At 39.0% G+C, this 57,671-nt stretch carries 54 protein-coding genes, 3 pseudogenes and 1 riboswitch (1 of these 58 running past the window's edge); of the genes and pseudogenes, 13 read left to right on the forward strand and 44 right to left on the reverse strand.

Annotated features, from left to right (window positions below):
• Positions 1-118: 118 nt before the first annotated feature.
• From ACFQ19_RS12365 to ACFQ19_RS12375, 3 genes are all read right to left on the reverse strand, one after another.
• Positions 119-241 (reverse strand): hypothetical protein, encoded by a 123-nt coding sequence (locus ACFQ19_RS12365; protein WP_379592512.1) that lies wholly within the window; start codon positions 239-241, stop codon positions 119-121.
• A 555-nt stretch (positions 242-796) separates the two neighbouring features.
• Positions 797-1,948: an NADH-dependent flavin oxidoreductase gene (locus ACFQ19_RS12370; RefSeq protein WP_379592514.1), complete on the reverse strand. Its 1,152-nt coding sequence runs from the start codon at positions 1,946-1,948 to the stop codon at positions 797-799.
• Between the two features lie 487 nt (positions 1,949-2,435).
• Entirely contained in the window at positions 2,436-3,434 is a 999-nt protein-coding gene (locus ACFQ19_RS12375) for a ZinT/AdcA family metal-binding protein (RefSeq protein ID WP_379592516.1), read from the reverse strand.
• 247 nt (positions 3,435-3,681) lie between these two features.
• Between ACFQ19_RS12375 and ACFQ19_RS12380 the strand changes: the two genes are divergently transcribed.
• From ACFQ19_RS12380 to ACFQ19_RS12400, 5 genes and pseudogenes are all read left to right on the forward strand, one after another.
• The gene (locus ACFQ19_RS12380) at positions 3,682-3,996 is read left to right on the forward strand and encodes an ArsR/SmtB family transcription factor (protein ID WP_379592689.1); all 315 of its coding nucleotides are present in this window, start codon (positions 3,682-3,684) and stop codon (positions 3,994-3,996) included.
• An 85-nt stretch (positions 3,997-4,081) separates the two neighbouring features.
• A complete protein-coding gene (locus tag ACFQ19_RS12385; protein ID WP_379592518.1) occupies positions 4,082-4,510 on the forward strand; it encodes a DMT family transporter in 429 nt (142 codons plus the stop codon).
• An 11-nt stretch (positions 4,511-4,521) separates the two neighbouring features.
• Positions 4,522-4,986: a DMT family transporter gene (locus ACFQ19_RS12390; RefSeq protein ID WP_379592520.1), complete on the forward strand. Its 465-nt coding sequence runs from the start codon at positions 4,522-4,524 to the stop codon at positions 4,984-4,986.
• A 362-nt stretch (positions 4,987-5,348) separates the two neighbouring features.
• Positions 5,349-5,930, forward strand: a pseudogene (locus ACFQ19_RS12395) (N-acetylmuramoyl-L-alanine amidase family protein); the annotation flags it as partial.
• Between the two features lie 965 nt (positions 5,931-6,895).
• A complete protein-coding gene (locus tag ACFQ19_RS12400; protein ID WP_379592522.1) occupies positions 6,896-7,999 on the forward strand; it encodes a DNA alkylation repair protein in 1,104 nt (367 codons plus the stop codon).
• Positions 8,000-8,401: 402 nt separating this feature from the next.
• On the opposite strand, the gene ACFQ19_RS12405 is transcribed toward ACFQ19_RS12400, so the two are convergent.
• From ACFQ19_RS12405 to ACFQ19_RS12425, 5 genes are all read right to left on the reverse strand, one after another.
• Positions 8,402-9,871 carry an MDR family MFS transporter gene (locus ACFQ19_RS12405; protein WP_379592524.1) on the reverse strand — a complete coding sequence of 490 codons (1,470 nt, stop codon included), beginning with the start codon at positions 9,869-9,871 and terminating at the stop codon, positions 8,402-8,404.
• Between the two features lie 38 nt (positions 9,872-9,909).
• Entirely contained in the window at positions 9,910-10,113 is a 204-nt protein-coding gene (locus ACFQ19_RS12410) for a hypothetical protein (protein ID WP_379592526.1), read from the reverse strand.
• Positions 10,114-10,196: 83 nt separating this feature from the next.
• Positions 10,197-10,700, reverse strand: coding sequence for a hypothetical protein (locus ACFQ19_RS12415; RefSeq protein WP_379592528.1), 504 nt, complete (start codon positions 10,698-10,700; stop codon positions 10,197-10,199).
• Between the two features lie 164 nt (positions 10,701-10,864).
• Positions 10,865-11,041, reverse strand: a complete 177-nt coding sequence (locus tag ACFQ19_RS12420; protein WP_379592530.1) for a MerR family DNA-binding transcriptional regulator — start codon at positions 11,039-11,041, stop codon at positions 10,865-10,867.
• Between the two features lie 583 nt (positions 11,042-11,624).
• Positions 11,625-11,927: a hypothetical protein gene (locus ACFQ19_RS12425; protein ID WP_379592532.1), complete on the reverse strand. Its 303-nt coding sequence runs from the start codon at positions 11,925-11,927 to the stop codon at positions 11,625-11,627.
• A 473-nt stretch (positions 11,928-12,400) separates the two neighbouring features.
• On the opposite strand from ACFQ19_RS12425, the gene ACFQ19_RS12430 reads away from it, so the two are divergent.
• The gene (locus ACFQ19_RS12430; protein ID WP_379592533.1) at positions 12,401-12,742 is read left to right on the forward strand and encodes a VOC family protein; all 342 of its coding nucleotides are present in this window, start codon (positions 12,401-12,403) and stop codon (positions 12,740-12,742) included.
• 85 nt (positions 12,743-12,827) lie between these two features.
• On the opposite strand, the gene ACFQ19_RS12435 is transcribed toward ACFQ19_RS12430, so the two are convergent.
• From ACFQ19_RS12435 to ACFQ19_RS12445, 3 genes are all read right to left on the reverse strand, one after another.
• Positions 12,828-13,025, reverse strand: a complete 198-nt coding sequence (locus tag ACFQ19_RS12435; RefSeq protein ID WP_379592535.1) for a cold-shock protein — start codon at positions 13,023-13,025, stop codon at positions 12,828-12,830.
• A gap of 334 nt (positions 13,026-13,359) precedes the next feature.
• Positions 13,360-13,977 carry a type IV toxin-antitoxin system AbiEi family antitoxin domain-containing protein gene (locus ACFQ19_RS12440; RefSeq protein ID WP_379592537.1) on the reverse strand — a complete coding sequence of 206 codons (618 nt, stop codon included), beginning with the start codon at positions 13,975-13,977 and terminating at the stop codon, positions 13,360-13,362.
• 49 nt (positions 13,978-14,026) lie between these two features.
• Positions 14,027-14,215: a hypothetical protein gene (locus ACFQ19_RS12445; protein WP_379592539.1), complete on the reverse strand. Its 189-nt coding sequence runs from the start codon at positions 14,213-14,215 to the stop codon at positions 14,027-14,029.
• Between the two features lie 261 nt (positions 14,216-14,476).
• On the opposite strand from ACFQ19_RS12445, the gene ACFQ19_RS12450 reads away from it, so the two are divergent.
• From ACFQ19_RS12450 to ACFQ19_RS12460, 3 genes are all read left to right on the forward strand, one after another.
• Positions 14,477-14,935, forward strand: a complete 459-nt coding sequence (locus tag ACFQ19_RS12450; RefSeq protein ID WP_379592541.1) for a DUF4183 domain-containing protein — start codon at positions 14,477-14,479, stop codon at positions 14,933-14,935.
• 146 nt (positions 14,936-15,081) lie between these two features.
• Positions 15,082-15,465, forward strand: coding sequence for a DUF4183 domain-containing protein (locus ACFQ19_RS12455; protein ID WP_379592691.1), 384 nt, complete (start codon positions 15,082-15,084; stop codon positions 15,463-15,465).
• Between the two features lie 185 nt (positions 15,466-15,650).
• Entirely contained in the window at positions 15,651-16,049 is a 399-nt protein-coding gene (locus ACFQ19_RS12460) for a hypothetical protein (RefSeq protein ID WP_379592543.1), read from the forward strand.
• A gap of 222 nt (positions 16,050-16,271) precedes the next feature.
• Here the strand turns inward: ACFQ19_RS12460 and guaA are convergent, their stop codons facing one another.
• The 19 genes and pseudogenes from guaA to tnpA all read right to left on the reverse strand — a co-directional run bounded on the left by guaA (position 16,272) and on the right by tnpA (position 36,247).
• Entirely contained in the window at positions 16,272-17,807 is a 1,536-nt protein-coding gene (guaA, locus tag ACFQ19_RS12465; protein ID WP_379592545.1) for a glutamine-hydrolyzing GMP synthase, read from the reverse strand.
• A gap of 176 nt (positions 17,808-17,983) precedes the next feature.
• Positions 17,984-18,085, reverse strand: a riboswitch (purine riboswitch).
• A gap of 81 nt (positions 18,086-18,166) precedes the next feature.
• Positions 18,167-20,368, reverse strand: a complete 2,202-nt coding sequence (locus ACFQ19_RS12470; RefSeq protein ID WP_379592547.1) for a transglutaminase domain-containing protein — start codon at positions 20,366-20,368, stop codon at positions 18,167-18,169.
• Positions 20,365-21,633: a DUF58 domain-containing protein gene (locus tag ACFQ19_RS12475; protein ID WP_379592549.1), complete on the reverse strand. Its 1,269-nt coding sequence runs from the start codon at positions 21,631-21,633 to the stop codon at positions 20,365-20,367. Before ACFQ19_RS12475 ends, ACFQ19_RS12470 begins: the two co-directional genes overlap by 4 nt.
• The gene (locus tag ACFQ19_RS12480) at positions 21,630-22,598 is read right to left on the reverse strand and encodes an AAA family ATPase (protein ID WP_379592693.1); all 969 of its coding nucleotides are present in this window, start codon (positions 22,596-22,598) and stop codon (positions 21,630-21,632) included. Before ACFQ19_RS12480 ends, ACFQ19_RS12475 begins: the two co-directional genes overlap by 4 nt.
• 290 nt (positions 22,599-22,888) lie before the next feature.
• The gene (locus tag ACFQ19_RS12485; RefSeq protein ID WP_379592551.1) at positions 22,889-23,737 is read right to left on the reverse strand and encodes an aldo/keto reductase; all 849 of its coding nucleotides are present in this window, start codon (positions 23,735-23,737) and stop codon (positions 22,889-22,891) included.
• Between the two features lie 300 nt (positions 23,738-24,037).
• On the reverse strand, positions 24,038-24,442 hold the full coding sequence (locus ACFQ19_RS12490) for a cupin domain-containing protein (protein WP_379592553.1): 405 nt from the start codon (positions 24,440-24,442) through the stop codon (positions 24,038-24,040).
• Positions 24,443-24,459: 17 nt separating this feature from the next.
• The gene (locus tag ACFQ19_RS12495; RefSeq protein ID WP_379592555.1) at positions 24,460-25,185 is read right to left on the reverse strand and encodes a dihydrofolate reductase family protein; all 726 of its coding nucleotides are present in this window, start codon (positions 25,183-25,185) and stop codon (positions 24,460-24,462) included.
• Between the two features lie 28 nt (positions 25,186-25,213).
• Positions 25,214-25,531, reverse strand: a complete 318-nt coding sequence (locus tag ACFQ19_RS12500) for a carboxymuconolactone decarboxylase family protein (RefSeq protein WP_379592557.1) — start codon at positions 25,529-25,531, stop codon at positions 25,214-25,216.
• A 55-nt stretch (positions 25,532-25,586) separates the two neighbouring features.
• Entirely contained in the window at positions 25,587-26,096 is a 510-nt protein-coding gene (locus ACFQ19_RS12505; protein ID WP_379592559.1) for a flavodoxin, read from the reverse strand.
• 98 nt (positions 26,097-26,194) lie between these two features.
• The gene (locus tag ACFQ19_RS12510; protein ID WP_379592561.1) at positions 26,195-27,079 is read right to left on the reverse strand and encodes a LysR family transcriptional regulator; all 885 of its coding nucleotides are present in this window, start codon (positions 27,077-27,079) and stop codon (positions 26,195-26,197) included.
• Positions 27,080-27,968: 889 nt separating this feature from the next.
• Positions 27,969-28,721, reverse strand: a pseudogene (locus tag ACFQ19_RS12515) (SDR family NAD(P)-dependent oxidoreductase).
• A gap of 117 nt (positions 28,722-28,838) precedes the next feature.
• A complete protein-coding gene (locus ACFQ19_RS12520) occupies positions 28,839-29,690 on the reverse strand; it encodes an aldo/keto reductase (RefSeq protein WP_379592563.1) in 852 nt (283 codons plus the stop codon).
• A gap of 114 nt (positions 29,691-29,804) precedes the next feature.
• Positions 29,805-30,551, reverse strand: a complete 747-nt coding sequence (locus tag ACFQ19_RS12525) for an SDR family oxidoreductase (protein ID WP_379592565.1) — start codon at positions 30,549-30,551, stop codon at positions 29,805-29,807.
• Positions 30,552-30,695: 144 nt separating this feature from the next.
• On the reverse strand, positions 30,696-31,274 hold the full coding sequence (locus ACFQ19_RS12530) for a DapH/DapD/GlmU-related protein (RefSeq protein WP_379592567.1): 579 nt from the start codon (positions 31,272-31,274) through the stop codon (positions 30,696-30,698).
• A gap of 86 nt (positions 31,275-31,360) precedes the next feature.
• Positions 31,361-31,525 (reverse strand): annotated as a pseudogene (locus ACFQ19_RS12535) (hypothetical protein); the annotation flags it as partial.
• Positions 31,526-31,566: 41 nt separating this feature from the next.
• The gene (locus ACFQ19_RS12540; RefSeq protein WP_379592569.1) at positions 31,567-31,953 is read right to left on the reverse strand and encodes a DUF2255 family protein; all 387 of its coding nucleotides are present in this window, start codon (positions 31,951-31,953) and stop codon (positions 31,567-31,569) included.
• Positions 31,954-32,142: 189 nt separating this feature from the next.
• The gene (locus ACFQ19_RS12545; protein ID WP_379592571.1) at positions 32,143-33,672 is read right to left on the reverse strand and encodes an AbgT family transporter; all 1,530 of its coding nucleotides are present in this window, start codon (positions 33,670-33,672) and stop codon (positions 32,143-32,145) included.
• A 451-nt stretch (positions 33,673-34,123) separates the two neighbouring features.
• Positions 34,124-35,614, reverse strand: coding sequence for an amidase family protein (locus ACFQ19_RS12550; protein WP_379592573.1), 1,491 nt, complete (start codon positions 35,612-35,614; stop codon positions 34,124-34,126).
• Positions 35,615-35,815: 201 nt separating this feature from the next.
• Complete coding sequence (gene tnpA, locus ACFQ19_RS12555) at positions 35,816-36,247, reverse strand: IS200/IS605 family transposase (protein ID WP_379592575.1); 432 nt, start codon at positions 36,245-36,247, stop codon at positions 35,816-35,818.
• 617 nt (positions 36,248-36,864) lie between these two features.
• Here tnpA and ACFQ19_RS12560 point away from each other — a divergent pair.
• Positions 36,865-38,442: a BCCT family transporter gene (locus ACFQ19_RS12560; RefSeq protein WP_379592577.1), complete on the forward strand. Its 1,578-nt coding sequence runs from the start codon at positions 36,865-36,867 to the stop codon at positions 38,440-38,442.
• A 156-nt stretch (positions 38,443-38,598) separates the two neighbouring features.
• Here ACFQ19_RS12560 and ACFQ19_RS12565 read toward each other — a convergent pair whose 3' ends face one another.
• The 9 genes from ACFQ19_RS12565 to ACFQ19_RS12605 all read right to left on the reverse strand — a co-directional run bounded on the left by ACFQ19_RS12565 (position 38,599) and on the right by ACFQ19_RS12605 (position 50,002).
• Positions 38,599-39,786 (reverse strand): MFS transporter, encoded by a 1,188-nt coding sequence (locus ACFQ19_RS12565; protein ID WP_379592579.1) that lies wholly within the window; start codon positions 39,784-39,786, stop codon positions 38,599-38,601.
• 267 nt (positions 39,787-40,053) lie between these two features.
• Positions 40,054-41,790 (reverse strand): aminodeoxychorismate synthase component I, encoded by a 1,737-nt coding sequence (gene pabB, locus ACFQ19_RS12570; RefSeq protein ID WP_379592581.1) that lies wholly within the window; start codon positions 41,788-41,790, stop codon positions 40,054-40,056.
• Positions 41,791-41,966: 176 nt separating this feature from the next.
• A complete protein-coding gene (locus ACFQ19_RS12575; protein WP_379592583.1) occupies positions 41,967-42,413 on the reverse strand; it encodes a hypothetical protein in 447 nt (148 codons plus the stop codon).
• 153 nt (positions 42,414-42,566) lie between these two features.
• On the reverse strand, positions 42,567-44,018 hold the full coding sequence (abc-f, locus tag ACFQ19_RS12580) for a ribosomal protection-like ABC-F family protein (protein WP_379592585.1): 1,452 nt from the start codon (positions 44,016-44,018) through the stop codon (positions 42,567-42,569).
• A gap of 484 nt (positions 44,019-44,502) precedes the next feature.
• Entirely contained in the window at positions 44,503-45,933 is a 1,431-nt protein-coding gene (locus ACFQ19_RS12585) for an FMN-binding glutamate synthase family protein (protein WP_379592587.1), read from the reverse strand.
• Positions 45,934-46,037: 104 nt separating this feature from the next.
• On the reverse strand, positions 46,038-46,181 hold the full coding sequence (locus ACFQ19_RS12590) for a hypothetical protein (protein ID WP_379592589.1): 144 nt from the start codon (positions 46,179-46,181) through the stop codon (positions 46,038-46,040).
• A gap of 20 nt (positions 46,182-46,201) precedes the next feature.
• The gene (locus ACFQ19_RS12595) at positions 46,202-47,368 is read right to left on the reverse strand and encodes a Ger(x)C family spore germination protein (protein ID WP_379592591.1); all 1,167 of its coding nucleotides are present in this window, start codon (positions 47,366-47,368) and stop codon (positions 46,202-46,204) included.
• Positions 47,361-48,470, reverse strand: coding sequence for a GerAB/ArcD/ProY family transporter (locus ACFQ19_RS12600; protein ID WP_379592593.1), 1,110 nt, complete (start codon positions 48,468-48,470; stop codon positions 47,361-47,363). The genes ACFQ19_RS12595 and ACFQ19_RS12600 overlap by 8 nt, the downstream gene beginning before the upstream one ends.
• Entirely contained in the window at positions 48,467-50,002 is a 1,536-nt protein-coding gene (locus ACFQ19_RS12605) for a spore germination protein (RefSeq protein ID WP_379592595.1), read from the reverse strand. Before ACFQ19_RS12605 ends, ACFQ19_RS12600 begins: the two co-directional genes overlap by 4 nt.
• Positions 50,003-50,135: 133 nt before the next feature.
• On the opposite strand from ACFQ19_RS12605, the gene ACFQ19_RS12610 reads away from it, so the two are divergent.
• Complete coding sequence (locus ACFQ19_RS12610; protein ID WP_379592597.1) at positions 50,136-51,155, forward strand: DUF3231 family protein; 1,020 nt, start codon at positions 50,136-50,138, stop codon at positions 51,153-51,155.
• A gap of 137 nt (positions 51,156-51,292) precedes the next feature.
• Positions 51,293-51,793, forward strand: coding sequence for a hypothetical protein (locus ACFQ19_RS12615; protein WP_379592599.1), 501 nt, complete (start codon positions 51,293-51,295; stop codon positions 51,791-51,793).
• Between the two features lie 331 nt (positions 51,794-52,124).
• Here ACFQ19_RS12615 and ACFQ19_RS12620 read toward each other — a convergent pair whose 3' ends face one another.
• The 5 genes from ACFQ19_RS12620 to ACFQ19_RS12640 form a co-directional block, all read right to left on the reverse strand.
• Positions 52,125-53,567: a M20 family metallopeptidase gene (locus ACFQ19_RS12620; protein ID WP_379592601.1), complete on the reverse strand. Its 1,443-nt coding sequence runs from the start codon at positions 53,565-53,567 to the stop codon at positions 52,125-52,127.
• A gap of 150 nt (positions 53,568-53,717) precedes the next feature.
• Positions 53,718-54,173 (reverse strand): hypothetical protein, encoded by a 456-nt coding sequence (locus tag ACFQ19_RS12625; RefSeq protein WP_379592602.1) that lies wholly within the window; start codon positions 54,171-54,173, stop codon positions 53,718-53,720.
• Positions 54,170-55,009, reverse strand: a complete 840-nt coding sequence (locus ACFQ19_RS12630) for a DUF3100 domain-containing protein (protein ID WP_379592604.1) — start codon at positions 55,007-55,009, stop codon at positions 54,170-54,172. The genes ACFQ19_RS12625 and ACFQ19_RS12630 overlap by 4 nt, the downstream gene beginning before the upstream one ends.
• A 286-nt stretch (positions 55,010-55,295) precedes the next feature.
• Positions 55,296-55,718 carry a DUF1801 domain-containing protein gene (locus ACFQ19_RS12635; RefSeq protein ID WP_379592606.1) on the reverse strand — a complete coding sequence of 141 codons (423 nt, stop codon included), beginning with the start codon at positions 55,716-55,718 and terminating at the stop codon, positions 55,296-55,298.
• Positions 55,719-56,639 carry a VOC family protein gene (locus ACFQ19_RS12640; protein WP_379592608.1) on the reverse strand — a complete coding sequence of 307 codons (921 nt, stop codon included), beginning with the start codon at positions 56,637-56,639 and terminating at the stop codon, positions 55,719-55,721. It lies immediately after the preceding gene.
• Between the two features lie 242 nt (positions 56,640-56,881).
• Between ACFQ19_RS12640 and ACFQ19_RS12645 the strand changes: the two genes are divergently transcribed.
• On the forward strand, positions 56,882-57,671 hold the 5' portion of the coding sequence (locus tag ACFQ19_RS12645) for an MFS transporter (protein WP_379592610.1). It continues 404 nt past the right edge of the window; only the first 790 of its 1,194 coding nucleotides appear in the window; it begins with the start codon at positions 56,882-56,884; its stop codon lies beyond the right edge, outside the window.

The following is a 57,671-nucleotide window of genomic DNA, read 5'->3' on the forward strand; positions in this document are numbered from 1 at the left end:
TTAAAGCTCTCCCAATGTCCCTGTTCATCAAATAAGATGCGTTTTAGAATGTTCGTCTCCATACATTAAATCTACCACAGTGTTTCACACTGTGGTAGATTTAAATTTATATACTTTCTTATCTTTCAAAAAAGGCCATGAATTCTTGAAACAACTCTTCAATCAAATTCTTCCAGAGCCCGTCATAATCAGGCTGGTTTACGCGATAATCGTTTGTATTTTCTTTGATTGCGTTTAGCATTAGTTTACCACATCTCCAAGTAATTATAAATTTGTTTTCATCATACTGACTTTGTGCAGGGAAAGCAAAATCGTAAAATGGAATTTTCCACGTTAAAAATGAATGCATAAAAGAAATTTCGCCCCATTATTTTATGTTTTTCGATTATAAAACAGTATCTATTTTTGATTTTTAATGATTTTTCTAAATTACAGAAAAAGATTGCTCTTTTAAATCGCAAAAACTTATGACCCGCATTCCATCCGGTTCCAGCCTATCGCTGTTGAAATGAAAGCTATCGCCTTTTTAGCTATCACTTCAAACTATTGAATTTTGCACATACCACGATGACAGCATATGAACTTAAAAAGAAATATCAGAGATCAAAGCAAAACCATATATCCCTTACACTACTTCTGTACCTAAAAAAATCTATTACAATCACTAAGCCTAAATGCTTTGATGATTGTAATAGATTTTAGGATGACATTTTCCTTTCATTTCATTGCAATAAACGGCAAATGCGCCCTCGCCTTTTTATATACTTCGAAGGTTTTTCACTTTACCGTTACTGCATTACTTCCCATCCGTTCTTGGCAGTTCATAGAGGCCTTTATTAAATTGCTCCCATAAACCAGGCGGCAAATCATGATGATCTTCTCTGTTCGAATCGAATTCCGACATGATTTCTTCTTCTTCGCCATTTTGAATTTTATGAACGAATTGATGATCTAATAAAATTTCTCTGCCTAATGCTATCTGGTCAATATTTTTTGATTCTATAGCTTCTAACGCCTCTTCTGCAGTGAATATGGAACCAATACCAACGAGTGGCATACGACCGTCTATCCATTTGTGCAATAATTTAATTCTTTCTTCACCTTGATACTTCCCTTCACGGGTTTTAGCGTGTACGTTCATTAAGGAAACATGTAAATAATCCAACGGTTTATCCATTAAAAGCTTCACCAATTCTTCTGTGATTTCCATCGTTATACCTGGTGTTTCTGCTTCTTCTGGTGAAAATCTATATCCAACGATGAAGTTGTCATCTGCATGCGTTTGAACCGTGTGGACAACCTCATCTACCACTTTCATTGGAAATTTAAATCTGTTTTCGCCCCATTCATCATCACGACGATTATAATATGGGGAAACAAATTGTTCGATAAGATAATGGTTGGCCCCGTGTATTTCTACACCATCAAACCCTGCTTCGATCACTCTGCGTGTTGCCTCGCCAAATGCTTTAATGGTGTGTTCAATTTCTTCTTGCGTTATTTCTCTGGCATGATGTTCCTCTTTTTCATAGGACGGACTATGTTTTACATCACCTTGCAAAGTTATAGGGCTTGGAGCAACTACATCGCCATTCGGTGTTAAATATGGCATAGACTGTGCCCCTCCATGGTGTATTTGCACAACCGCTTTTGCCCCATTTTTCTTCATCGCTTTAGCTAATCGTTTCAAGCCATCCAAATTGGAATCATGCGCAACGGAAGGCTGACCAGGAAAAGCTTTCCCTAACTCAGTCACATAACTAGCTGCAGAAATAGCCAATCCGACATCTTTGGAGCGTTTTTCTATATATTCTATCTCTACATCAGAAATGGTACCGTCCTCGTGAGAAGATACATGCGTGAGCGGTGCCAAGACAAATCTGTTTCTTAATTCAACTTTATTAGGCAAAGTTACCTTTTCAAATAATGGTGCAAACTTCTCATTCATTACTGCAATTCCCTCCTGTTATGTTACATGCATAACATATATTTTACCTGAATAATCAGGATGAAAGCTTCATTCAGCAAGTATTTTAATATTTTATACCTCCTTCACATGTCATGAAGACTGGAAAGAGCCATAAATTCCACAAATGCCAAATCACCATGTTTACTGTTTTATTATACTCTCCTTCTTTTATCTTATTTTGTTTTACATATTCGTACTATAACAAAATATATATGCATGCGCAAACAAATTTATTTTTTTAACCTATACATTTAATTTATAAAGCAACCCCTTTTTCATTATTGATAGATGTACAGAATATGTTGAATCATGGAAGAATAAAACCAATGGTTAATCAAATTCTTACTCCTATAAGTAGTACAGCATTTGAATGAGAATACGATAAAAGGCTATAACTCTTACATACAGATTTTGTAAGAGTTATAGCCTTTCTATATAGAAATCCTTTCAATGTCTCGTTGGACGATTAGTGCATATACAAATCATCTACAATTTGTTCTTCGCTCCACTCTACAGGATAATAGGTTGGCCAATGGTCCACTTCTTCCAGAAGCTCTTCTTTATCATCTCCCCAATAAATATGGAAATGCGAGGAATTATGTGGTGCGATGTTATGATCACTGAACTGGATGTTCTGAGGTGCTTCCTCATCCCCTTCTTCCAATTCAAACATGAAACGGACACCACGATTACCCGCTTCATACTCAAGAATTTCATAGCCATCATTTACATAGGTTCCAGAGTATGTTTCGTCCCCATCATGAAATGTAAATTCACCACCTTCAGTAATTTCGATGTTATCTACACTCGTTTCATAACCTGCTTCATAATACTCCTTGTATTCTTCAAATGTCATTTCGCCATCTTCTTCGGCTCTATGCTCATATACTTCATCAAGAGCACCTTCTTCAAAATAAGGATATACGGACTTCCACTCTCCAGCCCAGTCTGAAATGTCTCTATCCTCCACATCTTCATCGTCGAAATATCCCTCATAGACATCGCTATCGTGGTCATCAATTACCACCGTTACAGGATCGGTTTCACTAATGACTTCATGGTTGTCATCGTAAAACGTTGCTTTTAACTGCTGCTGGTCCAGTTCTGTTGCTTCCCCTGCGAATGTTTCTCCATCACCGCCGTCAGCTTCTTCCCATTCGCCTTCATCTCCGCCTCTGATATACCAGTGCCAATGACCATCACTGTCATCTTCATTTGCGATTGCTGTCAGTTCCACTGTATCGCCAGTGTGATAATGGTCTATAAATCCTTCTAATTCGGCAACGCCTGCTTCTGCATTTTCTTCAGACTCATGATCATGGTCATGTTCCTCTTCTTCGGTTGCCTCGGTATCTTCTGCTGTTTCTTCATCCGAGTCAGCATCCTCATCTGCAGTATCCTGACATGCTGCAAGTATCAACGCTAAAAATGCCATCATTGCAATTCTGAGCAGTTTTTTACTCATCCATATTCTCCCCTCTTTATGTAAATAGTAATGATTACGATTTAAATAATACCATTATATTATCATAAATACAATAGGGTAATTCATATCATTTTTTAATAGGCATAAAATAAATTTATTTAGACGAATGATAATGAATGATTTTCCGTAATAAATTCAGACTTAGTTATACCATAAGTGATTTATAAGGATTAATCCCAAATTTCTAATTTGACATATCGTGAAAGTTCGATATATAATGGCTATTATGGAATTAATTGATGTATTTAAGGCGTTATCAAATGAAACTCGACTCAACATTTTGAAGTGGTTGAAGGAACCGGAGAAGCATTTCCCTAAACAAGGTGCTCATCTGCCAAAAGGAGTAAGCATTAAAGGAGGCGTATGTGTAGGAGATATTCAGGAAAAAGCGAATGTTTCTCAATCTACGGTTTCCCATTACCTAAACATGATGCAAAATGCTGGTCTCTTAGAATCTGTTCGTTATGGTCAATGGACTTATTATCGGCGAAACGAAGAAACATTATCTCGTTTAGCGGAATATTTTAAAACAGAAATCTAAGCTGATAGTAGGTTTCTGTTTTTTTACGCTTTTATATCGATTATTTTAGATATTTATATATAAGGATTTAGGAGGTTATTATTTCATGCGCTACTTCGCATATATTTTAGCAGTATTAGCAGGGACTGCACTCAGCTTTGAAAGTGCTATATACGGACAACTTGGAGAATCAATAGGAGAACTGGAAACCAGTTTTTATAACTTCTTTATGGGGACACTCATTATGGGATTATTATGGTTATTTTTTGGAAAAGGAAAACTCTCCTATGCAAAGAAAGCACCAACGTGGTCACTTCTTGGAGGAATCTTAGGTGTCGTTTATTTAACAGCTATCGTTATCAGCGTTCCTTTTGTTGGTGTTGGTATCACGATGGTTACCGTCATTATCGGCCAACTGATAATGAGTATGGTTATTGAACATTTTGGCTGGTTTGGGATTAAACAAACCAGAATAAATAAAGAAAAAGTCTTTGCAGTTATTTCTATGATATTTGCATTGATATTAATTAACTAGGAGGTCTCATAATGGAGATATTAATGATTCTATTTACTTTATTAGGTGGTATCACATTAAGTGCACAATCATCCGTTCAAGGAACACTGAGCCGGAAAGCTGGAACCATTGAAACAACATTCTTAACTATGCTAACAGGGTTAGTATTTCTGACTATTATTATTATATTTTTTGGTCAAGGTGATGTTCTTGGGATACTTTCGGCACCAGTATGGCAGTTAAGCGCTGCATTTTTAGGTACAGGATTCTTACTTCTCTCTGTCATAGCTGTTCCAAGAATTGGGGTTATAGCGGCCAATGTTGCCATCATCAGCGGACAGTTAGGGATAAGTGTGATAATTGATCATTTTGGCTGGTTTGATAGCTTAGTCATCCCATTAGATTGGAAGCGGCTTGTCGCACTGCTATTTATGATGATTGCCGTTTATTTCATTTATAAAGGGAATAAACGGTCTGACTTGGAAGCTCATACATGAATGAAAAAGAGAAGTTGCTATGATTGTTTCATGGCAACTTCTCAAGTAAAGAACTTTGTTTTCATTAAAAATAATCTCTGTCAAAATGATTAGGTGGCTCTTAATAAGATTTTTAAAAAGGTACATCGTTCTGTTGTGTGAAATAATGACCTATTCTATCGTTTTACAAATTTTTAAACATATAGAAATATATTTTATCAGTCTATCAATATAACGACCTATCGACAAATTTTTTGAAAGAAACTAAAATAGTTAAATAATTATATAGAAGGAGGAATAGCATTATCTTTTCAAAACAAAGAAAACGAAACATAAAAAAGCTTCTGTTTGTTTCTCTCATTTTGGGAATCGCCTTCATAGGTATGACTATTCCCCATCAGGCAGCAGAAGCAGCAAACACGCACATTTATATCGATCCAGGACATGGCGGCTCTGACCCAGGAGCGACAGCGAACGGGTTACAGGAAAAGGATGTAGCGTTGGATATTGCTTTGAAAACCAGAGACATTCTCAATGAACAGTACACTGGTCATACCATTAAGCTTTCTCGAACATCTGATATTACCAAGTCATTAGATGCAAGAACGAATGAAGCAAATAATTGGGGAGCTAACTATTTTGTTTCTATACATATCAATGCAGGAAGCGCTACAGGTTATGAGTCTTATACATGGAATGGAAGCTATGATAACAAAGAAAGAACCAACGCCATAAGAAACACGGTCCATAATGAAACAGTTGAACAAACTGGATTCACAGATCGCGGAAAAAAAGAAGCCAATTTACATGTCTTACGCGAATCGAGTTCACCAGCTATCTTAACGGAAAATGGATTTATCGATAACGCAAATGATGCGGACAAGCTGAAAAGTGATGCCTTTATAGAAGAAATAGCACAAGGGCATGCGGATGGGATAGCTAGAGCGCTTGGTTTATCTGCTAAGTAAGCTTTGTTCTTTTCGAAACCTCTAACAAATGGAAGGTAAATGGAAAAATCAAAAATGTTTGATAACGGTTGTCCCGCCATCTACTTATGAAGATGGCGGGGTAATTTATGTGTGCTTTAAGCACAGATTACACATATCAAACTTGTATGTTTATCCCCTTTTTTTGTATTTTTAAGGTTATGAACAAAACACTAATTATACAGCATCAAAATAAAGAACATAAGAATAACAATAATTCCCCATTTTATAAGCTGTGTGATTAAAAACAATAAAAATGATAACCAAAGATAACTGAAGATAGTTTTATATTCGTTTTGGGTGACGCCAAAAGATTTTGCGAGTTTCAAGGAATAAATGTTCTGCAGTATATAAGCAATCCATTCTTTTATTAAATATATGGCGTAAAACAACAATCCAAGCATGATAAAAAATCCAAGCATGATAAAAAATCCACTGAATTCTGTAAAAAATGCCAGACTTTCATTCAATGAAATAGACATTAGTGCAGTCGCTATTAAACAAGCAATGAATAACCTGCCTCTTATGAGAGATGAAACATATGAAATGCCTGGTCTCGCAAATTTCACAATTACATTTGGATTTATCATCTGATTTATATAACCCAAAAGTTTAAACGTTTGAGCAACATTTCTCCGGGATTTTCTTTTAAAGAAACCATGTTTAACATATAGAGGAAATGCTTGTTCGACATCTGAATACGATGATGGATAGATGATTACTTCATCATAATTTTCATCATGATGATGAAAAAGTTCATAATATGCCCCCAGCTCTGTATAATAATCAAGTACGGAAAGTGGGGTAGAATTCGAATGCTATAATAGCCACATAATAACATGTGAAAAGGAGTAATCTGTCTTACTATAAGGGCAGTTATTCCTTTTTTGTCCTATCTATTGTGGGCTCCCCTAGACTACACACCATTTGAGAAGGAGAAGCATATGGCAGAATTACTAAAAAACAAGTATAATTACGAGTCGGTTTACGAGCTGGCTTTAAGAATTAGAACTGTATATCATTCGTTTCAGGTTGATGATTTTGTCAACGATATTATGGACGAAAGATGGAATGAGTTAGGATTGAAAGCACGTATGCGGCAAATTGTAATAAATTTAGGAAAGTATTTGCCTGCCGATTATGAACAGGCGCTTGGTATCCTTGATAAGGTCATTGCGGGTTATCCTGCAGGATTTAACGACTTTTCTTTCATGTTTTTCCCAGATTTTGTTGAAGTCTATGGGCAGGATGAGCACCATTGGGATTTGTCAATTGCTGCGTTAGAAAGATATACCCCGCTCTCCTCTTCTGAGTTCGCCGTGAGACCATTTATCATCAACCAGGAAGAGCGTATGATGTTCCAGATGGCTACGTGGGCCAGGCATGACAATAAGCATGTCCGGCGGCTTGCCAGTGAGGGTTGCCGCCCGCAACTACCATGGGGACAAGCATTAGCCAGCTTTAAAAATGACCCATCGCCGGTTCTTGATATTTTAGAACAGCTTAAAGCTGATCCATCACTGTATGTCCGTAAAAGCGTGGCCAATAACTTAAACGATATTTCCAAAACGCATCCTGACCTGGTCGCAGAAATTGCCAAGGATTGGTACGGTCAAAACGAGCATACGGATTGGATTGTAAAGCACGGGTGCAGGACACTTCTTAAAAAGGGCAACAGGGATGTATTGGCCATCTTTGGGTTTGCAGATGCCGATTACTTGAATGTTGATGCCTTTGCGCTAAGTGCTGCGTCGATTTCGATTGGGGAGAATTTGACCTTTTCCTTTAAGATTGAAGCAAAAAAAGCAACCAAGGTACGGCTGGAATATGGCATTGATTATGTGAAAGCAAATGGAAAGCGAAACCGTAAAATATTCCAAATATCCGAGCTTTCTTTAAAGAAAAACGAGAAGAAGACTTACACAAAAAAACATTCTTTTGCAAATCTAAGTACAAGAAAGCATTATACAGGCCCTCATTCGGTTACACTTATTGTGAACGGCGTCGAGCAGGGTACGTTGCATTTTGACGTATTAGCTGCTAAATAGGATACTCTGTCAGCAGGCTGTCGGGGCTGTTTTCTTTATTCTCCTAATTTCGAAGTACAGACAAACTCATTTGTGTTTATCACAAGCTGAAATTAAAGCGTATAATTTTGGATTCCGTTTAGGAGATTTATCAATTTCAATATGTAGTACTTCTGTCCATGTTACTTCACTTTTTAAAAATATAATAAAAGGCTATAAACCCTTGCAAGAAAAATTTATAGCCTTTTATTATCACACGATCTGCAAAAAATAAAAGCCTGTCTATGACAGAATGGCTTTTTATCAATTATAAATTATTATTTAACAACGTTAGTTGCTTGTGGTCCACGATTACCTTCTTCGATGTCGAAAGTAAACGCTTGATCTTCTTAAATAACAGCTTTCCTTTCTTGTATATGTCGCCTATTCTTTCATTTCTCTAGTTTTAGCCCGGTATACAAATAAAGACATGATAAACGCAATGACCGCCATGATAAACGCGATAAAGTATACCAGTTCCATACCGCCAATCATGGCTTCGTTAATAGAAGCTGGATCTGCCGGTGTTGCCGACTGGCTTAATATACTTTCTTGCCTTGTATTCATAATACTTACAAATATAGATACTCCAATTGCTCCTGCAACAGGCTGTAATGTGGTCACGATAGCTGTCCCATGAGGATACAGCTGTTTAGGTAATTGGTTTAATGCATTCGTTTGGGCCGGCATCATAATAGCAGATACGGAAACCATCAGTAATATAAAACCTATCATCACAAACCATAAAGGAGTATCCATACTTAATCTGCTGCTCATCATAAACATAGTTCCACTTAATATCAGCGTAGCGGGAATCATCATTACCTTAGGTCCAAATTTATCAAACAAAGCCCCCATTACCGGAGACATTAGTCCGCTAAGTATGCTTCCTGGTAATAAAACCAGACCGGCTGTTGATGGAGATAATGCTAAAGGTCCCTGCATATATAGCGGTAATATAATTTCAGATGCAAACATGGCCATAAGAACAAACAAAACTAAGATAATCCCATGAGTAAACATTGGGAAAGCAAATGCTCTTAGGTTCATGATTGGTTCATCCAGTTTAAACTGCCTCAAAGTGAATAGTAACAGTGCGATCAGCCCAATCACAATAGGAATATATGCAGCTGGATCTAGAAATCCATTTTCTAAATCTCCTGCAGAACTAAACCCATATACCGTTCCCCCAAATCCAATTGTTGAGTAAACAAGGGAGATGACATCTATTTTCGGCTTCGTCACTTCAAATACATTAACGACGTATTTATATGCAAGAAAAATAGAAAGTAACGCAAAAGGAATGACAGCGATAAATAAATATCGCCAGCCTAAGTGTTCAACAATAATTCCTGAAAGTGTCGGTCCGATAGCAGGAGCAAACATAAGAACGAGCCCCATAAATCCCATCACCTTTCCACGACGTTCAGGAGGAAATATTAATAAAAACACATTAGATATAATCGGGAGTAACAGACCTGTTCCAGCCGCTTGAATGAAACGACCAACCAACAAAATAGAAAAATTCGGCGCAATGGCACAGATTGTTGTTCCGATTGTAAAAATGATCATTGTTCCGATAAATAATTGACGTGTTGAAAACCATTGCATGAGCATAGCTGACGCCGGAATGATAATTCCCATCACCAGCATAAAACCGGTTGCCATCCACTGAACCGTGGGTAGTGTAATTTGAAATTCACTCATTAATGTGGTTAATGCAATGTTTAATAAGGTTTCATTCAAAACTGCAAAAAACGCACCAATAATTAGTGAGATAATAATAGGCATTGATTTGAAATTTGGATTTTCTGCTAAATATTCATACTTCCCATTGGTATGTTGACTCGTCATTGTGCAAAACTCCTTGAAGATTGCTTCAATAATTTCATTTAATTCTCCCTCTTCTCTTTCTGATTACATAATAGACTCATATAATCTATTGTTATTTGCTCAAGCCACTTTTTTTCCTCTGCTGTGAATGGTGTAGGAACGAAACGTTCGATTTCTTGAATATAGGCTTCTACCTGTTCTTCATTTTCTTTGACGTTAATATCTACGGAAAAAATATCCGTTAACTCTTTTGAAAAATCCATATCCGCCTCCTCAAGAATAAGGCTATAAGTGCGTGTTCAAAAGTACGATAAATAGGACCAAGAAGTTCAAGGCGACGAATTTTTTACAAACGGAGCGTATGCTTTATAATACGTGAGTATTGGAAAAAATTCGTCAACGCAGAAATTCGTCGTGTCATTTTTATTGGACTTTTTGAACATCCTCTATAAAAGTCATTCAACATTTGTTTGACCTCTGAATTATCTGCCGGTCTCCCAAAGTTCGCTTTAACCCGTTTACAAAATATCAGCAATTCCTTTTCAAAGAGCATCTTCTCCTTAGCTCTCTGAGGAAACAACTTTTTTATGACGTCATCTTTAATAATCCCTTTCGCCAACTCCAGCTGTTTTTTCTCGTTTTGCATACTTGCCAGTAAACTGACAAGTATATCATGATCCACTTCTTTTTCATTTTCTAAGAGATATATCGTCCGATGAATGACATCCAACGCCATATCAATCTGTTCCTTATCTTTTATCAGTTTTGATTCTTGCAGCCTTAACGTATCGATAAAGTTTAGATTGAAAATATCCAGTTCCATATAATCCTTAATATTATCTAAGCTCATCCCTAAGAACTTCATCGTCATAATTTTATGCAGCTGAAGCATATCTTCTTTTTCATAAAACGAAACTTCATTAAGTGGGAGTTTTCGCCCTTCTCCCACTTAATGATTAGTTGAGTGATTCAGGGAGTTAGCGCCCGTTATCTCCCGCCTAAATAAATTTATTCTTACTCTTTATTTGGAGGCGGGAGTTTTACGGGCGGTTCTCCGTGATAAACACGATGACCCGTCTTTTCATCTCTCCTCGGCTTCAATATATTTATTTCATCATAATAATAAAGTGTCCTTACAGAAACACCTACCGAATTGGCAAATTCACTGATTGAGAATGTTTCTTTTTTCATAACTGGTTACCCCCCTCTCTAGATTGATGGATTTATCGTATCACCATACGTGGCGAGAGGCGCAAGAGGAATTCATTGATTTTCACACGTTTTTATACATTTTAAAAATCCAATTAAAAATTATCCCTTCTGTGCGTATCTAAATAGTAATGTTAAGAAATTATAAAAAAATGGATTCCCAAACGTAAAGGAATCCATTTTTTGTTTAGCTAGTTTCTCTAACGTCCATTTCGTGAACCAAGTTTGGGAGTTTCCTAGAAAAATTAAATACCGTCTCATTAGTATATCAAGTCTTTTCTCATAGTATTAATAGATCCGTTTAACATCGTATCCTTTTTCCTCCAGTTCGTTTGGAATGCTTGGTTCAATCACAACGTGCATAGATCCGACCATACCGAAATATGTTTGTTCACTGTCATTTTGTAAAATTTCATCACGTTTGTTATTAGGTTATGATTGATACTCGAACAACCGATAAGCACCACCATAAGTAATAAAGAATAAAGCAGTGATTTAAATGTAGACATATCTCAATCAACCCTTTCCCACTCTATTTTTTCAAACTGTTTGAAGTCCATGGCTCCTAAGCGAACGAATTAGTCGCTATCCCCCAACCGCTTGTTTCCATATCAATCAACCAATGGCTGCGGAGCATGAGAGCCTGTTCTATTGCAGCTAATGCTGCTGCAATACCAATCGCAAAATTTGTCCAAATGGAGAGAGTGATTGGAGATTCGAATTTGCCTATATTTTCAGAGACCGATGGAATTTTAGCAATAGACTCCATAAGTTGCGGTAAGCTTAGAACAAGTAACATTAATAAGATAGCAACAGCTATTCCTGCAATAAAAGTACTTATTCTTGGGCAGCGCATATAAAGTGTCATCCGTAAACCTCTTATTTATCCGTTAAATATTTAATACGATTGATTCCGCTTCCTCCACTCTTCACCTCAAGAATACCATCTTCTATCGGGAAAGCAGCCGGAAGCGTGGAATAGGCAATATGCTTGTTATTGTGATTTGAACTACCCCCACTTCTCAACCTTACGCGGCGGTTTTAGCTTGTCTCCTTAACGGTGGAGATTTTATCTAACATGTCTTTTCTTTTATTCGCAATCTTTTCATGAATCCGGGCTACTTTTCGTTTTTGTTTCTGTCAATTCATGGAATAATCAACAGCTTTTTATTATATTTTGGTGTTGACCCTCAATTTTGAGAGAATACATGTTTTTCTACCATATTGTATTTCACCTTATCTTTAACTTATAATATGGTTGTATGTATAATGATGATGAAGCTGCTTGGAGATAATATATTTAACAAAAACTAAGATTTTATTATGTAGAGAGGTGATTGTATGCAATTAAGTCATTTAAATCTAACAGTCAACGATGTGGAAGCTTCACAGAAGTTCTTGGAGAAATACTTTCATATGAAATGTGTAAACAGTCGTGGTAAAGGATTTGCAGCTATGTTTGATGATAGTCAATTTGTACTTACGCTAATGAAGGGAAACGATGTTCAATATCCAAAGACCTTTCATATTGGGTTCCCGCAAGAAAGCAGGGAGAAGGTGGATCAAATAAATTCACAGTTAAAAGAGGATGGTTATGAAGTAGAACCTCCCATTGAAGCTCATGGATATACCTTTTATGTGAAAGCACCTGGCGGATTTACTGTTGAGATTTTGTCTGAGTAAAATAAAAAGGTTCTTTAAAAATATTAAACGAAGCAAAATAAAAATCCTTTCTGCAATAGAAAGGATTTTTACCAATGATAAATTATTATTTAACAACGTTAGCTGCTTGTGGTCCACGATTACCTTCTTCGATGTCGAAAGTAACTGTTTGACCTTCTTCTAATGTTTTGAATCCTTCGCCTTGAATTGCTGAGAAGTGTACGAATACATCGTCCCCACCTTCAACTTCGATAAATCCAAATCCTTTGTCTGCGTTAAACCATTTTACTGAACCTGTGTTCATATGAAATTCCTCCATTGTGCGCAATGCACACGTTTATTACTTTGGTTGTTCTGATAATAATTCAAGACGATGATATACATTGTGAAGTTATGACATAAATCCTGTATTGCTAACACGAACAATTAAGTTATTTGTAGTATAACACATGTCACTTAAAAAAGATACCATTCTATATATATTTGAAAACGAACTCCTTGTTCAATTAATACGTCCGTTTTAGAGGATGTTCAAAAAGTCCAGTAAAAATGACACGTCGAATTTCTGCGTTGACTAGCAAATTCCGAAATAGCTTGAAAAAAGGAGCATATTATTTCAGATTTTATGCCGAATAAATTTAGAACTCGGATGCTGAGATAATGTGCTCGCTTACAGCCAAAATCCTTTCGTTAATTAAATTGTTCATATTAAATTGTTTTCCATATGCTTCTAAACGATCAAGATTTTTGTCTTCTCTGCTTAAATAATCATCTAACATTTCTTCAATAATACCAGGAGTTGTTTTTTTATACCTCAACATATCAATAATTGTTTTTTCTAAATTAGTTACTCTTAATGGATTAGAATCCCAACTATCCACCACATCAATATATTCGCTATCCATTTCTTTCTTTGAAATATAATATGGCTGAATGTTTTGTTCATTCGAATTGATTAGATGATACCCTCTCGGGAAAGATACATGATATACAAACGGATATTGTGTACTTAACCAGTGCAGCATTACTGCGGTTTCATGAGAAAAAACACCTTTAGGATATTTTAATTGAAGCATATACAAATCATCAAAATAAGAATCATCCAAGAAATAAACACCTTGACAATACTTTTGAATATCTTCACGTTTAACTGCTTTTCTAAATGTTGAATCATGAATACCATATTTATTTGCCATTTTTGTCGTTAAAATTCCGTTATGATCTTTAAACAGCTGAATTAATTTTGATTGAATCACGGGTATCACCTCAATACTATCATACCAATAATTCACGTTTCATACAACGTTATAACCCCATTTCATCACTCAATCCAATCGGTTGATACCCTATGATATGATTATCATCAAGTAGCATATTCCGATAGCCCATGTATTCATATTTTCTAATTGGTTCATCACTAATATATGACTGTGTTTCTGGAATGACAACCGTCCCCAGTAATATATATTCTCCATCATAGAAACCGCCATACACTTCAATGTCGTCAATTTCATAAATGATTCGGCTTCCTCACCCTATTGCTATCTCTTTATCAGTTTCCTTTAATTCTTCTCCATTTTAACGGTGGAAGTTTCCGTTATAAGGAATCATTCATACAGCAATAATTCGGAATGGCAAGTGACATACCTTTTTTTACTTGCCAAATACAGCCAGTTGCACAGTCAAATCACCTCCTTTTTAAATAAGCTATAGAAAAGCGCATTAAAATTTCATGTAGGAGGGGGTGAAATACCGTTGAATGAAAGCTATTATCATAGTAAAAAGCGACGTGGCAGAGATCCCTATCCAAATTGCCAGTGCCATCATTGCAAAAAAGAGCGCAAAAAGATTCATGAGGGAAATGAAAATAACACATCCAATACAAATACATTTCATCCTATATTTAATCCATCCATTACAGTCAATATGTCCCCTGAACACACGCCACCCCCTATAGGAGTGGATACTGTCCAATACCTTACCCTTGCCGAAGAAGGGAAAAAGGTTTATACGAACGAGGATGCATTAAAGCAATATGGAAGTAGCGATATACTTGACCCGGACAATGTTTCCACGCTACATTTATTTGTCAATGGCGTGTTGCAGCCTCCATCCATTTACAGTGTCGAGGAAGGTATTCTTCACTTAGAATCCAGTGACCTACCTCCAAAGGATGCCCCAATTACGCTTCTGTTTGTCACGGTTAAAGGATAATATTACCTTTATATTTAATAAGTATGCCTTTTTTAACGGGACATTTTGTTCACTTCCAATATGAACTAGTTAGTCCAACCAAGCATTTCCACCCCCTCTTCATAGAATACAATGTGGTTGATAGAAAATTGGAGGTGAAAATGAATATGGCACTTCAGTTAATGAAAATCGCTATTAGCGGTACAATTGACACAGATGTGAATCCTGAGTCCGCAAAATTCTTTTACATTACAACAGCAGATACAGCAGCAGGAAGTACATTATCTATTGATGCTGCAAGTTTCCTAGGGGATGATGGTGAAGCGGTAACGACACTTCCAGAACTTGCAGAAGATAATAGTTATTTCACTGTGGAAATTAACGGTGTTGAGCAAATGCAAGGCTTATCAACATATACACCAGGTGCTGCAGGGACTGGTTCCTTAGACATTGCTGTTCCTGCTGGTGGAGGGTCCATTCCAGCAAACCAAACCGTTATCTTACAAGTGGTTAATTTCGCAGCAACATCCTCAGGGACATTTGACACCTAGGATAAAAGCATTGCCTTTGTGCCCACCAGATACTGGCAGGGCACAAAGAAATGTATCTATTTTCACCATAAACACCTCATCTAAGAAAGACTCTGTTTAAATGACCGTACTTTTTTGGAAGTTAGAATAACATGATACTGTCATACTTTTCATTTCTTTTAAAGAATAACAAGGGGGAGATAGTTATGAGTATGGAATTCTTTACATTGGGTCCGACAGCTATTCAACTATTTAAGGCAGGAGAGCAAAATCCACAAAAAGCAAAACGAATGGTCTATGGACAGGCTACGTCAAATGCAAATGGGATAGCTACACTTTATTTCACAGACAATGGGTTAGCAAATGGAAATCCATTATTAGATACGATTGATTATGCGGTGTCAAGCGTTTATTCAACAAATTCTGCGATAAATGCAAGACCAAGAGTACAAATGCGTGAGAAGAACATTACTGGAAAATATGTTTCGGCCAATGTTACAAATATTAGTGGTGTAACACTTCTAGGCATAAGTGTATTGGGTTCGGAAAATCCGATGAGTGGGGTTGTTGTGGATTTTATGATTTTGGGTAGTTTTCATAATTAAGATAGAACTTCTCCGAATGGAAAGTATCTATAAATGTACTTGTTTGAGTATCAATAATGATTGTCCAAACCACAATATGTAACATATTCTCCCCAAGCAAAATAGCATATACATGATGATGCGCTTGTATTATATACCTAAATTGCAAATAGATTCGTGTCAATGAACATAAAGGAAAGAGCCGAAATCCTTGTCATCAAAGGAGTTTCGGCTCACCTACAACTATTCCCACTCTATGGTAGCCGGCGGCTTAGAGGTAACATCATAAACCACTCGATTAATATTATCCACATCATTCACCAAACGAGTAGAAATCGTCTCAAGCACATCCCAAGGAATCCGTGCCCAATCCGAAGTCATTCCATCAATCGAAGTTACCGCACGAATCCCAATCGTATGTGCATACGTACGAGCATCCCCCATAACACCAACACTCTTAATGTTTGGAAGAACAGTAAAGTATTGCCAGATATCGCGGTCAAGACCGGCTTCAGCAATTTCTTCACGAAGGATAGCATCAGATTCACGAACGATTTCTAGATGCTCTTCGGTTACTTCTCCTAAGATACGGATAGCAAGTCCTGGTCCTGGGAATGGCTGACGCCAAACAATACGGTCAGGAATTCCTAACTGTGAACCTAATTCACGTACTTCATCTTTGAATAAAGTATTTAATGGCTCGATTAATTCAAATTGCATATCTTCTGGCAGGCCGCCTACATTATGATGTGATTTAATGGTTTGTGCTGTATCTGTACCACTTTCAATCACATCTGTGTAAAGTGTTCCTTGTGCCAGGAAGTCTATATCTTTTAATTTAGCTGCTTCATCGTCAAATACATAGATGAATTCATTTCCGATGATTTTACGTTTTTGTTCCGGATCGGAAACACCTGCTAATTTCGTTAAGAAACGATCCTTAGCATCGACTTTGATAATATTCATTTGAAAGTCTTCTGCAAAGACATCCATCACGTCATCCGCTTCATTTTTGCGAAGAAGACCATGGTCAACAAAGATACAAGTCAGCTGGTTGCCGATGGCTTTATGGATTAACGCCGCTACAACAGAGGAATCAACACCTCCGCTTAGTGCACAAAGAACGTTGCGATCACCGACTGCTTCTTGGATTTTTTCCGTTTCCATTTCAATAAAGTTGGCAATTGTCCAGTCGCCAGCACAATGACATACATCAAATACAAAGCTGTGTAATACATCATTTCCATACTCAGAGTGACGTACTTCCGGGTGGAATTGCACGCCATACATTTGCTTCTCTTTATCGCTGATAGCAGCAATTGGTGTGGAAGGGCTTGTTGCATCTACCACGAAAGAAGGCGGTGCTGCGGTTACTTTATCGCCATGGCTCATCCATACCGTCTGTTTTGTCGGTGTATCTTTAAATAAAGCCGGGCTTTCATTTAATTCAATTAATGCTTTTCCATATTCACGGTTTTTAGATGCTTCTACTTTTCCATCGAAATGGAGGGACATTAACTGCATGCCGTAGCAAATTCCGAGAACTGGAATGCCGAGTTCAAAAATTTCCTCATCACAGCGGAAACTATCTTCCCCGTAAACACTATGCGGTCCGCCGGAAAGAATGATTCCTTTTGGATTCATTTCTTTGATTTCTGCTGCGGTCAATTTATGTGAATGAAGCTCACTATATACGCCAAATTCACGAATACGGCGTGTAATTAATTGGTTATATTGACTGCCAAAATCTAAAACCAGTACTAATTCATTGTTCTCCATAACTAGACTCCAATCTGTAGCTTTTTAACGATGTATGCTCTTCCCTTTTTCCAAAAATTTCTATAACGAAACAGGTTCAGGCTGCTTCTGCATCTAATAAAACCCGGACTCCAGCCTTTCTGTTTTCTGCAAATCACATCAAAAAACATAGAAAGGCAGAACCCGGGTATGATAAACAAACCTTCTTCTGCCTTCATAGTCGAATCATTTACGGTGATCCGGTAGAAACTTTCGAACCTTATTATCGAGGATATACGAAAGGCATATTTTAAACGAATTACTTATCTTTATACCTGTGAAGAATATCTGTTGTCCTCCACTGTATTCTTTTTTTATTCTACTAATTGATATGCCCCGGGTCAAGCCATTATTAGATTGATTAAATTTTTCCATAATTGCATTATTTCCTCTTTTTCATCTGTTAGCCGTTTGCTGTAAATCATCCGCTCGTAAACGCTGGTTAATTTGCTCATTTCCATCGTTTGCAGCTGCTTGTCTATCCGCCCGGCAAACTCGCGCAATGTTTCATCATTACCACGCTTGAAGCCTTTTTTATTTGCCAGTTTTAATAAATAGAGATAGGCTTCTTGAAACGAATCTTCATCAAAGCGATGCTCCAGCCTCCTTTGTAAGAAATAAATACGAATTTCTCGTCGCTTTTTGTAAAGGATAAGCAGAGCCAACAAAATTACTGCGGCGATTCCAATCAGAATAACCCCTGTCATCGTTGAAATCCCTGACGCTTCATCAGAAGCAGCTGCATCCTCTTCCTGCTCTTCCGCTCCCTCTGGTTCTTCTCCCTCTGCTGTATCTTCATCCTGTTCAGGGGCAGGTGCTTCCAGCGGGTCTTCTTCCTCGTCCATAGGGGTATCGTTCTCATCCGCATCAGCATGGAAATCTGCCATGTTGGAGAAACCTTGTGTCGGCTCAAATGGCACCCATCCTACATCCGGAAAATAAACTTCTACCCAGGAATGGGCATTGCTGTTGGCTACCTGATTCACATGGCTGTCTGTGTCTGCGTTTGTATCTACCCGCTCCCCGCTAGTGAACCCTTTTGCCCACCTGGCAGGAATGTCTTCAGAGCGAAGCAGCACAATCATCGCAGAAGAAAAATTATCGCAATATCCCGCTTGCGTCTCAAATAAAAATTGATCTACATAATCTTCCTCTTCTCCAGGAACAGGAACATCTGTCGTCTGATATTCAAAATCATTTGCACTGAAATAACGTTCGATCGCCCGCGCTTGGTCGTATCTTGTATCATGCCCTTCTGTTATTTCAGCTGCTAAATCTTCGACTCTTTCTGGTAAATCGGCAGGAAGCTGTGTATAACGCTCTTGTATTTCTGCTGCATCCTGTTCGGAACTATTCTGCAGGGTATCGATATCAAAAGATGGACTTTCATAGTTTATTTCATAAGCAGCCGGAACATAGTCGTCTCCATTTAATGTCGTTTCAATCCCTTCCAAGCTTTCATCAAAAAGGAAATCTACCGGTTCCTCCGCTGTCATAGAAGAAACACCGTAAGGATAAACCAATTTAGGCAATCGTTGGTTTCCCGTAAAATTCACTTGTGCTTCCCTTGTCTCTGTCTCCACACTATCCTCAAAAGTAGATAATGCAATCTGTCCATTGGACTGATCCATCAGGTTTCTATCGACCGATGACTCCCAGCCCTGTCCTGTATAGACGTCTTTCGTTTCTATCCTCCAATAATGATCTTCTTCAACGACTGCTTCAAACATGATCGTATCGTCCTGTACAAATGAACCGCCTAATTGCGAGTCGTCTTCTCCATATCCGACTTGCCCGACTCTGTTGCCGTCGCCGCCAAAATTACCTACAGATCCTTGTAAAAAAGGTAAAGGATCCGGCCATTGCGGTTCCGCTTTCGGTGCCTGGTAACCTATAAAAGCAACCACAGCAACAATCAAAACAAGCGGCATAAGCCAATATGTTAACCGGTCCCTTATAGAAACAGGAATATGTTTATTTTCAATCTCTTTACTCAAACTGGACATCCCAAGAGCAATAAAAGAAATAATAAAAATACGTACGATGGCCGAAGCACCTTCATATACTGTAAATGTATCCAGAATGCCAATATAGAAAAAAGTCAACAGAATAAATAGAATGATATTTTTCATGCGTACAAACCAGTAATACAGTAAATAACTCATTAGCCAAATCAGAAGCAGAAATAATAAACTTCTGAAAAAGGTAGTAAGCAGATACCAATCACCGGAAATAATCAGCTCGACATTGTACACCACTTCCTGCATGGTTTCTACGATCCAGTTCATATCGAAAAAGCTTGTATCATAATAAAGCATATGCACAATCAGAAGTAAGCCGATTCCTTTGATTGGAAAGCTGATTAGCCAATGCAGCTGAAAATAAGAAATAAAAAAACAGTACAGCGCAAATAAAATAAATACGCCGATGTTCGTTTCTGAAATATCTCCGAGCGGATAGAGCCATTCTAAAAACAAGCAGAATCCCGCGATATATAACAGAAGCGTATGGAGTGTGTTTAATTGTTTCCGACTATATGTCATTTGAAAATCACCTCAACAGGATCCGCTCCAAGATGCTCCAGACTTAATTCCTGTACAGCGATATCTGAAAAATAGAGCGGCTCCAGCAGATGCTTTTCTTCTTCAGATAAGTATTTTTCCGGATGGATATAAATAATTGCAAAATGCTTCATGCGCTGTTTTGCTTCTTGAATCGCCTGGACTAGCTCGGCATCTATAGAAGTTAGCAAAAGAAAGATGATATCTGCTTGATTCAATTGCGCTATTTCTTCCCGAAACCGCAGTGAAAAGGAACCCTGCTCTTCCGGTCTCGCCGTAAGAAGATAACGCTTGATAACCTCCAACTGCTGTTCATGATGCCCTGCTTCAAATACATGCGCTCTGTCACCTATGGAAAGAAAGCTCGTCGCATTTTTTTTCTTAGTCAGTTCTTTCAAAAGAGACAAACTCATTTCAATTGAAGCTTCATAAAGAAGCGGATGTTCCTTCTCCTTCTGCAAATTATCATGAACCAGCAAAATATCTACGCTTTTCTCTCGGTCAAATTCCTTTGTCATCATCGTTTGTTTTCTCGCTGACTGTTTCCAGTCAATCCATGCAAAACGATCTCCCGGCGCATACTCTCTGTTTCCTGAAGCAATGGTTGTATTCATTTGCTGTAATTGATTGGATAGAACGCCACCCTGTTCAAAACTTGCTGTCTCGCTGATAAAACGAACCTGATGCTCATAAGGATAGACAATACATGTGCTCTCAATCTGAAAATCTCTGCTTTTTTTGATAAAACCAAAAATTTCGCCTGTTTGAATCGTTACTTTGTCCAGCGTATGCTCTCCACGCGGCAGTGATTGCACCGAATAGCTGAATGTGAAATGTCTGCGGAAAAGTGGAAATAACATACGAATCAGCTTGCGGGAAACCGCCATTTGTCCAGAAGTTTGTGAAGAGAGGTATTTGGTTTTTTTCGTATCTTCCTTCATCAAAGAAGCGGGGAATTGTTCTTCAAATGTACAGTATAATAAAGGAAAAGGGAGCCTCCGTTTGATATGTACTTTCACAACCATATCATCTCCGGCTTGATAAACTGGATGTTCTATTTCCCTAGAGACCTGCCATGTACGTAACGGGTATAACGCAAAGAGAAGCTGGTAGATACCAATAGGCAAATAACCATAAAATAAAAACCAGCTGACAAATCCACCCTGGAACATGGCATAGCAAAATAAAATAAGCATCAAAACCAAAACGCCAATACTGCGTAAGATAATGCGGATATGTTTTTTCATTCTGCAAAGCCTTTCTTAATTGGGATATGCGCAGACTCAATAATCGTATCAATGACTTCTTCTCTTGTCCTGCCCTGATAACGTGCTTCTGCTTTTAACAGAACCCGGTGAGCTAATACAAATGGTGCCAGATATTTCACATCATCCGGAATAACATAATCTCTTCCTTCAATATATGCATAAGCTTTCGAAGCTTCCATTAAGGCAAGCGATCCTCTTGGACTCACACCTAAATAAATGGAGCTGTGCGATCTCGTACGGGTGACGATATTTAAAATATATTGCTGGATGGTTTCATCTATATAAACATTCTTCGCCTCTTCCTGCTCTAAAAGCAGCTCTTCTTGCGACATAACCGCTTGAATTTCTTCAATCGGATGGTGATTTTTATTTCTCGAAAGCATTTCTAATTCGTCTGCATATGTTGGATAACCCATACGCAATTTTAATAGAAAACGATCCAACTGTGCTTCAGGTAATGGATACGTTCCTTCATATTCAATCGGGTTCTGAGTTGCCATCACAAAGAAAGGACTTTTCAGTTGGCGTGTTTCTCCGTCTACCGTAACACTTTTTTCTTCCATCGCTTCCAGCAACGAAGATTGAGTTTTTGGAGACGTCCGGTTAATTTCGTCGGCTAACAAAATATTTCCAAACACAGGCCCTTCCCGAAACTCAAATGCTAATTCCTTAGGATTATAAATCGACACACCTGTCACATCCGACGGCAGCAGGTCCGGTGTAAATTGAATTCTGCTAAAATCGCAATTCACCGACTTGGCCAGTGTACGGACCAACATGGTTTTTCCCACTCCAGGAACATCTTCCAATAGAACATGCCCTTCTGTTAATAGTGCTACTAAACTCAGCTTAACGATTTCCTCTTTACCAAAAATAACGCTGTTCATATTAGTTAATACATCTTGAATATGTGTATTTTCCGCTATCTTCTCCTGTTCCATCATCACCCTCCTTATCTCCTTATCTGCCTGAATCTTACTATCTTTTATGTTACTATATTCGTATTCATATTGAAAAGAAATGCATTCCAAAGATTTAGATATCTTTTATTATAGTAGCCAAATGCAGGAAAAAATATTCAGTATACCAAAAGATTGATAGATAATGCATTATTAGTGAAAAGAGACCTAGCAATACACTACTCTATCCCTATCATTCAAATAAAAAAGCAGTCAGGATTTCTTCCTTCCTAACCGCTATTTCTATTAGTATAATGATATTTTCAAATGCAATGTTACCACAGAGCAAGAGGTTGCTTGGTGGTTGGCTCAGGATACACTTTGTCTATTTGCTCCAAGTCCTGCTCTGTTAGTGAAATATCTGCAGCCTTCAAATTATTCAGAACATGATCCGGGTTACTGGATTGCGGGATAGCAATCGTTCGTCCATTCCGAATCGACCAGGCTAATAGGATTTGGTAAACACCTGCCTCATGTTTTTCTGCAATATCTTTTAACACCTGCTGTTTCGTTAAATTCGCTCCAAAGCTGTCGCCGCGGTCAATCGGAGAATAAGCAATTACCGGCATGTCATGCTTAGCCATCATTGGCACTAAATCAAATTCGATACCTCTGTTGGCGATATTATAACGTACCTGATTTGCCTTACAATTTTCTCCGCCCGGCAACTGGATAGCATGCTCTAAATCGTCTACATCTAAATTAGAAACGCCCCATGCTTTGATTTTGCCTTGGTTTCTTGCTTCCTCTAAAGCTTCTACCGTTTCTTCCAAAGGAACATTTTCTTTCCAATGGAGTAAATATAAGTCGATATAGTCCGTTTCTAATCTTTTTAGACTATTATCCAAGCTGTTTGGCAAATCTTTTTTCGATGCATTGGAAGGGAGTACTTTAGAAATTAGAAACAAATCTTCACGGGTGTAGGGTTTAATAGCACTTGCAACGAACTTTTCCGCATTCCCACTTCCGTACATTTCTGCAGTATCAATTAATGTCGCACCGTTATCAATTCCTGTTCGAATGGCCTGTACTTCCTGGTCAAATGTTTCTGCTTTGTCTCCCATATTCATGGTTCCCAAGCCGATTGGAAATACCTTTCTCCCGGCAATGTTTACTGTTTTCATTACGTTTCACTCCTTTTTTCGGAATCCACTTTCTATATTAGTTCCACTATTAAAAGAAGCTGAAACGCGAAGATGCGATAAGGAGAAACGCAATTGCCTTATTTGCTAAAAAACGTACCCCATGGACTGTCACCTATAAGTGTTGTCCGCTTTCCTATTCTATGACCATCGCTGCCCTCTTTGTTACCTTGATGATTGTTGTTTCGTCTTATTCCATGAATAGACGTTTAAAAAGCTAGAACTTTCGTTACGTCCTAGCTTTAAACCCATTTCTCTTTATTTATTTCTCGGGTACTACTCTTATGAAAGTTTATTATATTCTTCGTCCGTCACTGCTTCTAACCATTCGTTCCAAGCACCTTCTGCCGGAACTTCCACAGCGATATGCGTAAACCAGCTGTCTTTCGCGGCGCCATGCCAATGCTTCACTTCTGGAGGAATATTCACAACATCCCCAGCTTTTAATTTTTGTGCAGATTCTCCCCATGCTTGATAGTAACCTTCACCAGCTGTTACAAGCAGAATCTGCCCGCCTTCATGATGAATATGCCAATTATTACGGCAAGCTGGTTCGAATGTTACATTACCAATTGGTACACGGGTCGTTGACAGCATTTTTAAATAACTCTGTCCTACAAAATTCTCCGCAAATTTTTCGTTTTTTTCTCCTATTGGAAATATCGGATTGTAATTTTTCTGATTCATATTATCTCTCCATTCGTTTATTTGTGATTAACCAGATAGCTTAACCAAACGCAACCGTCCTCTTTCGCCTCCACATCTTTTAATGAAAAACTTACAGGCGTATCATCGGATAATCCTTCTTTTGTTTCAAAGAGGGACGGAGAGTCAGCTGAGCCATCAGCGGAAGGACTGATCACAATACTTACTTCATCACAAAGGCCGGTTTGAATAAAGGACCAGTTAAGGACGCCACCGCCTCCCAACATCAAGGTATCAATATGAAACTTTTCTTTTAATTTCTGCACAACGGCGTTATAATCAAGGGAATCTTTGCCGGCGATGATATAAGGTATATTTAACTTACGGAGCATCGCCTTGTATTCGTTGCTTGCCTTTTCGGTTAACACTTCCAAAACATGTGCTATTGTATCTTGATATTTTAGTTCATTGCTTGTCCAGCCAAGTTTACCGGAAGGATCTACAGACACATAGTACTTATCTAACTCCGTTTCTACAACAAAATCGCCTGCAGGAACAGGAGCTGCATCCTTATCCAATTCAGGTTCCTTATACTTGGTAAAATTATCGTCGGTTGTTGTACGACCTGATAACCAGCCTTGGTGATGATAATGCGGATTTTCCCCAAAAGCCAGATTGTAAAATAACTTCCCGCTTTTTTTGCCTTCCGGGGTCCCCATAAATTTTCCGATGATTTTACCATCTACGGAAACCTCCATGTGACAGAAGATATAAGGTCTATTCATTTTAAAAACTCCTTTGGCGTTTTATTTATTATTCTCCATAAATTTCTTTGGCAATATTAAATGCAGACCATGCTTTTGGCCATCCTGTATAAAATGCCAAATGCGTAATCAGTTCCGACATTTCTTCCTTGGTAACACCATTTTGTTTCGCCATATTCATATGTGCTTCCAATTGCGGGAATGCACCTTGTGTTAATAGGCTGGAGCAAGTAATCATACTCCGGTCGCGTGGAGATAGTTTATCTTCTTGTGACCAGACCTCTCCAAATAATACATCATCATTTAATTCTGCAAATTTCGGTGCAAATTCTCCTAATTGGTCGCGACCTGCGGTTTGTTTTGCCATGATCTGTTTCCTCCTTTTTATTAATAAAAAAAGCTTTATTTCAACTAGTTTTATTTCATATTAAGCGTGTTATCCAATGCGTCACAGCTCTCTTTGCCATTTCCACTTTCGAACCATGAATCGCTAACCCCTGTTCAATCAATGCGCCAGGGCAGCTCTTCCTTAAATCATCCATACTACTGCCCAAAGCACTGCCTTCATGCGTACAGAAAGGATATAATGTCTTCCCGGATAAATCATAATCTTCTAAAAAACTGGCGATGATCATCGGATAAGTTCCCCACCAGTTAGGGTATCCAATGATAATCTCATTATAGTCCGATAAATCAGGAATAGCTAAACAATATCCTGGTCTTGCTTGTTCCATCTTCTCTTTCTTTGCAATATCAACCATTTCTTGATAGCTTTCGGGGTATTTTTTCAAAGGTGCCAGTTCAACTGCTTCGATATTCAATTGTTCAGCAATTTTATCTGCGACAACAGCTGTGTTCCCTTTAGAAATTTTTTGCATTTCGCCATGAACCATGTTTTCATCTTTATGAGAAAAATAGATAATAATTGGCAATGAATCACCCCGTTACGTTCCATAGATATTGTTTTTTATCTATACTTATATGGTACTACCAGATTTGTTTTACGGCTAATGCCTATCCGAAAACAGGCTTATGCTTCAAAAGCATGTTTCATCCGTTTGATAAATTCATTGACTACCGGAGAGAAGGAGCGATTCTTTTTCCAAGCAACAACACATTTTGTCTTCATTTCTGGAGACAGCGGTACAAATGTTACATTTTTAGCGTTTCCATTTATCACAGCTCCCTCTATCGCTAAAGCTGACCCTACTCTGTTCTCCACCAAAGAAAAGACGTTAAAAATTAAATTGAAAGTGCCTGCAATATTCATGTGCTCCACAGGTATCCCCATCCAATTGGCCATCATTTGCTGTACTTCTTGTCTGCCGGAACAGAGCAGAGGAACCCCGATTAAATCTTCTGGGTACATTTGCTTTTTCTGTGCTAAAAAGGAATCACCGGAGACCAGGATGCCCCATTTTTCAGTCCTTGGCAACGTCATTCGCTCATACTTATCCAATGCAATCGGCTCCAGCAAAATAGCGAGATCAATCAATCCTTTATCCAGCTTTTCCGTAATGTCATCACTGGTTCCGCTAAAGATATGAAATGTTACTTGCGGGTAATCACGGACCATTTCTTCCAACATCATCGCCAATGTATCTGAATTATCCGCCTCCACGCAGCCAATAGAGATGTGTCCGCTGAATAATTGCTTCTTTTGATCAAAAAATGCCTGTTCTGTTTTATCCGTCAGAGACAAGATTTCTTCTGCCCGATCCTTTAAAAAAACACCAGCTTCTGTTAAATACAATTGGTTTTTCTCTCTATAAAACAGCTCTGTTCCCAGCTCTTCTTCCAACTCTCTCAACTGACGGCTCAGGGTAGGCTGTGTAATATGCAAAAGTTCTGCGGCCTTTGAAATACTTCCCTCTTCGGCAATAGTCCAAAAATATCTTAACATCCGTATTTCCATTGTCCTATCATCTCCTAATTTTCTTCTTTCTTTATTCTACCCTTTCTGTAAAGGTATAAAAAAAGAGGTTGTTCCAAAAAATTTTAGAACACCTCCACACTGAAAAATCTATATTAAATTACTCAACTTTCGCACTTAAAAAAGTAACTTACATTCCATAGAAACAGGGGTTGATTGTTTCTTCCGTACAGCTGTTGACAAAGATTTGAAGGTAAAGTGTAAGGCGACCGCTACGGCGGACCGTTTTGCTTTCCTAGGGGCACGCTCTTCAGCTAACTTTTGCCAAGAAGTACACTTGGCAAAAGTGGATCTTCAGATGGTGCTGATCCCTCAGGAGTCAAAACGGTCCGCCTCCGCTAGCAGGGTATTCGATGCTGTTTGAGACAGCGATCTAAATAAAAGTTCAATCAGAAAGAACAAATTTTTCGTGGTGCATGAATCAGTCATTTCTATGAATGAAAGCTATTCTTGATATGAACGATTCATGATGTCATGATTTGAACTGTTAAATCAACCATTTGAAACACCAGAATAATGGTTTATTTAGGCTAAAAAGCGATTATTTCATCTCACTTCATCAGGATGTCATTTCTTCCATGCGCTGTAGAATCCTATTAGAGCGCAGGCCAACCACGTAGACTCCTATGGGAACAGGGCGAGCTGAAGATCCACTTGAAAAGCGGTCTTCTTTTCAAGTTAGCTGAAGCCGTCCCCATGGAAAGCGGAGTGGTTGGCCGGAGCGGAGCTACACACCATATCCTGTTCAAAAAATAGAAGAATGATTGAACGAAAAGCAAGCAGTATAATAGAGATCATATTCATCCTGGAACAGCAAGGGTTATATGCTTATTCTTAGGTGCGAAAGTTGAGTAAATTATTTTTATCAACCTTAAAATTCCCGGAATGGAAAAATTGGATCTTTCAGTTGAAAATCATAAGTAGATTCATCTACAATACCAACAACCTTATTGCTGTCATACAGTTCTAACATAAAATCAGCCATTTCTTTGGACGTATGGAACTTCGAAACTTGTCCTTCATATTGAAATTCCTCTACATCTAAAGAATGCAGTTCAAATTCAGATTCAGTCACAGCTGGAGCAAGAACCTTTGCCTGCATCTTGGAACCTTTGTTTTTCAACTCTCCGGCCAGCCCTTCCGTAAAGGCACCTACGTAGAATTTTGTTGCGGAATAAGTGACAAAATCTGAAATCATAATATAGCCGCCTGCTGATGAAACATTAATAAGCTGTGTCCCTTCCACATTTTCATAATCTCTCACAAACAGGGAAGAAAGAATCGTTACTGCTTCGACATTTACATGCAGCATGGATTCTACTTTATCCAAATCTTGTTCTTTTACGGAAGAAAAATTTCCAAACCCTGCACAGTTAATCCATGTTTCCAACGTATATATATTCAACGATTCATAAAAAGCACGGACATTTTCCGTTGCTGATAAATCAACTGTTTTTACTACAACGTCTATATCTGAATTAATCTTCTTAATCTCACTTTTTAATTGTTCAAGCTTTTCTTCTCTTCAGGCAGCTACGATAAGGTTTTTACCACGCTCTGCAAAAGCCAGCGCAGTGGCATATCCAATTCCCGAACTCGCGCCGGTAACCACAGTATATTTCATTTTTTCTTCCTCCATCCATGTCATTTCATGCAGATTTACCGGCTGATGTAATCCTTGATACAAGAGGATATATCCGCCAGTAAACATACTAATGCTTCATCTGATTACATATAAATTTCATTGCTCAAATTGAATATCATGAAGTCGATAAACTTCATCCAGGCTTCGAATGTCCAATATCAAGCTTTCGTCCTGATCCATTTTTTCAATTTGACTTATATCTTCCTTACTTAGTTCAAAATCATCCACATTAAAGTTTTCCTGCATCCGTTCAAGTCGTACGGATTTTGGAATCGTGATTACATGATTCTGTCTTAACCATCTTAGAATGACCTGAGCCGGGCTTTTACCATATTTTTCTCCGATTTCGGATAAAGCCTGATTTGTAAAAATGCCATTACTTCCTTCCGCAAAAGGAGCCCAAGCCATCATTTTTATATCATATTTTTGCATCACAGCACGAAGTTCCTTTTGTTGATAAAATGGGTGCATTTCCATTTGATTGACCGCGGGCATAATATCATGGCTTAATACTAAATCTACTAAACGATCTTCCAGAAAATTGCACACACCAATCGCTTTAACTTTTTCAGAACGATGCAGCTCTTCCATCGCTCTCCAGCTGCCATGATAATCTCCATAAGGCATATGAATTAAATACAAATCAAGATAGTCTGTTTGCAGATTTTGAAGTGTTTTTTCAAATGATTTCATGGTTTGCTCATATCCTGCATCTTGAATCCAAACTTTGGAACTAATAAATATTTCTTCTCTTGCAACTCCGCTATGCTTTATTGCATTTCCGACAGCTTTTTCATTGCCATAACTGGCCGCTGTATCAATCATCTGGTAGCCGGTATTCAAGGCGTGTGAAACGGTCTGTTCACATAATTCCTGATCCGGTATTTGAAATACTCCCAGCCCTAATAATGGCATGGTTGCTTTGTTATTTAATTGGATGGTATCCATTTTGTACGTCTCCTTTATAATTTAAAGTCCTTTGTATCATCTCTACAAAGGACTTTAAACTAATATCATCGGTTGAATGATTGTTTGTAAAATATGCTTAACACATTTTCCTGATTACCAAGGCTGAATGGTCGGTCCAATCGTAAATTCATTTACATTGGTATCTTCCGGCTGATCAATGGCAAAGGCAACCACATTGGCAACACGGTCTGGACCAATTTCATATTGATCATACATATCATTGGCACCTTTGGCTGTTTCTTCATCCGTGATGGTTTCCAATAATTCCGATTTAATGGCAGCTGGATAAATGGTAGCCGTTCTTATATTCGTTCCTTCTTGCGCAGATTCCATACGCAATACTTCCATCAGATCACGGACAGCCCATTTCGTTGCGCCATAAACCGCTCCGCCCGGATAAGCTTTGAGCCCTGCAACAGAAGAGGTGGTAATCACATGCCCGGATTTTTGCTCTTTAAATTCTGGAAGAACAGCTTCAATGCCATTTAAAACACCTTTTAAGTTAACATCGACCATTTGATTCCATTCATCGCTTTTCAGCGCAGATAATGGAGAATTTGGCATTAAGCCGGCATTTAAAAAGATGACATCCACTTTGCCAAATTCTCTTTTTGCCAGTTCGACTATTTTTTTATTATCTTCCACGTCTGTAACATCCGTTACTTGATAGACAGCTTCCCCGCCATCTTTGGAAATAGACTCCGCTAATTCTTGTAATTTTTCTTCACGGCGGGCGCCTAATACCAATTTCGCTCCTTTTGAAGCTAACAATCTCGCTGTAGCTTCTCCAATTCCTGAAGAAGCACCTGTTATAACGACTACTTTATCTTTAATTGCCATGTATAAATCCTCCTTGATTTGTTTATCCCAATATCGGGTATATCCTTGTAATAACACGAATCCACATTAAATAAACTCTATAAACAATTAATTATCTGGGACTTAACGTTTTAGTTCATTTTCCTCTGCCTGCCATAGAGATGATTACTTTATCTTATCCTCTAAATTTGATAGAAATTTTGCAGGATTACCACCGACAATTGTATTCGGCGGGACATCCTTGGTAACGACCGATCCAGCAGCAACCACAGAATTTTCACCAATTGTTACACCAAGCAGAATGGTTGCATTCGACCCAATCCAAGCCCGTTTCTTCAATTCAATCGGTTTAAGGTACATCGTTCTTCGATTGGATGGATTATAATCATGATTGATGGTCGCAAAAACAACATTATGGCCGATTAAGCTTTCATCTCCAAGAATGATTTGTCCCTGATCTTGGAAGCGGCATCCCGAATTAATAAATACATTTTTCCCGATGGTCAAGTTCTTTCCAAAATCAGAGGTAAATGGTACAAATAAAGAAAAACCTTCATCCAATTCTTGTCCAATGATGCGAGACACCTGCTCTCTGATTTCTTCATTTGTATAAACGCCATTATTTAATATGGCACATAAACGTCTGGTCTCATCAGATACTGCTACCATCGCTTCATTAACTTCTGAACCGCCATGGATCACACCTTCTTCTGCCATTTTTGATAAAAGTTTTTCTAATTCCATTTCAATCGTTCCTTTCCACTTGTATTTTTCCTATTCCATCTACTAGCAAAATGAAATGCTGTAATATCTATTCTTCGCAGTCAAACTCATTTCTGCTTCAATATAGCGGTAAATTCGTTACCATGATTTAATAATGGCTTTACACCATCATTTATCTTTCCCAGATGAATAAGGGAATTTGATTGATTATCAAAATCTCGAATAAATAAACAAATATTTTCAAATGGAATAGAAAAACAAATATATCCAGCTTTTGCCTTTTCAGGTAGTAGCTGTTTAGGATCCTATAACCTTACTCGTTTCTAGGTGAAATTTTCACGGTAGCACTTATCGGTCCTTCATCAATCATAGGTGGGAGATACCTGCTGTCACCGTATTTTTCTTTATAGGCCTGATTTATTTTTTCTGTTAATGTTGTATCATTTTCGATCGGCTCGAAAAAGACGTCATATTCCTGACCGGCTAATTGTATTTTTCCTGCTCTTTGTTTCACTGCTGATTGATACCATCTGGAGTGTTGTCCATTATATGCCCTGACATATAATTCATTATCTGCCACAACGGACCAAATCCAGGTTGGTGTTCCAGGGGTTTTCCCATCATCATAAAATGGAGAGATATACATATCATCGGCTTTTGAAAATGTACGAAGCTGTTCTTGTGTCCAATTATTTGTCATTACTTTTCATCTCCTTTTTATTGTTAGTTGTCATATTAATACCTAATGTCCACTTTAGGTCAAGTGATAAGATTTTTATTTCATGAAAAGGAATATGGTGTAGAGGATATAAGACTTGATTGATGGTATCTTAATTAAGAAACAAAAAAACCATGAAAAAGCTGTTACACTTTTCATGGTTTTAATTGATTAATAATGAATCGGTCCATTCGGTCCGAGCGGAATACCGAACCACATCCAAACAACAAGCATAATGGTCCATGCTATCAGGAAGAAGATAGAATATGGAATCATCGTAGATACCAGTGTCCCGATTCCCATTTTCTTATCATACTTCTGTGCAAAGGCGATAATAACCGCAAAGTATGTCATTAACGGCGAGATGATATTGGTTGCGGAATCCGCAATACGATATGCCATCTGTGTAAATTCCGGTGCATAGCCAAGCTGCATCATAATCGGAACAAATACAGGAGCCATCATCGCCCACTTGGCGGAGGCACTGCCAATAAAGATATTGATGATCGCAGCAATCAGAATAAATAGCAGAATTAAACCAATACCGCTAAAGTTGACACTATCTAAGAATTCAGCTCCATAAACGCCAATAACGAGTCCCATGTTGGTTTCATTAAAATAAGCAACAAATTGCCCCGCTGTAAAAGCAAGTACAATAAACATACCCATCGATGCCATTGTATCGCTCATTTGTGCAGCAACATCTTTATCACTTTTAATTTCTCTTGTCACCAAGCCATAGACAAGTCCTGGTATTAAGAATAGCAATGCAATAATCGGAACAAGCGAATCCATAAATGGAGACATAATAATTCCGTCCATTCCCGCTTCTTCTCCACGCAATGGCGCATTCTGTGGGATAACCAGCAAAGCTGCTAAAATAACAGAAACAACAAACGAAACACCTGTCCAGATAAGTCCTTTTTTCTCTGTTGCTGTAATACCTTTTATATCTTCGTTCGCTTCTCCTTTATAAGCTCCCAAGCGCGGTTCTACAATTTTTTCTGTTACCCAAGCGCCAACAAGCGTAAGTAGAAATACAGAAACAGCAATAAAGAGCCAGTTCATGGCAATATTCATTTGCTCTGCATATGCCGGGTCGATAATAGAAGCTCCCGCAATCGTCAATTCACCAAGCATCACATCGGTGCCAGATACGAATAAGTTCGCACTAAAACCGCCAGATACCCCGGCAAATGCCGCAGCAAGACCTGCTAACGGGTGACGGCCGAGCGCAGCAAAAATCAATGCACCTAGCGGAGGCAGGACAACATATCCTGCATCAGATGCTACACTGGACATGACGCCGGCAAAAACAATACCAAGCGTGATAAAACGGTTCGGAATGGATAAAACAAAACCTCGTAATAATGCACTAATCAGACCTGTCCGTTCTGCCACGCCGATACCAAGCATGGTAACAAGTACAACGCCCAGCGGTGCGAATCCAATGAAGTTATCGGTCATACTTCCAAAGATATATTCAATTCCTTCCGCATTCAGAAGATTTTTAATTTCTACTGTTTCTCCTGGATCACCTGGGTTTTCTACACTTATATTAAATGGCTGTAATGCCGCAGATAAAATGATAACCAGAAATGCCAGAATCGCAAATAAAGTGGCTGGATGCGGCAGTTTATTTCCTACTACTTCTACAACGTTTAAAAATCGTTGAAATACATTCGACTTCTCTTTCCCCATATTGTCACTCCTTTTTTATAAACAATAATATTCTGATAATGAAGTGGCTAGAAATCAATTTTATTATACATAGTTTCATTGACAATGAATACCCTTTCCCAACAAATAATAAAAGTAATACTAGCGGAAATTTTTAAAACACGATTATCCCCCCTTTTAATGGAACGAAATTTGTATGCGGTTTCATTTTGCGAAATAAAAAATGTATATAAGTGTGTGTTCAAAAAGTCCGATAAATAGGACCAAGAAGTTCAAGGCGACTAGCAAATTCCAAACGGAGCGTATGTTTTATAATACGTGAGTATTGGAATTTGCTAGTCAACGCAGAAATTCGCCGCGTCATTTTTATTGGACTTTTTGAACATCCTCTATAAGAAACAATTACGAATGATCAGACAAAAACAAACTGCTAAATATTCCTCCCCTGAAGACTGCTTCAAGGGAGGAACTATTATCGAAAATAAGGATTACCCTGCATGCCCTTCCATAAAGCATTGTGCTCCATTTCATAGGCAAGCTGTAAGAGACGATGTTCTTCACCTTTGTTCGCCATCACCTGAACACCAATGGGGAAACCGTCATCCGTTACATAAAGCGGAAGAGAAATAGCTGGCTGTCCTGTTAAATTTGCAAGTTGCGAAAACGGTGTATACGTTAAACTTGGTAAAAACATCTCGTAAATAATAGACTGCTTGTCCTTTTCCGCAGCCATTCTCTCTTTAAATGCCTTTTCCTGCTGCTCTGTCATGGTCAGTTCCCCGACTTTTGGAGCGTGAAATGCAGCAGCCGGAGTAATATAGAAATCATAGGTCTGATGAAAGATGGACATGATTTCTGCCGCCCGGTCCCATGAAGCCAGGCTGTCTGTATAATCTGCAGCTGACAGGGATTTCCCTGCTTGATGCAGCAGCCAGGGTTCTATTTCCATATCTTCCGCCGTCAAAGAAACATCCATTGCTTTTTCCAAACTACGTACAACCGCATTCATTTCCCCGCTGTTCATCACATAGTAATCCCGCATTAATTGTACTCCATCTACAGACGGCTGCTTTTCTTCTACCAAGTGTCCCCTTTGCTCCAGATAACGCACAAATTGCAGCACCGCTTTTTTAGCATCCTCTGATACATGTGTCCCTACTGGAGATTCTGTACTAAAGGCAATCCGCACCCGTTTAGATAATATTTCAGACAAACTGTTTTGGTATCCGTTTTCAAATAAAGGTGTCTGAAAAGCAGCATGAGGCTCTACTACCTGTAATTGGTCCAACATTGCAGCACTATCCCTCACCGATTTTGTTAAAACAAAATGGATAGATGCCCCCTGCCACTGTCTGCCGGCTCCCGGACCAACTGAAGTTCTTCCGCGTGTCGGCTTCAATCCGACCAACCCGCTGAAAGAGGCAGGTATACGGATAGAACCGCCTCCATCGCTTGCCCCCGCGACAGGAATAACACCAGAAGCAATGGCGGCTGCAGCACCGCCGCTTGACCCGCCTGGAGAATAGGACGGATTCCACGGATTTCGGGTCGGACCATAGTGTTTTGGCTCTGTAATATTTTTCAAACCAAACTCTGGGCTGTTGGTATGTCCCATAAACAAAAAGCCTGCTTCCCGAAACCTTTTCACAAAATAAGTATCTTGCTTTTGCACTTGCGTTTGTAACAACTTAGAACCTGAAGTCAGCTTTTCCCCTTCAACAGCCTGAGAAAGATTTTTCATTAAAATCGGAACACCTGAAAAAGCGCCTCCCTGAACAGGAAAACGATCTGCTTCTTTTTTAACCGCCTGTTCCCGGTGATGTGTTGTGATATTTAACGCCGGATTCACCTGATGAAGCTGCTTAAAAGCAACTTCTACTAATTCAGACGGCCGGACATCTTTTTTCTTGATGAGTTCTGCCAATCCGACTGCGTCATAGTTCTTATATTCATGAAACTGCATTTTTACACTCCTTCCCTGCGTCATGAAACGAAATTTCATTTAGTGGCAGTTAGCGCCCGTAAAACCTTTTCATAACGTTTTAAACGACCACCTGCTAAAGCAGGTGGATTTGGACATAAATGTCGGCGACTAAAGTCGCTCTTCAGGCTGAAGTCCTGCTTAAAGACCTTAAGCTGAAGCATATTCAAAATAAGACTGAACTCATTCTTCAATTTTGAATATATCGTCCTTATTTTCATGGAATTGATTGGCTATATAATTTCTTATGATCTCTTCCGTTACTGTTCCTACTGTGGCACAAAAGTATCCTCTTGCCCACAAATGCTGTCCCCAGTATCGCTTCTTTAGTTCCGGAAATTCATCCTGTAATAATCTGGATGACCTTCCTTTTAGATATTGCATGATTTTACTTGGAGCAATACTTGGAGGACAAGATAATAATAAATGGATATGATCTTTTCCAACGCTACCTTGCAAGATGGTTATTCCTCTTGCTTCACAACCTTGCCTAATCAATTCCCTTGCTCTTACTGCTATATGACCTTGTAACACCTTATATCTATACTTGGTTACCCATATAACATGATACTTGATATCATATACTGCGTGGCTGGTTTTTCTGTATCCGTCCATACTATCACCTCATCTGTTAGTATGGACAAAAAAGATAAGGCTAAAAGCGGATACCGTCTAAAGACGGTGGAGTTAGACCACGCATCTATAAGTTAAAACGAACGGATTCCCTTATGGTTATAGATTATCATTATGCGAAGAAAAGGTAAAATCCTTCTAAAAAGATTTTCCATTTTCCTATTATGATTAAAAAATAGGTTTATCCCTAACCTTGATATTATTCTCTAATATGTTAGTATGAAACGTATCGTTTTCCATCGCCCAAATTCTATAATATTCGACCTGTATAGGAGACACTATAACACATTATTTGCTGCTCTTCCGGCACAGGAGAAGCAATATTCTGCTTGTATCCCAAGATAAACAAATACTTACCCGGGAATTAGCTTTAGCACTTAGATAAAGCGTCCATTTCTTTTCCTTCTATGCTAAACATTTATAACTTATCCAGGTAGAAGAAAAAGCAGCACAGTCCCTTTAAAAGCGTTTGAAAACGAATAAATAGGGAATGAATAAAAATATAACCAAAAGTTATAAAAATATTTAGAAAAATGTTAGAAATCGTTTTCACATCAACAATAACAGAGGATTCGACATAAAAATAAGGAGATGTAAAAATGAATAAACGTTTAATAGATTGGCCAACTTTCATATTGGCGTTAGTAATTTTGCTTAGTGTTGTCATTCCTTTAATTCTGTTTCCAGAAGCAGGATCATCCGTTATTAATCAGGCAAATGCATTCGTCACAGGGAATTTCGGTATTTTTTATTTACTATTGGGACTTGGCGTCCTTATATTTTTGCTATATGTATCTTTCAGTAAAAACGGGAACATCAAACTCGGGGAAAGAAGCACAAAAAAAGAATTCGGAACGTTTTCATGGGCAGCAATGTTATTCTCAGCCGGTATCGGCTCCAGCATATTATATTGGGGAATGATCGAATGGGCATATTATTATGAAGGGCCGCCGTTCGGAGTTACCCCTGAATCGGAAGAAGCAATCAACTGGGCTGCAAGTTATGGTATGTTTCACTGGGGACCCGTTGCGTGGGCGTTATATACATTACCCGCTTTACCAATCGCTTATTTCTATTATGTCCGGAAAAAACCGGTTCTTAAAATTAGTGAAGCTTCCCGGCCGGTCATTGGAAAATACGCAGATGGACCGCTTGGTACACTCATTGATGTATTATTTATTTTCGGTTTACTCGGCGGGGCAGGAACAACCTTGGCTTTAGGGACACCGATGATTGCGGAAGGAATTAATCATACCACCGGAATTCCCGTGTCTCTGGGTATGCAGGCCATCATTATGCTGATTTGTACAGCCATCTTTGCCGTGAGCTCTTATTCCGGTATTCAGAAAGGAATTAAAGTACTTAGCGATTTAAATATATGGCTTGTGCTATTTATCTTAGGATTCGTATTTATTTTTGGGCCAACTTTATTTATCAGCGAAATGACCTTCACAAGTCTCGGACGTATTATTAACAACATCTTCTCTATGGCAACTTGGCTCGAACCCCTTGCATCCGTTGACGGATTTGAAGAAACCGGATTTCCGGAATCCTGGACTGTCTTCTACTGGGCATGGTGGGTTGTTTATGCGCCATTCGTCGGGCTCTTTGTAGCAAGAATTTCACGTGGACGAACCATTAAAGAAATGGTGCTCGGTACATTAATTTATGGGACACTCGGCTGTGTATTATTCTTTGGAATCTTAGGTAATTATGGACTTTACCTGCAGCTTTCCGGCGGTTTTGATGTCATCGGCTTCATGAATGAATATGGGGCTCCGGCTGCGATTATTGCTATTTTGGATCAATTGCCGATTTCCTGGTTCATCATCCCTGTCTTTACAATACTCGCCATTATCTTCCTGGCAACCACTTTTGATTCAGCATCCTATATATTAGCTGCTGTTGCTCAAAAAAGACTTGCCGGCGGAGAACCAATGCGTTGGCATCGTATTTTCTGGGCGTTTGTATTGATGATTTTACCAATGGCGTTAATGTTTATCGGCGGACTGGAAACATTACAGACTGCCAGTATTGTTGCCGGATTCCCGGTTATCTTTATTATGATTCTGCTGGCATGGTCGTTTATGCGGGCTTCCACAGAAGATTTAAATAAACAAAGAGACGCCAGAAAACCAAAATCTATCACAATTGAACATACGGATACAGAAAAATAAACGCGTTTCAACGGAATTTTAAAGCAAGCTGTACAGTCGGCTTTTGGCCAGCTGCACAGCTTGCTTTTTAAAATCCAGAAAACAAAAATGCACCTGCCAAATGGAAAATATTCCAAATGACAAGTGCATTTTTCTATCCAAGTTATACAGCAGCCATTATTTTATCTCTTCAACAGCTTGCTCTGCCCCGGTTTTGGGACTCTTCCAGACCATGGCCACAGCAATTCCTGCCATGAGTACCATCGCTGCAAAATAATAAGGATAGTTTAAATTTATATCAAATAAAATCCCGCCGATGATTGGTCCAAAAACATTTCCGATACTAGTAAACATCGAGTTCATTCCACCTACAAAGCCTTGTTCATTCCCTGCTGCTTTGGATAAATAGGAAGTGACTGCCGGTCTCATTAAATCGAAACCGATAAAAACAACAACCGTTACGAATAAAATCATCGCATAACTTTCCACAACAGTCATCGCCATCACTAGCAGGGCGGAGAAAATCAGACAATAACGAATCAAACGGATTTCTCCCCATTTCTCTGCCAATCTGCCGAATAAAGCAATTTGTGCAATCGTACCAACAATCGCTCCGCCGGTGATGATAATCGCAATATCCTTTGGCTCGAATCCAAATTTATGATCCACAAATAAAGAAAATAACGATTCAAAGGAAGATAAACCAAATGCGGTAATAAATATAACAATAAATGCGATAAAGTACATTGGAACAAAGATTCTTCCTAAGCCGGGTTTTGGAGCTTCTGCTTCTCCTTGTTCCTCATAATTTCTTTCTGGTTCACGCAGTGTTATTGTTGATAAAATGGCTGTGAACAGCGCCAGACCTGCCGCTGCAAAAAACGGAACTCTCGAACCTACTTCTGCCAATAATCCACCAACACCCGGACCGATAATAAATCCTGTATTAATCGCTGCAGACATATAGCCCAACGCTTTCGGTCTGGTATCCATGGTTGTAATATCAGCAATAAATGCAGTAACTGCAGGCATAATAAAAGCAGCACTCACTCCACCTAAAATTCTTGAGATAAATAAAATTTCTACGGTCTTCCCGATACCAAATAAAAATTCACTAAAACTAAAAACGAGGAGACCGGTAATAATCATGCGTTTACGTCCAAACGCATCCACCCATCTTCCAGAAAACGGTGAAACAATAAGCTGCGCTACGGCAAAAGCTGCTACCAAGTAACCTACAACAGATCCGGACAAATTCAACTCATTCATAATCGTAGGTAAAACTGGAATAACCAATCCAATACCCAAAAATGCAATAAACAAATTCATCAGTAAGATAGACAGCGTCATATTTTGTTTTTTCATACGTCATTTCTCCTTAACTAAAATTTCATTTAAAACCTCCCTTAGGAATCTGATATATCATACCACATCTTTTTTATTTCAGATATATTTTTGCTTAAAATTTTTTTACCTTTTATTCGCCAGATTTTACCATTTCCCTCTCATTTGCATAGCCCATGTATACCCTTCTGAAAAGCCTTTGGCAGCTCCGGTTTCCTTTCTTTTTCATCCTGCATAAAAAAAGATTGCACCGGTTAATCATGCAATCTTTTTTTACAAAGTTATTTTTTAAAATGTTACCTTCACCCAGCCTCGAATACTATTAATCAGCCAAATCTCTTCAAAAGAAACTATATCTGTCTTCCATAAGATTTTTTCTTTTATTTTTCCTTGTTCCAGCAGTTCTTCTCGATATGTCCCGGCAAGCAGACCTGACGAAATAGGAGGCGTATAATACGTTCCCTGCTGTTTCACTACCAGGTTACCAATCGTAAACTCTGTCAGCTCTCCTTCCTTATTCCATAAAAGGACATCAAAGGAGGCGGGATGCTGCTTTTTAAAAGACGTATACATTTGCCGATTCGTCGTTTTATAATAATAAAATATATCATGTTTATCTATGGATGAGGAAGCCATCCCTATCTGCCTTACAGCTTCCGGTTCTGCAGTGAGCGGCGTGCACGTTATATCAATCTCCCCATCCTGTCTCAGTAAAAGGCGCACCCTTTGTTCTCCAGCACATTTCTTCACCTGCTTTTTCAGCTGTTGCTTAATATAATCAATGGAATAAGGATACTGGAAATGAAGCGCCGTCCGTTTCAATCTGGCTAGATGTCTGTCCAGACGAAGAATTTGTTTTCCGTCATATTTCATCGTTTCTAAAATTTGAAAGGATGGAGAAGCCACTTTTAAAATAGCTGCTTTAGCTAATGCTTCTTCATATTCCCCTTTCACATCCGAATCCCAGGTAATTCCTCCGCCTACTCCATAAACTGGCGGTTTCCCATTCTCCATCCATGCAGTCCGTATCGCTACATTAAACAATGCATCTTGATTTGGTGTGATAAAGCCAATCGTTCCACAATAAATATCCCTCGGCGCATCCTCCAGCTCTTTGATGATTTCCATCGTACGTTGCTTTGGCGCCCCGGTGATGGAACCACAAGGAAATAACGCTTTAAACAGATTAAAATGACTGAGGTCCTCTTTTAATTCTGCCCGGATTGTAGAAGTCATTTGGTAAACCGTCGGATACTTCTCTATTTCAAACAGCTTCGGTACATGAACAGAACCCTGTACAGCAATTTTGGATAAATCATTGCGAAGTAAATCAACAATCATTACATTCTCTGCCCGGTCCTTTTCAGAATGAGCAAGTTTATCTTTATTATGGGAATCTTCCTCTGAAGTCTGTCCCCGTTCGATGGTCCCTTTCATTGGCTTCGTATGGATGAGTTGCTGCCTACGTTCAAAAAACAGCTCCGGGGAGGCAGATACGATGTGATAATCCCCTATTTGCAGATGTGCACCATACTTTGCCTGCTGCGCACCTGTTAATTGTTCGTACAGTAAATCTGCATCCACTGCTCTATCTGCTTCCATCCGAACAGTGTAATTTACTTGATATGTATCTCCTTTCGCAATAGCAGTTTTGATCGATTCGATATTCTGCTGATACTGTTGCTCCGTGGTTGTCATCTCCCAATTCACGGGAGGATAGGCACGTTCAGCAGCAGAGCTTGTATGCTCCAGCTGTACGTTCTTAAAAACTCCCATCACCATAAGCGGTAAATCGCCTTTTTTATGGGTAACCAGGTTTTCATCAAATGCCGAGGCAGCTTCATAAGAAATATATCCGGCCAGATAATAACCCTCCTGCTGGTATACCTCCATTTGTGCAAAGACCTTTTCAACTTCCGCTTCCGAATGGGCGATGAGAATATCTGCCGGCTTTTCAAAAATACGGCGTACACCTGCTTCTTCTTCAAAGGAAAAATCAAATACCATTTTCGTATTCTCTCTCATGTTTGCAATTCACCTGCCTTTTTTATTGGGTCAGAAAATGATTTAGCGCGGACAATCAGGATAAACCCTAGTAATCTACCCTGCACAACATTTCTCCATTTCCATGTCATCAGATTAGCAAGTTCTTATAGAGGATGTTCAAAAAGTCCAATAAATAGGACTTTTTGAACACACACTTATAACTCCTCTTTGTCTAACTGCTCCCATTGAACATCCATTCCTTGAATCGTTTGAAATAATTCGTTTTCGCTTTTCATTTCATAATGTTCCTCGTGCCCATTCATGTCAATATTGCCGTCTTTATCAACCGTCATCGTATAATTTTCTTTCGAGCCCTGGAATAACAGCAGATACCCGGCATTAACAAATCCATTGGTTTCTTTGAGTTTCAACGATTCACCAGATTTTAAAATCTTTGCAATATCCTCTTTTTCCGTTAATAAAATCGATTTGGGTTTTCCGGACGGCTTGACTTCATATATGGTAATTTCCTTAATTTCGTTTGTTTCATTGATATTGGCAGGTAATTCACTAGCAAACATCTTGGTTTCTCCACCGAATTTCCCAACAAGGAAAAACACTCCTGCTGCAATAATGATTGTCATTATAAGTATTCTTTTCATACGGTCTTGCTCCTTTTCCTGCTGTAAATGTATATCTTTTTTCATTATTAATATAATCATCTATTTTGTCCAATAGGAAAGTATATGAATTTAATTTATCTCTACGATTTAATGCAAAAAAACAGGAGCAACCTGAACTGCTCCTGTTCGATTTTACTTTTCAATGATGTTGTTATTTTTCATTTCATATACATGATCAGCTACATTTTCGATAAACGCAGCATCATGAGAAACAAAAATAATCGTACCCGGATATCCTTTAAAAAACGTTTCTAAGGCTTTCGTTGTCTGGATATCCAAAAAATTCGTCGGTTCATCCAATAATAAAACATGGTAGGAACCGAGAAATAATCTGCATAGCTGCAGCCGGATTGCCTCACCGCCGCTTAAATAGCGAAGTTTTTTATAAATAGCATTTCCCTCAAAGTACATAGAATGAAGCACACTGCGCAAAAATCCTTCCTCATAATCCGTTGTATTCTTCAGGCTTTCCAACACCGTTTCCTCCGACTTTTCCTGATAAGCCAGCTGCTCAAACAGACCAAATTCCACTTTTGGTGAAACCTCCAGCCCTTCCGCACGGTTATAAATCGCCTGAAGGAAGGTGCTTTTTCCAGAGCCATTTGCTCCTGTAATCGCGATTTTTTGACCTAAAGGAAATTGAAAACGGACTTCTTTTAAAAGAAGCTTCTCACCAGCCTTTAACGTCAGCTGATTGCCCATTACCGGAAAAGAATGGTGCAAATCCAACGCTTTAGAACGATGAAACTGAATAGGCCGAGCATACTGGACAGCATCCACTTTTTCCAATTGCTCCATCCGTTTTTCCAATGCTTTGGCACTCTTTTGCATTCCTTTTTGCGAAACATCCTTAGGCTTTGTCGCATGCCGCCGATCCGCGCCCTCTTTCTTTCGGGCATTTGCCTTTGCACCTTTTGTCATTTTCGCTGCCTTTTGCATTTTATCCTGCGCTGCAGCTTCTAGACGGGCTTTTTCCTTCAGATATTGTTCATGTGCTTCCTCTTGCTGTCGTTCTTCCAATGCTTTCTGTTCTTCATAATCCGTATAATTACCGGAATAAACGTGGATTTTCCCGTCACGAATTTCCCAAATCGTTGTAACAAGCTGGTCTAGAAGTTTACGGTCATGACTGATTAAAAGCAGTGTCCCATAATAATTTTCCAGCTCTTTCCGCAAATGGCGGATTCCCTGCTGATCAAGATGGGTTGTTGGTTCATCAATCAATAATGCTTCTTGGTAATTTGCCAAGAGCTGTGCTATTTTTATTTTTGTCTGCTCACCGCCGCTTATTCCTGCTTCCAAATCAGGTGCTTGAAGTTTTCCCAGCACTTTTGGATCCACTTCCTCTTCGCCAGGCATTTCCATTTGTTTTAAATAAGCAAAGCTCGCATGACGATGAATTTCTCCTTTTGACGGTTCTAGTTCCCCTGCCAGCAAACGAAGCAAGCTTGTTTTTCCGGACCCATTCGGACCAACAATACCAATCCGGTCCATCAAATGAACAGCTAACCGAGGAATGGAAAAAATTTCTTTATCTAAATACGTTAATTCGACATCTTTTATTTCAAATTGAATGTTTTGCATTTTTGCTACCTCCGAGAATGTTTATTTTCTCGTATCGATAGCTTTTTCTTGTACCGATACGAGCTTGTGTTGTCTTCTAACAAGCCCGTATCAATCAAAAGAACAATAACATCTGCATCATAATCTCTCCCTATATTATATTATTAGAACGAATACCCTGCTTTCCCGCGCAACAGAAATAGAAATCCATTCTCTGCATCTATATGTCATAAAAAAAGGACAGCAAATTGTCTGCTGTCCTTTTACATACTTCCTTTAGGAAAAAGATATACATCATGTATACCTTCATTATAATAGCTAAAAAAAGACAGACGACTCCTATTTCTCTGCAGGGACTAAAGCGCAGGCAGAGCTTGAACATGTTATCCAATTAGTTGTTCAAGTCTAGGAATCGAATTCTCATTTCAGCGTAATTTCCTTTCCGTTCTATATTTGTTATACATTATAAGGCGTTTATTCGTTGACGTCAACCAGGCTTTCTGTTCTACAGCTCAATTAACGGCTCTCCCTGCTCCTTTTTATTACCTTCTTCCTCCCTGCCAGCACTATAAGAAACAGCAAAATCGCGGGCTACCGCTTCATCATAAGAAACAAGATCATCTTTTGCCAATTCGGATAATCCTTTTTTTCCCATCATCCGAATGCCTTCTTCCATTTCTTTGATGGAAGCATTCATATAATTGACTAATGCGTCCGTTCCATCCTGTCTGTTGAAATCGTCTTTGTATTTGCCGTCATACCAGACAACTTGTGTCGGAGGTTCAAACGGAACAGCATGTAAAACTTGCTTATGAGAGACAGTAAATAAAACTGCTGAGCCCAAATAAATCGCATCTGCGCCTAATGCCATCGCTTTTAAAAATTGCCCCGGCGTGAACATTCCCCCTGAAATAATCAAGCTGACCTTGTCTCTTGCCTTCTTTTTTTGTAAATGCTGATGTGCCCGGTGCAAGCCATGAATGGTAGGAATGCCAAAATCCTCCGCCAATATCGGCGGTGCTCCATGGGTTGCAGCTTGGGCTCCATCCACCGCAATATAGTCTACACCAATTTCTAATAACGCATCGATATCTGCTTCTATATTCCCGCCTGCAGCTATCTTTGCACCAATTGGTACACCATCAGTTAATTCTTTTAATTCCTGGACAAGGTTTTTAAAATCATCCAACGTTTGATCTTGAAAAAAATGATTATGGATAATCGCTTCTTCTCCATCATCTAAATCCAATACTTTTCGAATATCTCCCTGTAGATCTTCTGCGGGAATAACGACTCCGGAACTCATTAATGCGCCTTGGCCAAATTTTATTTCAATCATGGAGGCTTTCTTCATAAGCTTTTCTTCCTTTGACCAGCTTGTTTTGGAAAATTGTAAGATGTACTTATCTGTTCCGTCGATTTCTTCGTCCATCACACCGCCTTCTCCAGAATTAAGTGCAGTGCCAAGCTGATTGACCGCGTCAACGAATGCTAACCTCACTTCTTTGCTTAAGGCAATCCCATAAGCCATTCCGCTGACCATTAAGGGAATATCCAGTTCCATTGGTTTCTTGGCTTTGGGACCAATCGTTACTTTCATATCAATTTGTTCGGTATACTCGGTCGGGAACTTGGCTACTTGAGCCGGTATAAAAGTAAGTTTTTCAAAATCCGGCCATGTTTTGGCAGAACCAAGCGGCCGATGTAAGACGTCACCAGATTCCGCCCGTAAATTATTCTCAAAAGTTTGCTGGATTCCCATATGTTTAAAACCGGTTACCATTTCAAATACATTCTCTTGATAGCGGTCTTCCATCAGGATTTTTCCGTATTTATTCACCGCCTTTTTTATCAAATGGCGTCTCATCATAAACAGCAGAAGACACATGATGATAAACAGACTAAGCAGAACAAGAATAATGATATCGAGCATCATCTGGATACACGCTCCTTTTTCTCCAATTTGAATGGCATATTGCTTATCCTAACATTCTTGCTTCTAACTACCTTTGCATACCTGTATGTGTTCATATTCTGCTGCTATCTTTTATGCTTCCATGGCGGATCTCCAAATTGATGCAGTTTTTGATTCACTTTATAAATAACATACGGTATCAAAAAAGATAATACAGTGCATAGAAGAATTAAATAATTCGGTAATAACCCCGATAATCGATCCCACATGGATATACTCACCTGCTTTCCTATTCCTCAGTCTTATCTGTGGTACCTGATGACCGGATAGTAGTCTCCGCTTTAACGTTAACCGTTGCGTTTTGAAATATGTTTTCGCCTTGATCCCAGTTATCTTTGATTTTTTCCCATTCTTTATAATGCTTTGTCTGCATGATTTGACTGAATCCAAAAAAGTCTATTCCTATGTCTTCTTGGGCTTTTTTGATAATGGAGGACGCCTTCTGTTCTATTCTTTCACTTATTTGTTTATCTATTTCATTTATAGTTCCTTTATTTAACAGCGATCTGTCTCCAAACGTCTCTGCAATGTTTCCCTCTGTATCAATCTCTACATCAATGTTGACATGGCCCGAATCATCTGTATTTATTTTTATATTACTTTTGGCGCGTTTTATTTCATAAATCATCATCCCGTCATTGCTCTCAAATTTAATAAAACCCCCTTCAAAATCACCTATTATTAAATTGAGAGCCACAACGTCTTTTTCCTCGATAATGTCTACTAATTGATTCTTCTTTCCATCAAAAATAGCTGCACCTTTAAACATCATTTTCCCATCTGACGGAACAACTCTTGGAATAAGGTAATTATTTTTTTCTAACATGTATTCATTCAGGTTTCCAATGCGCAGCGGCTCAATGATTGCTCCTGATTTGTCCCTGTTTTCATTTACCGTTTCAATATGCGTCGCGGGAAGCGGTTCTATCTGGGAGTCTATTTCAAGCACCTCTTTTGCATTTTGCTGAGACACGATAACCTTTGTTTCTCTTCGCATTTCCGGGTCACGTATCAGTAAATCCATACTATTGGCGAATATACCTGGTTCACGTGCTAATTCTTCCGAAACAACGATTAATTTTAAATGCTCATAAAATGGCGCGTTCCCTTGAATAAGTGCCATATCGCGGGTTATTTGTAATAAACTTTGCCCGTCGAGCGATAAATTGTTGTACGGCTTTTGAGAACTTTCTCCACCTTCACTCGGAGTGCCCAATCCAGCAGGTACAGCAAACTGATCCGTTAACGTTATCATTGGGCTGCCCTCTGTTTGTTCTTCTGCTAAATCAAGTGCAACACCAATCACAAAGCCTCTTTCTTCAATATCAACTTCGTCCCAGCATCCCGCTAGGAGTAAACAAAAGCAACATAGAAAGAACAGATATACTTTATGCATCCCGCTTCACCCCTCTAATTTTTGCAACCACCGTCAACAAGATAAGCACTGTGATGTTCAATATAACCATTCCCCATCCCATTGCTGATCCTAAAAAGTCCACCTCCACCACATCTTGTGGAACCATCCCGACGAAATAGATAAGCGGAGTAAGAATAAATATAATTTTTAACTTCTCCGTGTTTTTGAAAATGGTATTTAATGCTAAGATACCAATATCCATAGCCATTGTTGCCGTAATAAAAATGGACATGATCCATATGACAAAGAAAACAGATTCAAACCGCTCAAAAAAACCGCCCGGTATCTCTACCACTTTCGCAAGCTCTATCACCGGATATAATAAATTAGAGGTAACAGCATTCCCGAAAACACCAATACACATAATAAAAATAATCATATATAATCCAACGGGAATACACATCCCCATTGCAGCTGCTTTTGGTGCTTTTTCAGGTTTATCAACCAAGGAAAGATAAAACCATAAAATCCCAAAACCGAGGTAAGAAATAGCTCCCGTATTTACAACCACCTTTTTATAATCAGCTATAGGGGTCTGTAATACAGGCATTAAATTTTCTGCACTCAACCAGCCTACATTAAACACCACGATAATAAGAGCTATCAAAAGAATAATCGGCAAAAACATCATATTGATTCGAAACAAGCCTGCACGAGAACCAGAGACAGCATACACGACAACCAGTAAAAAGGTTAGAGAAATCACTTCGATGGGGGTACGATCAAATAAATATTGCTGCGATATGTTACTGATTTTACGAATTTGAAAGGCCGTGATAAAAATGGATAAAAGAGCAAACATACAGCTTAAAACGATTGCCACAGGTTTCGTTACAATTTTAGAAGCATAAGTCAGAAAAGTTTGGTTCCGAAACCCGGATGCAAATTTGGCGATTGCCCAAGTAATAAAAACAGCTAATAACCCCACAATAAGTAAGGGAATCCACCCATCCGCACCTAACGTTACAGATGCTAATTGTTTGGGCATCGAAAGAATACCTACACCGATGACGATAGATGGGATAGCAATCATGATATCTCTTTCGCTGATTCTTTCATCTGCATATTTAAATCGTTTCACTGTTTCCTGTCTCCTTCATTCATGAACTTTTTATCTTTGGGCTGTGTATAGATCGGACGTCTTTTCATCATCGTAATCGGCGCTCGTAAAACAAGGTCCTTCCAATCACTTAGGAAGTTTGGCGCAAACGGCGTTGAATACGGAACACCAAAGCTCATTAAATTCACAATATGAATGTTGATCATGATATAACCAAGGATGATACCATAAAGACCAAATACAGCAGCGGCTCCCATCAAGCCAAACTCCAGGATGCGAAAGGAAATGGCAATACTATAGGAAGGCAACGCAAAAGATGCAATGGCGTTCAGAGCAACGACAATAACCATAACAGGACTGACCAATCCAGCAGAAACGGCTGCTTCGCCAATAACAAGGCCACCAACAATTCCTATTGTCTGCCCAATTGCAGTTGGCAATCGTAAACCTGCTTCGCGCAATAATTCCATCGTTGCCGTCATAATCAATGCTTCCACTACAGGCGGGAATGGAACTTCATCTCTGCTTGCCGCAATGGAAAATGCCAAATCAGATGGAAGGAGCCCTGGGTGATAGGATACTAATGCAATGTATAGAGCTGGTAAGAATACCGAAATAAACGCCGCAAGATAACGTAGCATTCTAATCAGTGTCCCCAGAGACCAGCGCCAATAATAATCTTCCGGAGAATGCAGCGAGCTTCCAAAAGTTACAGGGGCAATTAACACAAATGGCGTACGATCCAGAAGAATGACTACTTTTCCTTGAAGAAGCGCCTCGGAAGCCTTGTCTGGCCTCTCTGAATTTAACATCTGAGGAAAAGGAGACAAAAAACTATCCTCAATCCATTGCTCAATATAACCACTTTCCGGTGCATCATCAATATCAATGGTTTCTAATCTCCGTTTCACTTCATCAACCAGATCAGGGTTCACAATACCATCCATATAAGCTACAATAAGGTCTTTTTTAGAACGTCTTCCAACTTTATACGTACTAAAACGCAGATTGGGATCCGCTATGTATCGACGAATCAGCATAGTATTTGTTCGTATATTTTCTACAAACCCCTCTTTGGAGCCGCGAATAAGCGATTCCGACTGTGGTTCCTCGATAGCACGCGTTTCTCCGCCTATCGTATCCATGATTAGTACTTGATCCATTCCATCCAAATAAAACACAGTGCTCCCGCTCAGAATTGCATTTGACACATCATCTAATGACTGTCCTCGTTTGATATCTGTTACTGTAATTACTTCCCAGTGGATCACATCAAAAAGTTCCTGCTTTTCAGCCGGTAATTCTGAAGCCTTTTTCAAATCTTCCATAATGTGATTATGAATATACACACTATCCACGATGCCATCGATATAAACAATAGCTGTGCGATGATTTGCGCTGCCAATAGTGAATTCGCGGATTACCAAATCACTTGGATCATCCAGCATTTTCTTTATATTCTCCAGATTTTCTTTCAAGTTAGTTCCGATTTCCAGAGAGAAATTTTGTTCTGCGTTTTTTTTCGTTTTATTCCAATAGAAAGACCGGTTCAATATTATCCCCTCAAGACATCTGAAATAGTTGCTCCTCTTCTTTTTCCCAATAGAGCTCCTCTTTATGTATAAAATAAAACTTGATGTAAAATCTAAATCTATATATCACCTAAGGAAGGGGTAGAAAAACCAAATGAATGAAAAAAATATACATTTAACTGCGGCTGAGATTGCCTCTGTATGGACAGGATATATGAATGGTACCTTGGCAAAATGTATCTTGAACTTCATGTTAAAAGATATTGAAGACCCCGAGATAAAACTTGTCGTTCAACATGCTTATGATAATTTCACTACTCAAATGGATCAATTACATCAGATTTTTGAAGAGGAAAATTTTGCAACTCCCAATGGATTTTCGGATACAGATGTCAACATGAATGCACCCTGGCTTTTTACTGATGCTTTTTGTTTAACCTATGTTACGCATATGTCCAGAATTGGAATGATTCATTACAGCGGGTTTGTCGCGATGAGTACGAAAAAGAAAATTCGGGACTTTTCTATACAGACGCTACAGGAAATGGCTGCGCTTTATGATCATGCTGTCGATGTTGCTCTGAAAAAAGGAATTAATGCCAGACACCCGTATATTGAAACTCCTAAAAAAGCGGATTATGTAGAAAGCAAAAAATATTTGAGCGGAATCAATCCATTTAGTGAAAAACGTCCATTAAATGCTGTTGAAATATCTCATTTATATATGAACATCCAGACAAATGAAATGGGGGTAAGGTTATGCCTTGCATTTGCTCAGACCTCTCCTGTCAAAGTAGTACAAGATTTTATGATAAGAGCCAAGAATATTTCGCAAAAGCATATAAAAATCTTCGTGGATAACTTAATGAAAGATAATATCGGCGCGCCGCAAATACCTGATACAGCAGTAAGTGATTCCACAACACAAACATTTTCGGATAAATTAATGATGTTTCATATGTCCTTACTTATGTCTGCCGGGGTTGGAAACTACGCTACTGCTGCAGCAACGAGTCAACGGTTGGACTTAGCAGCGAACTATGAACGACTCTCTATGGAAGTTGCTAAACTTGCAAAAAGTGGATCAGATATCATGATTGATAATCATTGGCTGGAGCAGCCTCCAGGTACAAAAGATCGGGAAAAGTTGGCGAAAAATAAAGAGAACAGCTGATTCAATTTGTTACTTGGATTATATGGAGTGGACAGCTGACTTAGGCTGTTCGTAAATGATGACCTTTTAACAGAACCAATGGCTGGTAACGCTATCCCAGATAAGTGGCGCTAAGAAATAGCAAAGAAGGTGAACCGTTGAAAACAGAGTTAACTAAAAAAAGTACAAAACTCGAAGCAGTACTTTGGAGCATTGCCCTGCCCGGATTTGCTCAGTTATTAAATCGTCATTATATAAAGGGGATTCTGTTTATTGGATTGGAATTTTTAATTAATATCATGGGAAATTTGAATACCATTATTGTATTGAGCTTCCATCTTAAAATTGAAGAAGCAATCGCACAAACCAACTATTTATGGTTCATGTTTTATCCATGTCTATATTTCTACGCCATTTGGGATGCTTATAAAAGTGCGGGAGGTGGAGAAAAAGCCTTTGCTTATCTGCCATTAGCTTTCTCTGCCTACTTCGTTACCATAGGCGTCATTTTCTCACCAAACTTTACCATAGCCGGAGAATTAATTGGCCCCTTATGGCTTCCTATCCTGACCACCCCGATTGGTTTAGCTGTTGGGGGACTGATCAGATGGATTTTATTAAAAATATACACAGATGATGAGATACATGAAATTGTTTAACCATGGTTTACCTTTAGAGATGGCTATAGCGGCTCTTCCGAAAATAAACATAATGAAAAAATATCTATGCAGTACCTCCAGATAATCAAATAAAGAAATCAAAAGTATTTGATACACTGCACAGAACAGATAAAGCACCTCTTATCAATATGGGAAGAATATCCTCTGAAATCATTCTGTTTTAGGAGTAGTTAAACATGAAATAAAAAGCTCTCTTTATCGTGCAGAAGACGGTATCTGATTCCACTGCATACGATAAAGAGAGCTTGTCATCATCATGAAATCAGGCAGTTGTATTCTTGCTTATGCCAACAGATTGATCCCTTCCAGCCTATTTACGAAGCATAGGAGGTACATCCTGATCTTCCGGAAGCAGGGAACGATAATTTTCCGGACCTGCCTCCCGGTCGCGAAGCTCTTTCACAGCATCCTCCAGTACTTCCGGATGTTGCAAGACATCTATTACGGTACTGGCGATTGCTTTTCCTGCATATAGCATGCCTTTTTTCGCATAGGAAGTTTTCCCTTGAGATACGACCTGCCATGTATGGAATGGTGTGCCAAATGACCATGTTGCTGCTGTCAACTGTGCAGTAGGAGTCACCCAGCTTACCGCTCCCACATCGGTAGAACCTGCTCCTTTCGCATATTCCGGTGCCTCCCGGTAAGGAGATACTTCATGAATTAATGGACGCGCTGCAAGTTCCTCCGCTCTTTCTTTGCCAACTAAGGACGCAGCAAAAGCGACATCATCTTCATTTAATGTTTGATAATATTTCTGGCTTAATGCCAGTTCTTCTTCTGAAAAATGCGGGCGTTCTAACGTCTTCATATTTTTATGAAGTAATTTATCCAAGGTCGCATTTTGAACAAGATTAGAGCATGCACCTTCAATCCGGTAATCCATGGACGTTTCTGTCATTAATGCAGCGCCTTCTGCAATTTTGGTCAGACGTTGAAACAAAGCTCGCGCCTGATCTGCATGCGGAGCCCGTACAAAGTAAGATACTTCTGCTTCTCTTTGAACCACATTTGGAGACATTCCCCCGCTGTTGGTAATAGCGTAATGGACTCGTGCTTCATCTATCATGTGCTCACGCATATAGTTCGCCCCGACGTTCATTAACTCTACTGCATCTAAAGCACTTCTTCCCAATTCTGGTGAAGCAGACGCATGAGAGCTAATTCCTTTAAATGTAAAAGTAGAATGAATAACCGCTAAAGATGGCCCATGAAACAAGCTGTTAGAGTAATGCGGGTGCCATGAAAATGAAGCGGCTACATCATCAAATAATCCTGCTTTCACCATATACGTCTTAGCATACCCGCTTTCTTCTGCCGGACAACCATAATAACGAATGGTACCTTCCAATTTATTTTTCTCTAAGTATTCTTTAACAGCAACAGCGGCAGACATGGAACCGACGCCCAGCAAATTATGACCGCACCCATGTCCGGGACCGTTTGATTCTACTGGATCGTGTTCTGTGACTCCGGCTTTTTGACTTAGACCAGGTAAAGCATCATACTCCCCTAAAATTGCGATGACCGGGCCGCTGTTTCCAAAACTTGCAGTAAATGCAGTAGGTATATTCGCTACACCGCGTTCGACCTGAAAACCCTGTTCTTCCATAAAATCAGCTGAACATTGAAAGGACTGTTTTTCTTCGTAACGGATTTCAGGCGTTTCCCAAATCTGATCACTCACTTGGAAAAAAGCTTCCCGCTTCTGTTCAATAATTTCTTCTACTTCTTTGACAATATTTTCACTCATCGTTTCGATCCATCCCTTTCTGCGATAGGTTCATCTTCTATTTTATAGCAAACCTAAGCAATATGTATAATGTTTGGATTTTTCATATTTAAAAATACAGTACGCCGTACATACCACGACACCCAAACTATATTACAGATACGAAATAAACTAAATTAATCCTTGGAATCGAAGTACTATCTCTGCGATAATCGCCGATCCTAAAAAGGTTCCTAAAAATACGACAGAACCAACTACAATACTCTTCCAGCCCAATTTCGTAAAATCTGCTAAAGAATTACCAATACCGATAGCAGCATAAGCTAACAGCGGTGTTGTAAATGCTTGAATATCAATCGCACCGGCCCATTCTATGATTTGTGTAGATCCAGGAGTAATTGGCAGAGAAACGATAATAGAAATTGCCGCAACATAAAGAATCCCCGGAACAGACTTCCATGGCAGAATCATTTTCAACGCAAACCCGGCAGCAGCAATTAAAATAAGGATCAGTATTCCCATTGACGCATCTGCAGGAACGACTTCATAACCAATCCAGTTCCCTATTAACACAATAATTCCTGATAAAATCAACGCTAATATGGTATGAAATAATTGTTTACTCATTGGTTTGCCTCCTTTTTCTCTTCCGTCTGTTCATTGGTCTCCACTTCTTTATTGGATTTTCTGCTGGTGAATAAGTTATACATTTTTTCGGCTAACGGAAGTGCAATAAAAATAGAGACAAAGAAACCCGTTGCTACAGATAAAATCATACTCGCCGAAGCTAAAGATTGAATTTCCGCTGCCATCTCTGGGTAAACAGCAGATAGGGAACCGCTTGATGCTGCCATCATACTAGCACTGCCGACTCCTGAAGCCATCGCTAGCGCTAGCGGATTTAATGGTGTAAATGTCGCCAAGAAACTGGCTGTTAATCCAAAGAACACCGCTCCGAAAATCGATCCAAATAAGTAGATAGAAAAAACACCTCTTGTTTCCGGAGAATTAAAGCCAAATTTATCATTAATAATAGCTAAGCTGCCCTCTCTGGCAATAGAGAACGTCATTCCAATCGCTTCCCGTTTTACGCCTAATAAAAGAGCGAGCGGAAGTCCTAATAACACCGTCCCTAAATTTCCAATTTCCTGCAGCAGAATAGCTGGTCCCACTTGAACAATCATACTGAGAGCCGGTCCAATATTCAGACTTACCTTTGCAACGAGCAAGCCAATCAGTGCTGTCGTTAATATTTCCGAATGCTTAAATTGCTTTTCTTTAATCACTGGAGTAAATACAGCTGCAACCCCTAAAATAAATGCATAAATCATCGGTAAAATAAGAATCATGCCGGCTCCAACTTCAAATGAAAATGGGCCGATTGATTCTGCAAGCAGTACAATTAAAAGAACGATGCCATGAAGACGCCAATCCTTTAAATATTCTGGAATTTGTTTCAACATGTGGTCTTCCTCCTAGCTTTCATGCCTTATTTGGTGATTCATGTTGTTTCTTGTCTTTATACTTTATTATGTAATAGTAATAATTTATCTTATCGTGAAAACAATTGCAATGATAGTTTTGTGATAACTTTTAGTATGATTAAACGAAACTTCATGCAGCGGGAGTTTACAGGCAGTTCTCCTTGATAAATAAACCGCATGAAAATGAGTAAACATTTCCACACGGTTAGCTGTTTCATAACGCAGTCACAGCATTGTTTTTGACATGTCTTCTTTTCCATATTTTCTACTTTTCCGGATACCTCTCCTGTAAAAACCGCACAGACTGCTTAATCAATTCTTTCAATACCTCTTCATCAATATCTGCTACTTTATTAATATACACACAGGCCTTCCCCGTTGTATGCTTGCCAAATTTCGCTAGTAAGTGTTCGCGCTCGGTATCTCTCGTCGCAAAATAAAGACTGATTTTCGCTTTTCGGGGAGAAAAGCCTACTAACGGGGCATCTCCCTCATGACCCGAGTCATATTTATAATGATATTTTCCAAAGCCGATAATACTCGGTCCCCACATAATAGCTTCAAAACCGGTTGCTTCTGTAAATATATCCAGGAGGCGGTATGCATCCTCCCGCTTTTTAGGCTTCTCCACCTGTTCAATAAATTCAAGCACACTGCTATCTGTTTCTTTTGTTTTTAATTCATACATTTATCTGCCCTCATTTGCCTTTCTTAATGTTTCAACATCTAATTTTTTCATTGGCATCATTGCCTGATTTACTCTGTCAATTTGTTCCTGTGTTGCGTTCTCACTCATCATTTCATCAAGGTCTTTCGGAACAATTTGCCAGGACACTCCATACTTGTCCTTTAGCCAGCCGCACTGCTCTGCTTCCGGAACTGCTGATAGTTGTTCAAAATAATCATCGATTTCTTCCTGCTTTTCACAGTTAACAAGCAAGGAGACTGCTTCATTGAATTGAAAACCATGTTCCAACGCGCTATCCATTGCTGTCAGCCAGACATTCCTAAGCATAAAATCAGAAAACATGACAGTTCCTTCCTGGTTTGGTTCCATGCCGGCAGGATACTTAGCCGATACGCCTTCTTTACTGTCTTTAAAAATGGATAAATAACATTGTACCGCTTCTTCTGCTTTACCTGCATTCTCTTCAATAAACATCATAGATGGCAATATAGGCGGCCTTTCATCTCCTTCTGGATTGGTCAGGATAAGCTGCCAGGATAGACCATATTTATCTTGAATCCATCCGTATTTTTCACTGAAAGGATACGCATCAAACGGCATCAATACCTGCCCGCCATCCGAAAGCTTCTCCCAAACCTCTTCTATCTGTTTGGATGCATTCTCATCTCGCGCAGGATCAAAATTAACCATAAAAGAAATCGACGGATTAAATGAAAAATATGGTCCGGCACTTATAGCCATAAAACGTTGCCCCCATAAGTCAAAAGAAACCAAGTCACAGTCCCCTGATGGTGTATCTTTCACAACAATTTCACTGCAAACTTGAGAATCCGGGAAAACGGACGTGTAAAATGCGGCAGCTTCTTTTGCTTCCTTGTCAAACCAGAGATGGGGCACAATATTTTTTGAGTTCGCTGTCATTATATTTTCCTCCCTAAAGACATCAAGATATCTTTACTATACCATTTTTTATATCCCATCCGTTGCTTTTAATTTGATCTGATTTTATCTATATCACAACGTTACATTTGCAATGATTAACGCTTTCACTAATCTGAAAATTATTTCTTTATTTTTCTCTAACAGACGACTAGACATTAGACCTCGTATCCTCTAATATAGGAACAATGTTTCGCGAAAAAACGAAAAAGGGAGTGTTGAAAATGACAATGAAATTCTCTCGCAGTACGATTTTGGCTGTATTTATGATTGGTACATTTGCGATTGGAATGACAGAATATGCCGTTACTGGATTACTTACGCAATTTGCTGCAGATTTAGACGTTGCTGTTTCAACAACGGGATTATTACTCAGCGTTTATGCAATCAGTGTGGCTATCTGCGGTCCGGTGCTCCGGATACTGACGGTGAAATTTTCACCGAAACCTTTGCTAATCGTACTTATGGCCGTTTTTATAATAAGTAATATAATTGCTGCAACAGCACCGAATTTCGAGGTGCTGCTTCTTTCCAGGCTTCTTTCTGCAACCATGCATGCGCCATTCTTTGGATTATGTATGAGTATGGCGGTTGAAATTTCACAGCCTCATAAGCGTACAAGTTCTATTGCTGCTGTACAAGGCGGCTTGACTATCGCTATTATGATCGGGGTTCCATTTGGCTCGTATATTGGCGGTGTACTGGATTGGAGACTGGTGTTCTGGTTTATTGCATTGATGGGGCTCATCAATTTAATTGGTCTCATGATTGTTACACCAAACATCAAACAAAAAGAGGCACCTAAGCTAAAAAATGAACTGGCTGTTCTCAAGAATAAAAATGTATGGATGCTGATTGCCGTTATTGTCTTTGGTTTTTCCGGTGTATTTACTGCCTATACATTCACCGAGCCGATGCTCCAGGAAATCGCGGGCTTTAATGTTACAAGTATTACAATTGCCCTCTTTTTATTTGGAACCGGTGCTGTAATCGGAAATTTTGTTTCTGGAAGTA

Source organism: Oceanobacillus locisalsi, from assembly GCF_042675985.1.
In the GTDB taxonomy this organism is placed as follows: domain Bacteria; phylum Bacillota; class Bacilli; order Bacillales; family Amphibacillaceae; genus Oceanobacillus; species Oceanobacillus locisalsi.

Coding starts and splice junctions, on each gene's coding strand:
- ACFQ19_RS12485 (WP_379592551.1), bottom strand. CDS start 23,737: ATGAAAACAGTAAACATTGCCGGGAGAAAGGTATTTCCAATCGGCTTG.
- ACFQ19_RS12635 (WP_379592606.1), bottom strand. CDS start 55,718: ATGTATGAATTAAAAACAAAAGAAACAGATAGCAGTGTGCTTGAATTT.
- ACFQ19_RS12410 (WP_379592526.1), bottom strand. CDS start 10,113: ATGGATTTTTCAAAAGAGTTAACGGATATTTTTTCCGTAGATATTAAC.
- ACFQ19_RS12530 (WP_379592567.1), bottom strand. CDS start 31,274: ATGGAATTAGAAAAACTTTTATCAAAAATGGCAGAAGAAGGTGTGATC.
- ACFQ19_RS12405 (WP_379592524.1), bottom strand. CDS start 9,871: ATGACGAGTCAACATACCAATGGGAAGTATGAATATTTAGCAGAAAAT.
- ACFQ19_RS12525 (WP_379592565.1), bottom strand. CDS start 30,551: ATGGCAATTAAAGATAAAGTAGTCGTTATAACAGGTGCTTCTTCAGGA.
- ACFQ19_RS12575 (WP_379592583.1), bottom strand. CDS start 42,413: ATGAAAAGAATACTTATAATGACAATCATTATTGCAGCAGGAGTGTTT.
- ACFQ19_RS12365 (WP_379592512.1), bottom strand. CDS start 241: ATGCTAAACGCAATCAAAGAAAATACAAACGATTATCGCGTAAACCAG.
- ACFQ19_RS12610 (WP_379592597.1), top strand. CDS start 50,136: ATGAATGAAAAAAATATACATTTAACTGCGGCTGAGATTGCCTCTGTA.
- ACFQ19_RS12460 (WP_379592543.1), top strand. CDS start 15,651: ATGAGTATGGAATTCTTTACATTGGGTCCGACAGCTATTCAACTATTT.
- guaA (WP_379592545.1), bottom strand. CDS start 17,807: ATGGAGAACAATGAATTAGTACTGGTTTTAGATTTTGGCAGTCAATAT.
- ACFQ19_RS12425 (WP_379592532.1), bottom strand. CDS start 11,927: ATGACACTTTATATGCGCTGCCCAAGAATAAGTACTTTTATTGCAGGA.
- ACFQ19_RS12370 (WP_379592514.1), bottom strand. CDS start 1,948: ATGAATGAGAAGTTTGCACCATTATTTGAAAAGGTAACTTTGCCTAAT.
- ACFQ19_RS12390 (WP_379592520.1), top strand. CDS start 4,522: ATGGAGATATTAATGATTCTATTTACTTTATTAGGTGGTATCACATTA.
- ACFQ19_RS12380 (WP_379592689.1), top strand. CDS start 3,682: ATGGAATTAATTGATGTATTTAAGGCGTTATCAAATGAAACTCGACTC.
- ACFQ19_RS12595 (WP_379592591.1), bottom strand. CDS start 47,368: ATGCATAAAGTATATCTGTTCTTTCTATGTTGCTTTTGTTTACTCCTA.
- pabB (WP_379592581.1), bottom strand. CDS start 41,790: ATGAGAGAGAATACGAAAATGGTATTTGATTTTTCCTTTGAAGAAGAA.
- ACFQ19_RS12475 (WP_379592549.1), bottom strand. CDS start 21,633: ATGAAAAAACATATCCGCATTATCTTACGCAGTATTGGCGTTTTGGTT.
- ACFQ19_RS12625 (WP_379592602.1), bottom strand. CDS start 54,173: ATGAGTAAACAATTATTTCATACCATATTAGCGTTGATTTTATCAGGA.
- ACFQ19_RS12455 (WP_379592691.1), top strand. CDS start 15,082: ATGGCACTTCAGTTAATGAAAATCGCTATTAGCGGTACAATTGACACA.
- ACFQ19_RS12435 (WP_379592535.1), bottom strand. CDS start 13,025: ATGAACACAGGTTCAGTAAAATGGTTTAACGCAGACAAAGGATTTGGA.
- ACFQ19_RS12550 (WP_379592573.1), bottom strand. CDS start 35,614: ATGCAGTTTCATGAATATAAGAACTATGACGCAGTCGGATTGGCAGAA.
- ACFQ19_RS12420 (WP_379592530.1), bottom strand. CDS start 11,041: ATGAAAAAAGAAACATTCTCAATCAGTGAATTTGCCAATTCGGTAGGT.
- ACFQ19_RS12520 (WP_379592563.1), bottom strand. CDS start 29,690: ATGGATACCATCCAATTAAATAACAAAGCAACCATGCCATTATTAGGG.
- abc-f (WP_379592585.1), bottom strand. CDS start 44,018: ATGCAAAACATTCAATTTGAAATAAAAGATGTCGAATTAACGTATTTA.
- ACFQ19_RS12385 (WP_379592518.1), top strand. CDS start 4,082: ATGCGCTACTTCGCATATATTTTAGCAGTATTAGCAGGGACTGCACTC.
- ACFQ19_RS12590 (WP_379592589.1), bottom strand. CDS start 46,181: ATGTGGGATCGATTATCGGGGTTATTACCGAATTATTTAATTCTTCTA.
- ACFQ19_RS12565 (WP_379592579.1), bottom strand. CDS start 39,786: ATGAAAAAACAAAATATGACGCTGTCTATCTTACTGATGAATTTGTTT.
- ACFQ19_RS12470 (WP_379592547.1), bottom strand. CDS start 20,368: ATGACATATAGTCGGAAACAATTAAACACACTCCATACGCTTCTGTTA.
- ACFQ19_RS12620 (WP_379592601.1), bottom strand. CDS start 53,567: ATGAGTGAAAATATTGTCAAAGAAGTAGAAGAAATTATTGAACAGAAG.
- ACFQ19_RS12500 (WP_379592557.1), bottom strand. CDS start 25,531: ATGGCAAAACAAACCGCAGGTCGCGACCAATTAGGAGAATTTGCACCG.
- ACFQ19_RS12400 (WP_379592522.1), top strand. CDS start 6,896: ATGGCAGAATTACTAAAAAACAAGTATAATTACGAGTCGGTTTACGAG.
- ACFQ19_RS12375 (WP_379592516.1), bottom strand. CDS start 3,434: ATGAGTAAAAAACTGCTCAGAATTGCAATGATGGCATTTTTAGCGTTG.
- ACFQ19_RS12430 (WP_379592533.1), top strand. CDS start 12,401: ATGCAATTAAGTCATTTAAATCTAACAGTCAACGATGTGGAAGCTTCA.
- ACFQ19_RS12630 (WP_379592604.1), bottom strand. CDS start 55,009: ATGTTGAAACAAATTCCAGAATATTTAAAGGATTGGCGTCTTCATGGC.
- ACFQ19_RS12415 (WP_379592528.1), bottom strand. CDS start 10,700: ATGAGCTTAGATAATATTAAGGATTATATGGAACTGGATATTTTCAAT.
- ACFQ19_RS12545 (WP_379592571.1), bottom strand. CDS start 33,672: ATGGGGAAAGAGAAGTCGAATGTATTTCAACGATTTTTAAACGTTGTA.
- ACFQ19_RS12540 (WP_379592569.1), bottom strand. CDS start 31,953: ATGACAAATAATTGGACACAAGAACAGCTTCGTACATTTTCAAAAGCC.
- ACFQ19_RS12490 (WP_379592553.1), bottom strand. CDS start 24,442: ATGAATCAGAAAAATTACAATCCGATATTTCCAATAGGAGAAAAAAAC.
- ACFQ19_RS12480 (WP_379592693.1), bottom strand. CDS start 22,598: ATGATGGAACAGGAGAAGATAGCGGAAAATACACATATTCAAGATGTA.
- ACFQ19_RS12640 (WP_379592608.1), bottom strand. CDS start 56,639: ATGACAGCGAACTCAAAAAATATTGTGCCCCATCTCTGGTTTGACAAG.
- tnpA (WP_379592575.1), bottom strand. CDS start 36,247: ATGGACGGATACAGAAAAACCAGCCACGCAGTATATGATATCAAGTAT.
- ACFQ19_RS12495 (WP_379592555.1), bottom strand. CDS start 25,185: ATGAATAGACCTTATATCTTCTGTCACATGGAGGTTTCCGTAGATGGT.
- ACFQ19_RS12585 (WP_379592587.1), bottom strand. CDS start 45,933: ATGATGCTCGATATCATTATTCTTGTTCTGCTTAGTCTGTTTATCATC.
- ACFQ19_RS12560 (WP_379592577.1), top strand. CDS start 36,865: ATGAATAAACGTTTAATAGATTGGCCAACTTTCATATTGGCGTTAGTA.
- ACFQ19_RS12510 (WP_379592561.1), bottom strand. CDS start 27,079: ATGGAAATACGGATGTTAAGATATTTTTGGACTATTGCCGAAGAGGGA.